This is a genomic window from Corallococcus sp. EGB (assembly GCF_019968905.1).
Classification (GTDB): Bacteria; Myxococcota; Myxococcia; order Myxococcales; family Myxococcaceae; genus Corallococcus.
In genome coordinates this window covers 3019169-3076112 of the sequence record NZ_CP079946.1, presented here as the reverse complement: position 1 = coordinate 3076112, position 56944 = coordinate 3019169, and the positions used below count along the sequence as shown (strand labels likewise).

At 68.4% G+C, this 56944-nt stretch carries 53 protein-coding genes and 1 pseudogene (2 of these 54 cut by a window edge); 29 read left to right on the top strand and 25 right to left on the bottom strand.

The features are described from left to right. The 3 genes from KYK13_RS13180 to KYK13_RS13170 all read left to right on the top strand — a co-directional run. A protein-coding gene (locus tag KYK13_RS13180) for an IF-2 protein (protein ID WP_223644611.1) crosses the window boundary here: on the top strand, positions 1–44 show its end. Its footprint begins 742 nt before the window's first position; only the last 44 of its 786 coding nucleotides appear in the window; its start codon lies off the left edge, out of view; it ends in the stop codon at positions 42–44. A gap of 429 nt (positions 45–473) precedes the next feature. Next, positions 474–2945 carry a ribonucleoside-diphosphate reductase subunit alpha gene (locus tag KYK13_RS13175; protein ID WP_370645347.1) on the top strand — a complete coding sequence of 824 codons (2472 nt, stop codon included), beginning with the start codon at positions 474–476 and terminating at the stop codon, positions 2943–2945. Positions 2946–3008: 63 nt separating this feature from the next. Continuing rightward, positions 3009–4019, top strand: a complete 1011-nt coding sequence (locus KYK13_RS13170) for a ribonucleotide-diphosphate reductase subunit beta (RefSeq protein WP_223644609.1) — start codon at positions 3009–3011, stop codon at positions 4017–4019. A 76-nt stretch (positions 4020–4095) separates the two neighbouring features. Here the strand turns inward: KYK13_RS13170 and aqpZ are convergent, their stop codons facing one another. From aqpZ to KYK13_RS13150, 4 genes are all read right to left on the bottom strand, one after another. After that, positions 4096–4926, bottom strand: a complete 831-nt coding sequence (gene aqpZ, locus KYK13_RS13165; protein ID WP_223644606.1) for an aquaporin Z — start codon at positions 4924–4926, stop codon at positions 4096–4098. A gap of 163 nt (positions 4927–5089) precedes the next feature. Then, positions 5090–5623: a hypoxanthine phosphoribosyltransferase gene (hpt, locus tag KYK13_RS13160; RefSeq protein ID WP_223644604.1), complete on the bottom strand. Its 534-nt coding sequence runs from the start codon at positions 5621–5623 to the stop codon at positions 5090–5092. A 12-nt stretch (positions 5624–5635) separates the two neighbouring features. After that, complete coding sequence (locus KYK13_RS13155) at positions 5636–6451, bottom strand: uracil phosphoribosyltransferase (protein WP_223644602.1); 816 nt, start codon at positions 6449–6451, stop codon at positions 5636–5638. A gap of 36 nt (positions 6452–6487) precedes the next feature. Then, positions 6488–7087, bottom strand: a complete 600-nt coding sequence (locus KYK13_RS13150) for a thymidine kinase (protein ID WP_223644600.1) — start codon at positions 7085–7087, stop codon at positions 6488–6490. A 197-nt stretch (positions 7088–7284) separates the two neighbouring features. Between KYK13_RS13150 and KYK13_RS13145 the strand changes: the two genes are divergently transcribed. From KYK13_RS13145 to dnaB, 12 genes are all read left to right on the top strand, one after another. Continuing rightward, on the top strand, positions 7285–7656 hold the full coding sequence (locus KYK13_RS13145) for a DUF5658 family protein (protein WP_223644598.1): 372 nt from the start codon (positions 7285–7287) through the stop codon (positions 7654–7656). 116 nt (positions 7657–7772) lie between these two features. Beyond that, positions 7773–8072: a septation regulator SpoVG gene (gene spoVG, locus KYK13_RS13140; protein WP_014395244.1), complete on the top strand. Its 300-nt coding sequence runs from the start codon at positions 7773–7775 to the stop codon at positions 8070–8072. A gap of 42 nt (positions 8073–8114) precedes the next feature. After that, entirely contained in the window at positions 8115–9068 is a 954-nt protein-coding gene (locus KYK13_RS13135) for a ribose-phosphate pyrophosphokinase (protein ID WP_223644596.1), read from the top strand. A 221-nt stretch (positions 9069–9289) separates the two neighbouring features. Further along, positions 9290–9976, top strand: coding sequence for a 50S ribosomal protein L25/general stress protein Ctc (locus KYK13_RS13130; protein WP_223644593.1), 687 nt, complete (start codon positions 9290–9292; stop codon positions 9974–9976). Between the two features lie 106 nt (positions 9977–10082). Continuing rightward, positions 10083–10658: an aminoacyl-tRNA hydrolase gene (gene pth / locus KYK13_RS13125; protein WP_223644591.1), complete on the top strand. Its 576-nt coding sequence runs from the start codon at positions 10083–10085 to the stop codon at positions 10656–10658. Between the two features lie 274 nt (positions 10659–10932). Further along, complete coding sequence (rpsF, locus tag KYK13_RS13120; protein ID WP_223644589.1) at positions 10933–11412, top strand: 30S ribosomal protein S6; 480 nt, start codon at positions 10933–10935, stop codon at positions 11410–11412. A gap of 48 nt (positions 11413–11460) precedes the next feature. Next, on the top strand, positions 11461–11862 hold the full coding sequence (rpsR, locus tag KYK13_RS13115; protein ID WP_223644587.1) for a 30S ribosomal protein S18: 402 nt from the start codon (positions 11461–11463) through the stop codon (positions 11860–11862). Between the two features lie 28 nt (positions 11863–11890). Continuing rightward, a complete protein-coding gene (gene rplI / locus KYK13_RS13110; RefSeq protein WP_223644585.1) occupies positions 11891–12334 on the top strand; it encodes a 50S ribosomal protein L9 in 444 nt (147 codons plus the stop codon). Between the two features lie 210 nt (positions 12335–12544). Continuing rightward, entirely contained in the window at positions 12545–13702 is a 1158-nt protein-coding gene (locus KYK13_RS13105; RefSeq protein ID WP_223644583.1) for an acyltransferase, read from the top strand. Continuing rightward, the gene (locus KYK13_RS13100) at positions 13699–14826 is read left to right on the top strand and encodes a sensor histidine kinase (RefSeq protein ID WP_223644581.1); all 1128 of its coding nucleotides are present in this window, start codon (positions 13699–13701) and stop codon (positions 14824–14826) included. Before KYK13_RS13105 ends, KYK13_RS13100 begins: the two co-directional genes overlap by 4 nt. Next, complete coding sequence (locus tag KYK13_RS13095; protein WP_223644579.1) at positions 14823–15593, top strand: LytTR family DNA-binding domain-containing protein; 771 nt, start codon at positions 14823–14825, stop codon at positions 15591–15593. The genes KYK13_RS13100 and KYK13_RS13095 overlap by 4 nt, the downstream gene beginning before the upstream one ends. Before the next feature lie 155 nt (positions 15594–15748). Beyond that, the gene (gene dnaB, locus KYK13_RS13090) at positions 15749–17143 is read left to right on the top strand and encodes a replicative DNA helicase (protein ID WP_223644577.1); all 1395 of its coding nucleotides are present in this window, start codon (positions 15749–15751) and stop codon (positions 17141–17143) included. Between the two features lie 13 nt (positions 17144–17156). Here the strand turns inward: dnaB and KYK13_RS13085 are convergent, their stop codons facing one another. Genes KYK13_RS13085 through thiE form a run of 3 tightly spaced genes read right to left on the bottom strand, consistent with a single transcriptional unit; the run spans position 17157 to position 19344 of the window. Then, a complete protein-coding gene (locus KYK13_RS13085; protein WP_223644575.1) occupies positions 17157–17897 on the bottom strand; it encodes a bifunctional hydroxymethylpyrimidine kinase/phosphomethylpyrimidine kinase in 741 nt (246 codons plus the stop codon). Next, complete coding sequence (locus KYK13_RS13080) at positions 17894–18664, bottom strand: gamma-glutamyl-gamma-aminobutyrate hydrolase family protein (protein WP_223644573.1); 771 nt, start codon at positions 18662–18664, stop codon at positions 17894–17896. The genes KYK13_RS13085 and KYK13_RS13080 overlap by 4 nt, the downstream gene beginning before the upstream one ends. A gap of 20 nt (positions 18665–18684) precedes the next feature. Next, positions 18685–19344 (bottom strand): thiamine phosphate synthase, encoded by a 660-nt coding sequence (gene thiE / locus KYK13_RS13075; protein ID WP_223644571.1) that lies wholly within the window; start codon positions 19342–19344, stop codon positions 18685–18687. Between the two features lie 93 nt (positions 19345–19437). On the opposite strand from thiE, the gene KYK13_RS13070 reads away from it, so the two are divergent. The 3 genes from KYK13_RS13070 to KYK13_RS13060 are packed head-to-tail and all read left to right on the top strand — an operon-like array spanning position 19438 to position 20677. Next, complete coding sequence (locus tag KYK13_RS13070) at positions 19438–19710, top strand: hypothetical protein (RefSeq protein ID WP_223644569.1); 273 nt, start codon at positions 19438–19440, stop codon at positions 19708–19710. After that, positions 19707–20018, top strand: a complete 312-nt coding sequence (locus tag KYK13_RS13065) for a DUF1844 domain-containing protein (protein ID WP_223644567.1) — start codon at positions 19707–19709, stop codon at positions 20016–20018. Before KYK13_RS13070 ends, KYK13_RS13065 begins: the two co-directional genes overlap by 4 nt. Next, positions 20015–20677: a hypothetical protein gene (locus KYK13_RS13060; RefSeq protein ID WP_223644565.1), complete on the top strand. Its 663-nt coding sequence runs from the start codon at positions 20015–20017 to the stop codon at positions 20675–20677. Before KYK13_RS13065 ends, KYK13_RS13060 begins: the two co-directional genes overlap by 4 nt. Positions 20678–20716: 39 nt before the next feature. On the opposite strand, the gene KYK13_RS13055 is transcribed toward KYK13_RS13060, so the two are convergent. Further along, on the bottom strand, positions 20717–21235 hold the full coding sequence (locus tag KYK13_RS13055; RefSeq protein WP_223644563.1) for a hypothetical protein: 519 nt from the start codon (positions 21233–21235) through the stop codon (positions 20717–20719). Positions 21236–21490: 255 nt separating this feature from the next. On the opposite strand from KYK13_RS13055, the gene clpB reads away from it, so the two are divergent. Then, positions 21491–24115, top strand: a complete 2625-nt coding sequence (gene clpB / locus KYK13_RS13050; RefSeq protein WP_223644561.1) for an ATP-dependent chaperone ClpB — start codon at positions 21491–21493, stop codon at positions 24113–24115. Between the two features lie 66 nt (positions 24116–24181). On the opposite strand, the gene KYK13_RS13045 is transcribed toward clpB, so the two are convergent. After that, the gene (locus KYK13_RS13045) at positions 24182–24922 is read right to left on the bottom strand and encodes a glutathione S-transferase family protein (RefSeq protein ID WP_223644559.1); all 741 of its coding nucleotides are present in this window, start codon (positions 24920–24922) and stop codon (positions 24182–24184) included. 192 nt (positions 24923–25114) lie between these two features. On the opposite strand from KYK13_RS13045, the gene KYK13_RS13040 reads away from it, so the two are divergent. Beyond that, positions 25115–25813 carry an NADPH-dependent F420 reductase gene (locus KYK13_RS13040; protein WP_223644557.1) on the top strand — a complete coding sequence of 233 codons (699 nt, stop codon included), beginning with the start codon at positions 25115–25117 and terminating at the stop codon, positions 25811–25813. Between the two features lie 98 nt (positions 25814–25911). After that, positions 25912–26436, top strand: a complete 525-nt coding sequence (locus KYK13_RS13035) for a 2'-5' RNA ligase family protein (protein WP_223644555.1) — start codon at positions 25912–25914, stop codon at positions 26434–26436. On the opposite strand, the gene KYK13_RS13030 is transcribed toward KYK13_RS13035, so the two are convergent. Then, complete coding sequence (locus KYK13_RS13030) at positions 26417–26836, bottom strand: arginine repressor (RefSeq protein ID WP_223644553.1); 420 nt, start codon at positions 26834–26836, stop codon at positions 26417–26419. The two genes, KYK13_RS13035 and KYK13_RS13030, sit on opposite strands and share 20 nt — an antisense overlap. A 180-nt stretch (positions 26837–27016) precedes the next feature. Here KYK13_RS13030 and KYK13_RS13025 point away from each other — a divergent pair, with 180 nt between their 5' ends. From KYK13_RS13025 to argC, 7 genes are all read left to right on the top strand, one after another. After that, positions 27017–28021, top strand: a complete 1005-nt coding sequence (locus KYK13_RS13025) for an N-acetylornithine carbamoyltransferase (RefSeq protein ID WP_223644551.1) — start codon at positions 27017–27019, stop codon at positions 28019–28021. 63 nt (positions 28022–28084) lie between these two features. Continuing rightward, positions 28085–29011, top strand: coding sequence for an acetylglutamate kinase (gene argB / locus KYK13_RS13020; RefSeq protein ID WP_223644549.1), 927 nt, complete (start codon positions 28085–28087; stop codon positions 29009–29011). After that, positions 29008–30069 (top strand): M20/M25/M40 family metallo-hydrolase, encoded by a 1062-nt coding sequence (locus KYK13_RS13015; RefSeq protein ID WP_223644547.1) that lies wholly within the window; start codon positions 29008–29010, stop codon positions 30067–30069. The genes argB and KYK13_RS13015 overlap by 4 nt, the downstream gene beginning before the upstream one ends. Then, positions 30062–31411 (top strand): argininosuccinate lyase, encoded by a 1350-nt coding sequence (gene argH / locus KYK13_RS13010; protein WP_223644545.1) that lies wholly within the window; start codon positions 30062–30064, stop codon positions 31409–31411. The genes KYK13_RS13015 and argH overlap by 8 nt, the downstream gene beginning before the upstream one ends. Positions 31412–31451: 40 nt before the next feature. Further along, the gene (gene argG, locus KYK13_RS13005; RefSeq protein ID WP_223644543.1) at positions 31452–32639 is read left to right on the top strand and encodes an argininosuccinate synthase; all 1188 of its coding nucleotides are present in this window, start codon (positions 31452–31454) and stop codon (positions 32637–32639) included. A 4-nt stretch (positions 32640–32643) separates the two neighbouring features. Beyond that, positions 32644–33705 (top strand): DUF1611 domain-containing protein, encoded by a 1062-nt coding sequence (locus KYK13_RS13000; RefSeq protein ID WP_223644541.1) that lies wholly within the window; start codon positions 32644–32646, stop codon positions 33703–33705. Beyond that, positions 33702–34772: an N-acetyl-gamma-glutamyl-phosphate reductase gene (gene argC, locus KYK13_RS12995; protein ID WP_223644539.1), complete on the top strand. Its 1071-nt coding sequence runs from the start codon at positions 33702–33704 to the stop codon at positions 34770–34772. Before KYK13_RS13000 ends, argC begins: the two co-directional genes overlap by 4 nt. Before the next feature lie 55 nt (positions 34773–34827). Here the strand turns inward: argC and KYK13_RS12990 are convergent, their stop codons facing one another. The 15 genes and pseudogenes from KYK13_RS12990 to KYK13_RS12920 all read right to left on the bottom strand — a co-directional run bounded on the left by KYK13_RS12990 (position 34828) and on the right by KYK13_RS12920 (position 56182). Next, positions 34828–35541 (bottom strand): hypothetical protein, encoded by a 714-nt coding sequence (locus KYK13_RS12990; protein ID WP_223644537.1) that lies wholly within the window; start codon positions 35539–35541, stop codon positions 34828–34830. 22 nt (positions 35542–35563) lie between these two features. After that, the gene (gene truA, locus KYK13_RS12985; protein WP_223644535.1) at positions 35564–36361 is read right to left on the bottom strand and encodes a tRNA pseudouridine(38-40) synthase TruA; all 798 of its coding nucleotides are present in this window, start codon (positions 36359–36361) and stop codon (positions 35564–35566) included. A 22-nt stretch (positions 36362–36383) separates the two neighbouring features. Beyond that, positions 36384–37604 (bottom strand): serine/threonine-protein kinase, encoded by a 1221-nt coding sequence (locus KYK13_RS12980; RefSeq protein ID WP_223644533.1) that lies wholly within the window; start codon positions 37602–37604, stop codon positions 36384–36386. 34 nt (positions 37605–37638) lie between these two features. Then, entirely contained in the window at positions 37639–38625 is a 987-nt protein-coding gene (locus KYK13_RS12975) for a class I SAM-dependent rRNA methyltransferase (protein ID WP_223644531.1), read from the bottom strand. A gap of 14 nt (positions 38626–38639) precedes the next feature. Further along, positions 38640–39968: an amidohydrolase family protein gene (locus KYK13_RS12970; protein WP_223644529.1), complete on the bottom strand. Its 1329-nt coding sequence runs from the start codon at positions 39966–39968 to the stop codon at positions 38640–38642. Positions 39969–40344: 376 nt separating this feature from the next. After that, positions 40345–40860: a hypothetical protein gene (locus KYK13_RS12965; protein WP_223644527.1), complete on the bottom strand. Its 516-nt coding sequence runs from the start codon at positions 40858–40860 to the stop codon at positions 40345–40347. 65 nt (positions 40861–40925) lie between these two features. Next, on the bottom strand, positions 40926–41315 hold the full coding sequence (locus KYK13_RS12960; RefSeq protein WP_223644525.1) for a hypothetical protein: 390 nt from the start codon (positions 41313–41315) through the stop codon (positions 40926–40928). A 228-nt stretch (positions 41316–41543) separates the two neighbouring features. Continuing rightward, on the bottom strand, positions 41544–41915 hold the full coding sequence (locus tag KYK13_RS12955) for a transposase (protein WP_223644523.1): 372 nt from the start codon (positions 41913–41915) through the stop codon (positions 41544–41546). 338 nt (positions 41916–42253) lie between these two features. Continuing rightward, positions 42254–42619, bottom strand: a pseudogene (locus KYK13_RS39315) (helix-turn-helix domain-containing protein); the annotation flags it as partial. A gap of 595 nt (positions 42620–43214) precedes the next feature. Further along, positions 43215–48683, bottom strand: coding sequence for an RHS repeat-associated core domain-containing protein (locus KYK13_RS12945; protein ID WP_223644521.1), 5469 nt, complete (start codon positions 48681–48683; stop codon positions 43215–43217). After that, positions 48680–52366 (bottom strand): PPC domain-containing protein, encoded by a 3687-nt coding sequence (locus tag KYK13_RS12940; protein ID WP_223644519.1) that lies wholly within the window; start codon positions 52364–52366, stop codon positions 48680–48682. The genes KYK13_RS12945 and KYK13_RS12940 overlap by 4 nt, the downstream gene beginning before the upstream one ends. A 42-nt stretch (positions 52367–52408) precedes the next feature. Continuing rightward, complete coding sequence (locus KYK13_RS12935) at positions 52409–53407, bottom strand: cytochrome-c peroxidase (protein WP_223644517.1); 999 nt, start codon at positions 53405–53407, stop codon at positions 52409–52411. Between the two features lie 304 nt (positions 53408–53711). Continuing rightward, the gene (locus KYK13_RS12930) at positions 53712–54119 is read right to left on the bottom strand and encodes an IS5 family transposase (protein ID WP_223644515.1); all 408 of its coding nucleotides are present in this window, start codon (positions 54117–54119) and stop codon (positions 53712–53714) included. Continuing rightward, positions 54038–54457 (bottom strand): transposase, encoded by a 420-nt coding sequence (locus tag KYK13_RS12925; RefSeq protein ID WP_223644513.1) that lies wholly within the window; start codon positions 54455–54457, stop codon positions 54038–54040. The genes KYK13_RS12930 and KYK13_RS12925 overlap by 82 nt, the downstream gene beginning before the upstream one ends. Positions 54458–54595: 138 nt before the next feature. Next, positions 54596–56182 carry an IS1182 family transposase gene (locus KYK13_RS12920; RefSeq protein ID WP_223644511.1) on the bottom strand — a complete coding sequence of 529 codons (1587 nt, stop codon included), beginning with the start codon at positions 56180–56182 and terminating at the stop codon, positions 54596–54598. 603 nt (positions 56183–56785) lie between these two features. On the opposite strand from KYK13_RS12920, the gene KYK13_RS12915 reads away from it, so the two are divergent. After that, positions 56786–56944, top strand: the 5' end (the start) of a protein-coding gene (locus KYK13_RS12915; RefSeq protein WP_223644509.1) for a hypothetical protein. 1029 nt of this gene lie beyond the right edge of the window; only the first 159 of its 1188 coding nucleotides appear in the window; it begins with the start codon at positions 56786–56788; the stop codon falls past the right edge of the window.

The following is a 56944-nucleotide window of genomic DNA, read 5'->3' as shown; positions in this document are numbered from 1 at the left end:
CCCCGACAACCGCTCCAACCCCCGACGCGGGCGCGCAGCCCTGATCTCCAGGGGTTGGGTGAGGGGGTAAAAAAGACGGGGCCCGACCGGCCTTTGCGCGCCTGTAAATGTCGCCCAAAGGACGGCCGGAAATGTGTCGGTGAATGATCATAGATTGCAATGATCGATCCGACCTACCCGGCAGGTTTACACAGGATCTTGCGTTGACACACCGGATGACCCCCCATAGCTTGGGTCTCCTCTGTTGCTCGCCCGCCACCAAGGGGGCACGCCCACGGAACCCGGAGGCCGGTGTGGTTTTCTTGATCGACACACACATCTGCCAGACAATTCGCTACATGTCGGGTCGCTGTCGCCAGACCCGCGGGTCCTGATCGGAAGTAGCCCTCCCCTGCCATCTCCGGAAGCCATCGCCCACGGGGTCCGCCCACCCTGGTGGCTCCGCTATTGCCTTGCTCGGAAGTGAGACGCCCGTGACCGTCCAGACGCCCTTGAAGCCGAACGTCGTCGCCTCGCCGCCCCCCGACTCCGCCACCGTGGCGCCCGCCACGCAGGCCCCGTCGGCCCCCGGTGACTTCACCACCACCATGCGGGTGAAGAAGCGCAACGGCACGGCGGAGCCGGTGGACCTGAACAAGATCGTCCGCGCGGTGGGCAAGTCCTGCGTGGGCCTGTCGCGCGTGGACGTGATGCGCGTGGCCACCAAGACCATCAGCGGCCTGTATGACGGCGCCACCACGCGGGAGCTGGACAGCCTGTCCATCCAGACCGCCGCGGCGCTCATCGTGGAAGAGCCCGAGTACGCCCGGCTCTCCGCGCGCCTGCTCTCCACCTTCATCCAGAAGGAGGTCAGCAACCAGGACATCCAGTCCTTCAGCCAGTCCGTCGCCGCCGGCCACAAGCACGGCCTCATCGCGGACCGCCTGCTCACCTTCGTCCAGGCCAACGCGCGCAAGCTCAACGCCGCCATCGACCCGGTCCGCAACGACCTGTTCGAGTACTTCGGCCTGCGCACCGTCTACGACCGCTACCTCCTCAAGAACCCGCAGACGCGCGAGGTCATCGAGACGCCGCAGGACTTCTTCCTGCGCGTGGCCTGCGCCCTGTCCGGCGACAACGCGCGCGAGGCCATCGAGCTCTACCGTCTGTTCAGCTCGCTGGAGTACCTCCCGTCCTCGCCCACCCTGTTCAACTCCGGCACGCGCCACGAGCAGCTCTCCAGCTGCTTCCTGCTGGACTCGCCGGCGGACGAGCTGGACGCCATCTACAAGAAGTACTCGGACATCGCGATGCTGTCGAAGTTCTCCGGCGGCATCGGCGTGGCCTACCACCGCGTGCGCGCGCGCGGCTCGCTGATCAAGTCCACCAACGGCCACTCCAACGGCATCGTCCCGTGGCTCAAGACGCTGGACGCGTCCGTGGCGGCGGTGAACCAGGGCGGCAAGCGCAAGGGCGCGTGCTGCGTGTACCTGGAGACCTGGCACGCGGACATCGAGGACTTCCTCGAGCTGCGCGACAACACCGGTGACGAGGCCCGCCGCGCGCACAACCTCAACCTGGCCAACTGGGTGCCGGACCTCTTCATGCGCCGCGTGGAGGCGGACCAGGAGTGGAGCCTCTTCGACCCGAAGGCCGTCCCCCACCTCACCGACCTCTTCGGTGACGCCTTCGAGAAGGCCTACGTGGAGGCCGAAGCGCAGGGCCAGGCCGTGCGCAAGGTGAAGGCGCGCGACCTGTACGCGCGGATGATGAAGGTGCTGGCCCAGACGGGCAACGGCTGGATGACCTTCAAGGACATCTCCAACCGCAAGAGCAACCAGACCGGCCAGCCCGGCAACGTCATCCACCTGTCCAACCTGTGCACCGAAATCCTGGAGGTCACGAGCCAGGGTGAGACGGCGGTGTGCAACCTGGGCTCGCTCAACCTGGGCCGCATGGTGAAGGACGGGAAGTTCGACTTCGACCTCCTGCGCTCCAACGCGATGCTCGCGCTCAAGCAGTTGGACCGCGTCATCGACCTCAACTACTACCCCATCCCCACCGCCGCGGACTCCAACCGCCGCTGGCGCCCGGTGGGCCTGGGCCTGATGGGCCTCCAGGACGTCTTCTTCCAGCTGCGCCTGCCCTTCGACTCCGCCGAGGCGCGCAACCTGTCCAAGAAGATCTCGGAGGAGATCTACTACGCGGCGCTCGTCACCTCGTCCGACCTGGCGGAGCAGTTCGGCCCGCACCCGGCCTTCCCGGAGACGCGCGCGGCCAAGGGCGAGCTGCAGTTCGACAGCTGGGGCATCGTCCCGGAGGACACGCTGCGCTGGGACGCGCTGCGCTCGCGCATCATGAAGGTGGGCCTGCGCAACTCGCTGATGATCGCCATCGCGCCCACGGCCACCATCGCGTCCATCGCCGGCTGCTACGAGTGCATCGAGCCGCAGGTGTCCAACCTCTTCAAGCGCGAGACGCTGTCGGGTGACTTCCTCCAGGTGAACCGCTACCTGGTGCGCGACCTGCAGCAGCTGGGGCTGTGGAACGAGAACACCCGCAACCGCATCAAGCTGGCGGAAGGCAGCGTGCAGGACCTCACGGAGCTGCCGGAGGAGCTGCGCGCCATCTACCGCACCGCGTGGGAGATCCCCATGCGCTCGCTCCTGGACATGGGCGCGGACCGCGGCGCCTTCATCGACCAGAGCCAGTCTCTCAACCTCTTCGTGGAGACGCCCAACATCGGGAAGCTGTCCTCGATGTACTTCTACGCGTGGCAGAAGGGGCTGAAGACGACCTACTACCTGCGCTCGCGCCCGGCCACCCGCATCGCCAAGGCCACCGTGGGCCAGGGCGGCCCGACCCTCACCGCCGCCCCCACGTCCGCGCCGCAGACGGTGACCGCGGAGGCGGAAGCGGTGGCGTGCTCGCTGGAGAACCCCGAGGCGTGCGAGGCCTGCCAGTAGTCCCCTGGCGGTCCCCCACCCTGCTGTCCCCTGTCGTCGTGTGAGTAAGGGAGTGCCGAAGCAATGCTGCTCGATCCGGGAATGAACCTGACGCTGCGCCCCATGGCGTATCCCGTCTTCTTCGAGATGTACCGCAACGCCATCAAGAACACCTGGACGGTGGAGGAGGTGGACTTCTCCACGGACCTGGTGGACCTGCGCTCGAAGATGACGGACGCGGAGCGTCACCTCATCCACCGGCTGGTGGCCTTCTTCGCGACGGGAGACTCCATCGTCGGCAACAACCTGGTGCTCAACCTCTACAAGCACCTGAACGCGCCCGAAGCGCGCATGTACCTGTCGCGCCAGCTCTACGAAGAGGCCCTGCACGTCCAGTTCTACCTGACGCTCCTGGACACCTACGTGCCGGACCCGGCCGAGCGCGCCAAGGCCTTCGCGGCGGTGGACAACATCCCGTCCATCCAGCGCAAGGCGCGCTTCTGCATGAAGTGGATGGACAGCATCCAGGCGCTGGATCAGGTCCGCTCCAAGGCGGACCGCCGCCAGTTCCTGCTGAACCTCATCTGCTTCGCCGGCTGCATCGAGGGCCTCTTCTTCTTCGCGGCCTTCGCGTACGTGTACTTCCTGCGCAGCAAGGGGCTGCTGAACGGCCTGGCCGCGGGCACCAACTGGGTGTTCCGCGACGAGTCCGCCCACATGGCCTTCGCCTTCGAGGCCATCAAGACGGCGCGCAAGGAGGAGCCGGACCTCTTCGACGCGAGCCTGGAGCGGGACGTGGTGCAGATGATGCGCGACGCGGTGGAGTGCGAGACGCAGTTCGCGCAGGACCTGCTGAGCGGCGGCGTCGCGGGCCTGTCCGTGCAGGACATGCGCGGCTACCTGGAGTACGTGGCCGACCAGCGCCTCCAGATGCTGGGCATGGCCCCCGTCTTCCACACCAAGAACCCGCTGCACTTCATGGACCTGCAGGACGTGCAGGAGCTCACCAACTTCTTCGAGCGCCGCGTGTCCTCCTACCAGGTGGCCGTGGGCGTGGGCGCCGCCAACGACGTCGTCTTCGACGCCGCCTTCTAGGGCCCCACCCTCCCCTGCTTCACACCCAAGGCCGTGCCCCGCGACGAGCGAGGCACGGCCTTCGTGCGTCCACGGCTCAGACGGGGCGTTCCATGTCGCGCCGGCCGCCCACGATGCGCTCGCGGCGCTCCTCTTCCAGGGCCTGCTCCGCGCGCGCGGCCGAAATCTGCACCGCCGGGCGGGCCACCAGCCGGTACACGGCGGACGCGAAGGCCGCGCCCAGCAGTGGCGCGATGATGAACAGCCACAGCTGGCCCAACGCGGCGCCTCCGGCGAACAGCGCCGGGCCCAGGCTGCGCGCGGGGTTCACCGACGTGTTGGTGATGGGGATGCCCACCAGGTGGATGAGCGTCAGCACCAGGCCAATGGCCAGGCCCGCGAAGCCCACCGGCGCACGCGAGTCCGTGGCCCCCAGCACCGTCAGCACCAGGAGGAAGGTGAGCGCCACCTCGGTGAGGAAGGCCGCCCCGCCGCCATAGCCCTCCGGCGACGCCGCCCCATAGCCGTTGCTGCCCAGCCCCTCCGCGCCCGCGGAGTACCCTCCCGGCGCGCCCTTCGCGATGAGCAGCACCACGCCCGCCGCGACGATGGCGCCCACGCACTGCGCGATGACGTATCCAGCCACATGGCGCTTGTCGAACTTGCCCGCCATCAGCAGGCCCACCGTCACCGCCGGGTTCACGTGGCAGCCGGAGATGGGGCCAATCGTGTAGACCATGGCCAGCAGCGACAGCCCGAAGGCGAAGGCCACCCCCAGAAAGCCGATGCGGTCGCCCGCCAGCACCGCCGCCCCGACGCCGCCGAGCACCAGCACGAACGTGCCGATGGCCTCCGCCAGGTACTTCTGCATCGCCTCCCCGCCCGCTGTCGCCGTCCGCGGGGAAGCCCTCACGTTCCCGTCTCGCATGGTCAACCCTCCTCGAGGTGTCCAGAGGAGAGGCTGCGCATGCGTGCGCCCCACAACGCGAGAGGGCCCTGCCCACGGCCGCACTGCGGCGCGTGGACAAGGCCCTCGCAGTCCCAAGGCCCCCACCCCGAAGGGAGGGGCAGCCAGGCCCATCAGGCGTCTCTCAGACGTGCTTCCACACGCCGATGAACGGCAGGTTCCGGTACTTCTCGCCGTAGTCCAGGCCGTAACCGACGACGAACTTGTCCTCGATGACGAAGCCCTTGTAGTCGATGTCCACCTTCGTCTTGGCCCGCGCGGGCTTCTCCAGCAGCGAGCAGATCTTCACCGACGCCGGGTGGCGCGCCCGGAGGTTCTCCAGCAGGAAGCTCATGGTGAGCCCCGTGTCGATGATGTCCTCGATGACGAGCAGGTGCTTGCCCGCCATCGGCTTGGACACGTCCGTGGTGATGCGCACCTCGCCCGTGGACTCCGTGCCGCCGTGGTAGCTGGACACGCCCAGGAACTCGAGCGTCAGCGGCAGATCAATGGCCCGCGCCAGGTCGATGGCGAAGAACGCGGAGCCCTTGAGCACGCAGATGAGCGTCAGCTCCTTGCCCTGATAGTCGCGGGTGATCTGCGCGCCCAGCTCCTTCACGCGCGCCTGCACGGCCTCCTCGGAGATGAGGACGCCGACATCCTTCTCGTGGAACGTCACCGGGTGCTCCCTCTACACGTAGGCGTTGTTCATGATCTCCCCGAAGCCGCCGCCGCCGGGGACGATGTACTGCCGGTCATCCAGGCCCCGCTCCTTGTCCCAGAGCAGCCCCGGCGCGGTGCCGAACACCTCCGGCGGGGACAGGCCGCGGTCCAGACGGAGCGCGTAGATGATGACGTCCGGGTGCTCCGTCGTCATCCGGCGCAGGTACTCCGGCGTGACGATGAGGTTGAGCGTGATGATGCGCCGGGCCCGCCCGGGCACCTTCGTCTTGTAGAGCTGGATGGCCGTGGAGAGGCTGCCGCCCGTGGCCCCCATGGGGTCCGGGAACAGCACGAACGCGTCGTCCACGTCCCCGCCAATCTTCGCGCCGCCAATCTCCGAGCCCACCACCGCCTGGGCCGCGTCGATCATCCGGCTCATGATGATGTGATCCTGCCGCACCAGGGACGGATCCACCGTGAAGTTGAGCAGGTCGTACGTCACCTGCGACGGCAGCGTCCCCGCCCGCGCGATGTTCACCGTCACCACGCGCAGCTGCGGATCCACCACCTCGCCCTGGTAGATGCCCAGGGGCGTGGAGTCGATCATGCGGGTGGGAAGGGTCACCATCTTGCGCGGGAACTCCGCGTTGATGACCGTCTTCACCAGGTCCGTGTACAGCTGCTCCACCAGCCGGTTGATCTGCGGCTGCAGCGTGCCCTTGGCGCACAACGTGGCCAGCTGTGAGAGGAGAAACGGATTTCCCACCAGGTGGACGTTGGGCCCGTAGTGGTGGGCCAGCTCGTTCAACTGGAAGGGCACGTTCGCGTACAGGGTGTCGCGCATCGGAATGGGGCTCCCGCGCCAGGCTTGAGGCGGCTTTCAGTCGAACAGGTTCAGCGTCCGCGGAGGGCTCGCTTCCGCGGGTTCCGCCACGTGACACTTGCGGCAGCGCGGCTCGTAGGCACCGGCCGCGCCCACCACCACCCGCTCCTCGCTGCCAATGATGCGCTGCGAACGGTTGGCCGGGTTCCCGCACACCGCGCAGATGGCCAGCTCCTTCGTCACGTACTCCGCCACCGCCATCAGCTGCGGCATGGGTTCGAAGGGGCGCCCCTGGTAGTCCTGGTCCAGGCCCGCGCAGATGACGCGCATGCCCTTCTGGGCGAGCGCCTCGCACACCTGGACCACCTCTCCGCCCAGAAACTGGACCTCGTCGATGCCCACCACCTGCGTGTCGGGGGCTAGGTGCCGGAAAATTTCTTCAGCCCTTTCGATGGGCAGGGACGTCAATTTCAACTGGCTGTGGCTCACCACCTGCGTTTCGTCATAGCGGGTGTCGATGCGCGGCTTGAACACGCGCACCTTCTGGCGGCCGTACAGCGCCCGCTTGACGCGGCGGATCAACTCCTCCGTCTTGCCGGAGAACATCGAACCGCAGATGACCTCTATCCACCCGATATCTTTGGGGAATTGATGCAAGGCACACTCGTCCGGGAGGGGCTGGGCGGGGCCAATCTCCGCGACCCACCCCTTCCCGTCAATTTCGTTTCCGGCGGCGCAAGCCCCCGCCTTCGGCCGCCTGCCCGGCTGCTTTCCGGCAAGTCCCGTCAAGCCCTGGCAAGGGATTTGAATAGCCCCCGGCCCAGGGACACGGTCGGAAACCTTGGGGGTGGGGCGTGGCGGCGACGGCGGATGGGGTGCAGGCGGGGGGTTGGGCGCAGCAGGCTTCTTTCTACACGTCACCGGCGTCGGTGGCGCTGCTCATGCTGAACCTCCTGGACGGGCTCTTCACCCTGCTCTTCCTGCAGCTGGGGGTGGCGGAGGAGCTCAACCCGGTGATGCGCGTGGCGTACGAGCAGTCTCCGCTGCTCTTCATGTTCTCCAAGCTGCTCATCGTGAACGCGGGGCTGTGCCTGCTGTGCCTGCACCGCCGGCTCAAGGCCAGCCGCCTGGCCATCCGCGCGGGGGCCGTCGTCTACGCCATCATCGTCGTCTACCACCTGGCATTTCTTGCCCACCTGGTGAGTCACTGGCCCTTCGGGGCATGACACCGGGAGGACCAGTGAACGGTCCCCAGCGCGACAGGTAGGGGGTGCTTGATTTTCACCTCCCGTCTGTCCCAGGCTTCCCCATAGCTCCGGCCTTACAGGTTCGGGGGGGGACCATGAACATCACCGACGTCCGGGTGTTTCCGGTCGAAGAGGACAAGCTCAAGGCGTACGTCACCATCACCCTGGATCACTGCTTCGTCGTGCGCGACCTGAAGGTGATCCACGGCTCCACCGGGCTCTTCATCGCGATGCCCGCGAAAAAACGGAAGGACGGGACCTACAAGGACATTGCCCACCCGCTCAACGCGGACACGCGCAGCCAGATGGAGCGCGTCATCCTGATTGAGTACGAGAAACACCTTCACCAGGCGCAGAACGGGACGCTCGGCCCCGTGGCCGCGGAACTCGACTAACGATCTTCCCTTCGGGGCGCGCACGGGTTAGTCAGCGCCCCCATGCAGCCGTCGCGTGACTTCAAGGTGTTCGCCGGGAACTCCAACCCGGCGTTGGCGCAGCGCATCTGCGAGTACCTCCAGCGTCCGTTGGGCAAGGCGACGGTGGACACGTTTTCCGACGGGGAGATCCACGTCGAGATCGGCGAGAACGTGCGTGGACAGGACGTGTTCATCGTCCAGTCCACGTGTCCGCCGGCGAACCATCACCTGATGGAGCTGCTGATCATGTGCGACGCCCTCAAGCGGGCGAGCGCCGGCTCCATCACCGCGGTGATGCCGTACTACGGGTACGCGCGGCAGGACCGGAAGGTGGCGGCCCGCACGCCCATCACCGCCAAGCTGGTGGCGGACATGCTGGAGGTCGCGGGGGTCAACCGGGTGGTGTCCATGGACATGCACGCCGGGCAGATCCAGGGCTTCTTCAACATGCCCTCGGATCACCTCTATGGCTCGCCGGTGTTCCTGGAGGACATCCGCAAGCGCTTCCCGGAGCCCACCGAGCTGGTCATCGTCAGCCCGGACGCCGGCGGCGTGGAGCGCGCGCGCGCCTACTCCAAGCGGCTGAACACGGGCCTGGCCATCATCGACAAGCGCCGCCCGCGCCCCAACGCCTCGGAGGTGATGAACCTCATTGGCGACGTGAAGGGCAAGGACGCCATCCTGGTGGACGACATGGTGGACACGGCGGGCACGCTCGCGCAGGCCGCCGCCGCGCTGAAGGACAAGGGCGCGCGCCGGGTGGTCGCCTACGCGGTGCACCCCATCCTGTCCGGCCCCGCCATCCAGCGCATCACGGACTCCGTGCTGGAGGAGGTCGTCTTCACGGACACGGTGCCCCTGGCGGCCAACGCCAAGGGGTGCCCGAAGATCCGCGCCCTGAACACCGACGCCCTCTTCGGAGAGGCCATCGCGCGCATCCACCGCGCGGACTCGCTGAGCTCGCTGTTCGTCTAGGCGAAGCGGCCGCCCGGGCGCCTCCGCACGGAGCGGCGCCTGGAGTCCGGGCGGCTTGACGAAGGACCCCGGGGGCTGGCATGTCCGGCCCCCTCCACCGGTTCCAAGGGCCAGTCATCACGGCCCGGGCGCCGTCTTCGGGGCCCACCATGGGGGTGGGATGCCGAGGGCGCCCAGACGCCGGTGAACCCCGCGGTACCCACCGAAAAGAGAGCCTTTCCATGGCCACCGAAAAGAGCACCCTCGAAGCCCAGGCCCGTGACAACTCCGGCAAGGGCGTTGCCCGCCGCCTGCGCGCGCAGGGCCGCGTTCCCGCCGTCGTCTACGGCAAGCACCTGAAGGCGCCGCTGCACATCTCCGTGGACCCCAAGGGCATCCGCACGGCCATCAACACCCCGCACAAGCTGAACACGCTCATCCAGCTGAAGCTGGCGGGCAACGAGCAGCAGGTCCTCCTGAAGGACTACCAGATGGATCCGCTCACCCGCGACATCCTGCACGCGGACTTCATCGCCGTGAGCGAGAAGGAGCAGGTCAAGGTGAACATCCCGGTGGTGCTCACCGGCAAGGCCGCGGGCGTGGCCGACGGCGGCCTGCTCACGCAGATCCGCCGCAACCTGGAGGTCTGGGCCCTCCCCGGCGCCATCCCGCTCCAGATTGAAGTGGACGTCACCAACCTGAAGATCGCGGAAGCCCTCCACGTGAACGACGTGAAGCTCCCCGAGGGCGTGTCCGTGAAGACGCACGTCAACTACACCATCGCGACCATCTCCGCGCCGGAAGCGGCGGAGGCGGCTCCGGCGGCGGCGGCTGCTGCGGCGGCCCCGGCGGCGGCGGGCAAGGCGGCCCCGGCGGGCGACGCGAAGGCCCCCGCGGCGGCCGCGGCCAAGGCCCCGGCGAAGAAGTAGTCCTCTTCCGCCGTTTCTGTATCTGTTCGCGGGGCGGGCCTCTTTCCAGGGCCTGCCCCGCTGTCTTTTCCGGCCCCCTTCGCGGGGGCCTTGTTGGGAGCCTTCCATGAAGCTCATCTGCGGGCTGGGCAACCCCGGGCGCGAATACGAGCGCCACCGCCACAACGTCGGGTTCATGGTGGTGGACGCGCTGCTCGCCCGCGCCCGCGCGGAGCTCACCCAGGACAAGTTCCAGGCGCGGGTGGGCCAGGGGAGCCTGGGCGGCGAGCGCATCCTCTTCGTGGAGCCGCAGACGTACATGAACCTGTCCGGCCGCTCCGTGGCGGAGGCCGCGCGCTTCTACAAGATTCCCGTGCAGGATGTGCTGGTGGTGCACGACGAGCTGGACCTGCCCTTCGGCCGGCTGCAGCTCAAGGCGGGCGGCGGCGCGGGGGGCCACAACGGCCTCAAGAGCATGGTGCAGTGCCTGGGCGAGGACGCCTTCATCCGCGTGCGGGTGGGCATTGGCAAGCCGGAGGGGCCCAACGCCAAGGAGCGCGTGGCGGGCTACGTGCTGTCCAACTTCGACGACGGCGAGCGCCGCCAGTTGGAGGAGCTCATCGGCAAGGCGGCGGACATGGCGGAGAGCTGGGTGCGCGACGGGCTCTCCACGGCCATGAACCGCCACAACCGCCGGGCCTGAAGCGGGCCGGGCCGCCTGGCATCCCCTCCTCCTCCTGGCTCCGCTTGACTTTGCGGGAGGGGTCCTCTTAGAAGCCCCCTTCCCCCGGAGTGCGTCCCACGCGGTCCGGTGGATGTTCTTTCAAAGCTTCCCGTGTTCACGCACGGGCCAAGGCGCGGCGGTGACGGGCGCGCGAGAGGATTTCCCGTCCCCGGTGGTGGCCTTCGAGGGCTGCCGGCCGTTTCCCCGCTCCCCGGATGGTCCGGGGGGCACTCGACCCCAAGGGGAGAGAAACATGGCAGAGACGCAGGCCGCCAAGCGGCTTCGTGAGTACGAGACCATCTTCCTGGTCAAGCCGGACCTGACCGACGACAACGTGGACAAGCTGAAGGAGCGCGTCCGCGGCATCGTTTCGCGTGAGGGCGGCAAGGTCCTCCGCTTCACGGTGTGGGGGAAGAAGAAGACCCTGTTCCCCGTGGCCAAGCAGCCCCGCGCCATCTACGTCCACACGAGCTTCCTGGGTGACGGCAAGCTGGTGGCGGAGATCGAGCGCAACCTGCGCAACATCGACGAGGTCACCCGCTACATCTCCGTGAAGATCGCGGACGAGGTGGACCCCGAGTCGCGTCCGGTGCTCGAGGACCTGAAGCTGGCTGGCGACGTCGAGGAGACGCGTCCGGGCGCTCCGGCGGACCGCGAGGGTGGCTTCCGCGGCGGCGAGTCGTCCGAGTTCGCGGGTGGCGATTCGGAAGAGGAGTCCTCCGAGGAGGCGTAACGCCTCTGTCGGGACCTTCCCCCAACCTTCCAGGAAACGAGAACGTTCATGAGCAACGGCATGGATAGCAAGCAGGGCGCGGGCGCTTCCCGCGGCCCCGGTGGCGGTGGCGGCTACGGCGGCGGTTCGCGCGGTGGCGACCGTGGCGGTGATCGCGGCGGTGACCGCGACCGTGGTGGTGATCGCGGCGACCGCGGCATGGGCGGCGACGACGACAAGCGCGGTGGTCGCGGCTTCGGCCGCAAGAAGGTCTGCCGCTTCTGCGCGGAGAAGAACGCGCAGGTGGACTTCAAGGACCAGGCGACGCTGAAGTACTTCGTCACCGAGCGCGGCAAGATCATCCCCCGCCGCATCTCCGGCAACTGCGCGAAGCACCAGCGTGAGGTGGCGGTGGCCATCAAGCGCGCCCGCGGCATCGCGCTCCTCCCCTACAACGCGGTGGTCGGCTAGTCGCCGGTCCGCAACACAGGAGACAGACATGAAGGTCATTCTGCGTGAGGACATCGACAACCTCGGCAAGTCCGGCGAGCTCGTCACGGTGAAGGACGGCTTCGGCCGCAACTTCCTGCTGCCGCGCAAGAAGGCGGTGCTGGCCAGCGAGCAGAACCTGCGCCAGCTGGAGCACGAGAAGGCCGTGCAGACCGCGCGCAACGCCAAGCTGAAGGGCGCCGCCGACGAGCAGGCCAAGAAGCTGGGCAGCGTCAAGGTCACCATCAAGCGCAAGGTGGGCGAGCAGGACAAGCTGTTCGGCTCCGTCACGGTGCTGGACATCGCCGAGGCGCTCGCGGCCCAGGGCCAGCAGGTGGATCGCCGCCAGCTGCACCTGGCCGAGCCCATCAAGTCGCTGGGCAGCTACGACGTGGAGCTGCGCCTGCACCGCGAGGTGACGGCGAAGATCAAGGTCGACGTGGTGGCCGAGTAGTCCACCGCTTCACCTGAAGCGCTCCATCGCTTCAACGGGAAGGGCCGTCCGGGAAACCGGGCGGTCCTTTTCGCGTTCCAGGAGGCCGTGGTGCCCCCTTCCGGACGTCCGGCTGGCGCCGCCCGGGGTCCGGCTCACGGCATCCGCGTGGAAGAAGTGACCGGGGCGTGGGTACTTCCCCGGCGGACACCGCCTGGAGGTCCCCACCGCATGAGCGCCCCACCCCGCCCCGTCACCGCGCACCACCCCGACCTGGACTGGCTCCGGGTGCTGGCCATCGTGGTGCTGCACCTGTTCCACACCGGGATGATGTTCAACACCTGGGAGTGGCACGTGAAGAGCCCCCAGGCGCTGCCGGCGCTGGAGCCGGTGATGTCCGTGCTGCACCTGGTGCGCATGCCGCTCCTGATGGTCATCTCCGGCGCGGGCACGGCGTTCGCGCTGCGGCGGCGCGGCCTGGGCGCGTTCACGAAGGACCGGACGAAGCGGCTCTTCCTGCCGCTGGTGTTCGGCATGTTCGTGGTGGTGCCGCCGCAGATCTACGTGGAGCGGCTGTTCCGCGGGCAGTTCCAGGGGAGCTACGCCGAGTTCTACCCGACGGTGTTCGGCTTCGTGCCCTACCCCGCGGGCAGCTTCAGCTGGCACCATCTGTGGTTCGTGGCCTACCTGTTCGTCTACTGCCTCCTGGCGCTGCCCCTCTTCGCGGCGCTGCGCACGCAGGCCGGGGGACGGTTCCTCGCGTGGGCGGACGCGTGGCTGTCGCGAGGGGTGAACGTGCTGTGGCTCGTGGTCCCGCTGGCGCTCACCCGGGTGCTCCTGCGCGACTTTCCGGAGACGCACGCGCTGCTGGATGATCCGCGCACCTTCCTCCTCTACGGCCTGCTGTTCCTCTACGGGCACCTGTTGGGCCGCTGCCCGGGCGCGTGGGACCGGCTGGTGGCGCTGCGCCACGTGCTCCTGGCCGTGGCGGTGGCGGCGCTCTTCGTGGAGGTGGTGTTGCCGTGGCCGCTCATGCCGGTGGTGCCCGCCATCGTGGGGGGCACGGTGCTCCTCTGGAGCGGGCTGCTGACGGCGCTGGCGTACGCGCGTCACCGCGTGCGGACGGCCCCCGCGTGGCTTCCGCGCGCGCAGGCGCTGTCGTATCCGTTCTACATCCTCCACCAGACGGTCATCGTCTGCGTGGGCTTCCTGTGTCTGCGCCTGCCGGTGGGTCCCTGGGCCATGCTCCTCGCGGTGCTCCTGCTGTCCTTCACCGTCACGCTGGCGCTGTGCGAGGGCGTGTCGCGCGTGTCCTGGCTGCGGCCGCTCTTCGGCATGAAGCCGCGCGCGGCGCCCCCGGGCGTCCTGACCCCGGAGGCCGTGGGGTGAGCGACTGGGAGGATGTTCCGTCCACAGGGTGGCGGTGGCCCCGGCTGCGGTTGCGTCCGGCGCTGAAGGTCCTGGCGTTCGGCGTGGCCCTGGGCGTGTGGCAGGGCAGCGCGGTGCGGCTGACGCAGCTCATGCGGCCGAATCCGGGCCCCTGGGCGCCGGCGTTCATCTGGGAGATGACCAGCGCGCTGGCCGTCACGCTGCTCTTGCCCATCCTGATGACGGCGGTGCTCAACGCGCCGTCGCCCCGCGTGGGCTGGATGCGCTTCCTGGGCATCCACGCGGCGGCGTTCCTCCTCTTCACGTCGCTGCACATCGCGCTGATGGCGGGCTTCCGGCACGCGATCTACGCGGTCCTGGAGCTGGGGGACTACGACCTGGGGCCCGCCGTGTACGCGCTGCCCATGGAGGCGCAGAAGGACCTGGTCTCCTACGGCCTGAGCTGCGCGGTCATCGCGCTCCTGTACGCGTGGCGGGAGCGACAGGCCCGTGCGCTCCGGTCCGCGGAGCTGGAGGGCGAGCTGAGGGCCGCACAGCTCCAGTCGCTCACGGGCCAGCTGCACCCGCACTTCCTCTTCAACGCGCTGCACACCATCGGGTCGGTGATGTACGAGGACCTGCCGCGCACGGACCGCCTCCTGAGCGACCTGGGCCAACTGCTGCGCGCGAGCCTGGAGCGCACCGAGCCCACCTGGACGCTGTCCGAGGAGCGCGGCCACACCGAGCGCTTCGTGGCGCTGCTCGCGGCGCGCTTCGGCGACCGGCTGGACGTGCGCTGGGACGTGGCGCCGGGGCTGGAGGCCCAGCGCGTGCCCTGCTTCGCGCTCCAGACGCTGGTGGAGAACGCGGTGAAGCACAACCAGGACCTGCGCGGAGCGCTGGAGGTGCGCATCCGCGCCCGCGCCGAGGCGGACCGTTGGGCGCTGGAGGTGGAGGACACCGGACGCGGCTTCACCGCGCCCTCCCCGGCCTCCGGGCCCGGCGTGGGGCTCACGCAGCTGGCGCGCGTGCTCGCGCTGCTGCACGGCGAGCGGGCCCGGCTGGAACGCGGCGCGGGCCCCGAGGGCGGCGCACGCGTGACGGTGTGGCTGCCCCGCGAGGCGGCCCGGGTGGAGGCGTCATGACGGTGTTCCGCGTGCTGGTGGTGGACGACGAGGCGCCCGCGCGCGCGAAGGTGAAGCGCCTCCTGGCCGCAGACGCTCGCTTCACCTGCGTGGGCGAGGCCCAGGACGGGACGGAGGCGCTCGCGCGCATCGAGGCGCTGCGGCCGGACCTGGTGGTGCTGGACGTGCAGATGCCCGGCCTCACCGGCTTCGAGGTCCTGGAGGCGCTCGGGCCGGACGCCTGCCCCGCCGTCATCTTCTCCACCGCCTACGAACGCTTCGCGCTCCAGGCCTTCGAGGCCCACGCCGCGGACTACCTCCTCAAGCCCTACGACGCAGGACGCTTCCGCCGGGCGCTCGACAAGGCCCATGCGCTCTTGAGCGCGGGGACGCACGGCGGCGCCGCGCTGGACGCCCTGCTCGCCACGGTGGCCAAGGCCCGCCCGGAGCGCCCCCTGGAACGGCTGGTGGTGAAGGTGGGCGAGGGCTGGGTCCCCCTGCGCCTGGACACCGTGTGGCGCCTGTCGTCCGACGACAAGTACGTGCGGCTCCTCACCGCCCAGGGCGAACACCTGGTGCGCCAGACGCTGCGGGCCCTGGAGGAGCGCCTGGACCCCACCCGCTTCGTGCGCGTGCACCGCGGCGACCTCGTGAACCTGGAGGCCGTGGCCCGCCTGGAGCCGTGGACGCACGGCGACGGCATCCTCGTCCTCAAGGACGGGTCCACGGTGATCCTCAGTCGCACCTACCGGGAGGCCTTCCTCCAGCAGTGGGGCGCGGCCGAGTAGTCCGACGCCCCGGGTCGGTTCACCGTCAGGCTGCCCGGGCGCCACGGCGGGTCGCGGCATCCCTCCGGGACCTACCGGGTGCTACAGGCCTGTTGCCGGAAACTGGACGGGCGCTGGACCGTGTCAGACGCTGCCTGTAGAGGTTCCAAGCAGCCATGCAGAACGTCCTGGACGGTAGGGAAGGTCGGCGGGTCCACGAGGACCTTGCCGCGGAGCGCGCGGTGCTGGGCGCCGTGCTGGCGGACAACGGGCTCATCACGCCCGTGGCGGAGGTCGTCCACGCGGACGACTTCTCCAGCCCTTCGCACGCGCAGATCTTCGCCGCGATGATGCGGCTGGATGCCCAGAGCAAGCAGGTGGACCACCTGACGCTCGCGGAGGAGCTGAAGATCCTCGGGCAGCTCGTCGCGGTGGGCGGCCCCGCGTACCTGATGGGCCTGGACCAGGTCGTCCCGCTGGCGGCCAACGCCGTCCAGTACGCCAACATCGTCAAGGACCAGGCCATCCGCCGGCGCCTGGCCAACGTGGGCCGGGAGATCCAGGACCTCGCCAGCCAGGAGACGGGGGAGCTGGAGGTCCTGCTCGACGAGGCCGAGCGCAAGGTCTTCCTCCTCGCGGAGAAGAAGCGCGAAGGCGACCTGCGGCCGGTCAGCGAGCTGATGGAGCAGACGCTCGACCTGCTCGACAAGATGAAGACCGCGGCGACGGGCGTGACGGGCCTGTCCACGGGCTACATCGACCTGGACAACCAGCTGACCGGCCTGCACGCCGGTGAGCTCATCATCCTCGCGGCGCGTCCCGGCATCGGCAAGACGTCCTTCGCCATGAACATCGCGGTGCACGCGGCGCTCAAGGAGAACAAGGCCGTCGGCATCTTCAGCCTGGAAATGCCCGCGGATCAGCTGCTCATGCGTCTGCTCGCGTCCACGGCGCGCGTGGACATGAAGAAGCTGCGCGGCGGCCGGCTGTCGCCTCATGACGAAGAGAAGTTCCAGGAGATGGCGGGCGCCCTCTACAACGCGCCCATCTACATCGACGACTCCGGCGGCCTGTCCCCGTTCGACCTGCGCGCGAAGGCGCGGCGCGTGAAGCAGAAGGACCCGCGCCTGTCGCTCATCGTCATCGACTACCTCCAGCTGATGCACCAGAAGGGCAAGGTGGAGAGCCGCCAGTTGGAAGTGGCGGAGATCTCCCGCGCGCTCAAGCAGCTGGCCAAGGAGCTGGAGGTGCCCATCATCGCGCTCAGCCAGCTCAGCCGTAAGGTGGAGGAGCGCAAGGGCGGCAAGCCCATGCTGTCGGACCTGCGTGAGTCCGGCTCCATCGAGCAGGACGCCGACGTGGTGATGTTCATCCACCGTGAAACCGAGGAGGACGGCGGCGAGGGAGGAGGGGGTGGCGGAGGTGGAGGGGGCGGCGGTGGCGGCCAGAGCAACACGGTCATCCCCGTGGAGCTCATCGTCGCCAAGCAGCGAAACGGCCCCATCGGCTCCGTCGAGCTGGTGTTCCTCGCGGAGTACACGCGCTTCGAAAGCCGCGCCCGCAGCGAGTAGCCCCTCCTGTCGGTCAGTCCCGGCCGGTGCGCAGGTAGCCCGTGACGTGCTCACGGGCCGCTCTCACCGCGGCCTCCGGCCCCGTGCCCCGGCCCAGCTCCGCCGCCAGCGCGGACGCCAGCCGGCAGCCCGTGCCCCGGCGCTCCGGGGGCCGCTTCAGCCTCCGCCCCCGCATCACCACCGTTCGCCCGGCATGGGCCAGCACGTCCGCCAGCCCCTGCCCTTCCGGCAGGTGCCCGCCCTTCACCAGCACCGCGCCAAAGCCGCGCTGGCACAGCGCCTCCGCCGCCTCCTGGGCGTCGTCCACCGTGCCCAGCGCGGACCGGCCCAGGAGCCACGCGGCCTCCTCCAGGTTCGGCGTCACCAGCACGCGCGGGCCCGCCAGCGCCAGGAAGTGCCGGGGCGTGAGGCGCGACAGCACCTGCCCTCGCGACGAGCGCACCACCGGGTCCACCACCCACCACGCGTCCGCGTCCCCGAGCGCCGCCTTCGCCGCGGCCAGCTGCGAGGGCCCGGGCACCACGCCCCACTTCACCGCGTGGAACGGGCCCCACTCGCGCGCGGCCGCCACCTGCGCGGTCAGCATGCGCGGGGACGCCGGCACCACCGCGAAGGTGTGCGCCCCCTGCGCCGTCTGGGCCGTGGGCACCGCCACCGCGTCGCCGCCGCGAGCACGCACCGCGGCCACGTCCGCGAGCAGCCCCGCCCGGCCCGTGGGCTCCAGTCCCGCCAGGAGCAGGACGCGCGGCCTCACCGGCGGTGCTCGCGCGCCTTCTGCACCAGCGACTTGTAGACGCCCAGGTGCACCGGGATGGTCCCCAGCATCAGCTCCGGGTGCCACTGCACGCCCAGCGCGAACGTGTGCGCGGTGGACTCAATGGCCTCCACCACGCCGTCCGGCGCCACCGCGCTCACCGTCACGTCCGTGCCCGGCCTGTTCACCGCCTGGTGGTGCGTGGAGTTCACCATCAGCTGCCCGTGCCCCACGGCCTCCGCCAGCAGCGTGCCGCTCTTCACCTCCACCGGGTGCTGCGGCTGGGTGCGGTCGTGCTTCTGTTCGTGGTCGCGCGCGCCCGGCACCTCCCGCAGGATGTCCTGGAAGAGCGTGCCGCCCAGCACCACGGCCAACAGCTGCATGCCGCCGCAGACGCCCAGCACCGGCAGGTTGCGCTTGAGCGCGCCCCGGATGAGCTGCGCCTCGAAGGCCGTGCGGCCCTCCTTCAACGGGCCCATGCCCTCGCGGGCCTCCTCGCCGTACGCGGACGGGGGGATGTCGAACGCGCCCCCCGTCACCACCAGCCCGGACACCCGCTCCAGGTAGGCGTCCACGCAGGAAGGGTCGTCGGTGTACGGCAGCACGAAGGGCAGGCCCCCCGCGCGCAGCACCGCCTCCGCGTACGGCACCTTCAGCTCGTAGCGGGGGAAGGCGGAGTCAGCCGGCTGGGCCCAGTCCGGGCTCAGGCCGATGTTGGGACGGCGCGGCGTCGCCCCGTGGTGACGCGTGGAGGAGGATGGGTTCATGTGGGAGTACCGCCTCCAGGTTAGAGGCCAGTCCCCCGCGCGCTGTCAAACGCCGCCGCCAGCTGCCGCACACGCCCGGCGATGTCCTGGGCAAGCAGGGCGTCGGACACCACCGCCGCGCCGTGCGCCCCTGTCGCCGCCACGCTCGCGATGTTCGACAGGCCCACCCCGCCAATGCCCACCACCGGCAGCGGGCTCTCCGCCACCACCCGCCGGAAGGCCTCCAGGCCCAGCACCGGCGCGTTCACCACCTTCGTCGCCGTGCCGAACAAGGGCCCCACGCCCACGTAGTCCGCCCCCGCCGCCCGGGCCGCCTTCGCCCCTTCCGTCCCCCGCGCCGTCACGCCCACGTACCGGTCCGGGCCCAACAGCTCGCGCGCCGCCTCCGGGGGCAGGTCCTCGTCCCCCACGTGCACGCCGTGCGCGTCCGACAGGAGCGCCAGGTCCACCCGGTCGTTGAGCAGGCACACCGCGCCCGCCCGCCGGCACAGCGCCACCACCGCCCGGGCCGCCGCCAGCGCCTCCCGGGGCGGGGTGCGCTTCATGCGCAGCTGGAGGATGCGGGCCCCGCCGTCGAGCAGGCGCCCGGCCTTGTCCACCAGCGACAGCTCCGGACGGAGGCTGTCGTCGCACAGCAGGTAGGGGCCTGGGGGAAGCGGGGGGCGGGATGAGACGTTCATCGGATTCCGGGCCTGGGGAGACCAGCGTTGACAGGCGCCCCTCCTGCTATAAGGTGCCGCGCTGTTTTCCAAGCAATTCCGAGGATTTGAATCATGGCCGAAGGCATCAACCCGAAGCACCTCGATAAGCGCACCGCCGAGCGCTACCAGCGCAGCGGCCAGGTGGACGAGGAAGCCTACAAGAAGCACCTCGAGGAGCTGCCGGACGTGGCCGACAAGGCCGTCCCCATCGAGACGCTGATGGACGGCGACATCGACGACGACTTCGATGACGAGGACGAAGACGAGACGGACGACACGGACGACGCCTCCGACGAGGACGAGGCGGACGAGTCGGCCGACGAAGAGGACAAGGCGTCCGAATGAGCCCTTCGGAGAAGCGGGGTGAGACCTTCGTGATGACGGGGGATGCGAGCCCCGCCTCCGAGGAGTCCCTGTCGTTCAGCACCTTCGTCGTCGGGTTGGGTTCCGCCGTCCTCATCCACCTGGGGGGGGCGCCGAACCCGGACACGGGCCGCATGGAGAAGGACCTGCCGGCGGCCCGGCAGAACCTGGACCTCCTGGCGATGCTGCGCGAGAAGACGCGCGGCAACCTCACCGCCGAGGAGGAGAAGCTGGTGGACAACCTCCTGTCCGACCTGCGCATGCGCTACGTGGAGGCAAGCCGGAAGTGAAGCCCCCTGAAGCCACCCGCCCGGGGGCCCTGCCCCGGGGCGTGCGGATCGCCGCCGCGCTGTGCCTGGTGCTCTCCACCCTGACGGGGTTCCTCGCCTGCAGCGAGGCCTCCGTCATGATGAACTTCGAGGCGCACAAGGAAGCGCAGCGGGAGCACACGCCCCCCATCGCGCTCCTGGGCAAGGACCCCGCCGTCACCCAGGCCATCATGGAGGCGCAGCTGTCCGCGCTCTCCCCCATGCGCGAGTCCCGCGCCCTGGTGCTGATGGGCCTTTCCGTGTCCTGCACCCTGCTCTTCTTCGCCTCCAGCCGCATGCTCCGCTCCCCGGACGGCATGCCCCGGGACGGCTTCCGGCAGGTGCTGGGCGCCGCGGGCATCTTCGCCGCGCTGATGCGCACCATCGACGGGGCCCAGTGGACCGTGGTGGCCCGCCACACCAGCCAGGCCATGGTGGAGGGGCTCAAGGGCCTGCCGGAGTTCCAGGACCCGGCCACGGCGGAGCAGCTCTACGCGCTCGTGCCGTCCCTGATGACGCTCAGCGCGGTGCTGCCCACGGTGCTCGTCGCCGGCGGCTTCGCGGTGCTGGCCCAGTACTTCCGCAGCGACGGCGTGCGCGCCGCCATCCTCACGCTCGACGGGCCCACGGAAGACAACTGAGCTCCGGACGGGATTGACGCAGAGGGACGTCCGGGCGCCTCAGCCCGCGTCCGTCTCCGCGCGGGGCTGCGCGGGGTCCAGCAGCAGCGCCTCCAGGGAGGCCATCGCGTCCGCCTCCGAGCCGTCGGCGGTGCCCTCCAGCGGCAGCACGTGGGCCAGCGGGGCGCGGGGCATGCGCAAGAGCTCGTCCCGGGTCAGCCCGAAGACGTACGCCAGGTGGCCCATGGGCCAGCGCGACTGGAGCCGGGCGAACGCCGCGTCATCCAGTTCCTCCAGGGGACACGGCAGCTCCGCGTCCTCGTACACCACCTTCTCTCCCCCCACCCGGCGGCCGTTGCCGTAGGCAATCACCTCTTCGCCCTCGTCCGCGTCGTACACGTAGGCGTGCACGGTGGCGTTGGCGGCGGCGGACAGGAGGCGGGCCAGGGCATGGTGCGCCGCGTACCAGTGGGCGCCCTGCCGGCCCTGGGAGAAGGGCCCCAGGAAGGCCAGGCGCACCACCTTGCGGCGGCGGTTGATGGTGACGCGCAGCGCCGTGGCGGCCGGGGCGCTGTCCATCGACAGGGCTTCCCGGGCCAGACGCACCAGCGCCAACCCGGAGAAGGTGTCGAGTCGAACGAGATAGCCGCCGTGCGCGTCCAGAGTGAAGCCCCCGAGGATGGGCGCCGCCTATAACCGACCCCCCCGCCCCCTGGCAACTTCGCCACCACGATTACCCGGCTGCTTCCAGCGGCTCAAAGTATTCCGGGGAAATCGTTAGCCACACGGGCCGTGTCGCCTTGCCAAGGGGACCCCGGCCCTTACGTTGAAGTCATGCGACTCGACAAATACACGGTGAAGGCGCAGGAGGCGATCCAGGAGGGTCAGTCCCTGGCCCGCCGGGCCGACAACCCCCACTACGAGCCGGAGCACCTCGCCGCGGCATTGCTGGGGCAGAAGGACGGCATCGTCGAACCCCTTTTGCGCAAGATTGGCGTGGACGTGAAGCTGTTCGCGGGCCGGCTGGGCGAAGCGCTCCAGAAGCTCCCGCGCATCCAGGGCGGCGAGAGCGCCATGCTCAGCCAGCGCCTGATGAAGACCTTCGACAAGGCCGAGGACGAGGCCAAGGCGCTGAAGGACGAGTTCACCTCGTCCGAGCACCTGCTGCTCGCGCTCACCCAGGACAAGGGCGCGGTCGGCGAGGCCATGAAGTCCTCCGGCGTGACGCGCGAGCGCGTGCAGGCGGGCCTCAAGGAGGTGCGTGGCTCCTCGCGCGTGACGAGCGCGGACGCGGAGTCCACCTACCAGGCGCTGGAGAAGTACGGCCGCGACCTCACGGAGGCCGCGAGGAGCGGCAAGCTGGACCCCGTCATCGGGCGTGACGAGGAGATCCGCCGCTGCATCCAGGTGCTCAGCCGCCGCACCAAGAACAACCCGGTGCTCATCGGTGAGCCGGGCGTGGGCAAGACGGCCATCGCCGAAGGCCTGGCCCGCCGCATCGTGGACGGCGACGTTCCGGAAGGCCTGAAGAACAAGCGCCTCATCACCCTGGACCTGGGGGCCATGGTGGCCGGCGCCAAGTACCGCGGCGAGTTCGAGGAGCGCCTCAAGGCGGTCCTCAAGGAGGTCGCGGACGCGGCGGGGGAGATCATCCTCTTCATCGACGAGATGCACACGCTCGTGGGCGCCGGGAAGGCGGAAGGCGCCATGGACGCGGGCAACATGCTCAAGCCGGCGCTCGCGCGCGGCGAGCTGCACTGCATTGGCGCGACGACGCTGGATGAGTACCGCAAGCACATCGAAAAGGACGCCGCGCTGGAGCGCCGCTTCCAGCCGGTGTTCGTGGGCGAGCCCTCGGTGCACGACACCATCAGCATCCTGCGTGGCCTGAAGGAGCGCTACGAGGTCCACCACGGCGTGCGCATCCAGGACTCCGCGCTCGTCGCGGCGGCCACGCTCAGCCACCGGTACATCTCCGACCGCTTCCTGCCGGACAAGGCCATCGACCTGGTCGACGAGGCCTCCAGCCGCCTGCGCATCGAAATCGACTCCATGCCCACGGAGATCGACGACATCCGCCGCAAGGTGACGCAGCTCGAGATCGAGCGCGAGGGCCTGCGCAAGGAGACGGACCCGCACTCGCGTGAGCGCCTGGCCGTCATCGAGAAGGAGCTGGCGAACCTCAACGAGATGTTCAACTCGCTCAAGGCCCACTGGGACGAGGAGAAGAAGGCCATCGCGGCGCTGCGCTCCCTCAAGGAGAAGCAGGAGAAGGCGCGCAACGACCAGGCCGCGGCCGAGCGCCAGGGCGACCTCAACCGCGCCGCGGAGCTGAAGTTCGGCGTCATCCCAGGCCTGGAGAAGGAGCTCGCGGCGCAGAACGCGAAGCTGGCGGAGCTGCAGAAGAACCAGAAGTTCCTCAAGGAGGAGGTGGACTCCGAGGACATCGCCGCGGTCGTGGCCAAGTGGACGGGCATCCCGGTCTCCAAGCTGATGGAGGGCGAGATGCAGAAGCTGGTCAAGATGGAGGACCGGCTCGCGGACCGCGTGATTGGCCAGCGCAGCGCCATTGAAGCGGTGTCCAACGCCGTGCGCCGCGCGCGCAGCGGGCTTCAGGATCCGAACCGGCCCATCGGTTCGTTCATCTTCCTGGGCCCCACGGGCGTGGGCAAGACGGAGACGGCCAAGGCGCTGGCGGAGTTCCTCTTCGACGACGACACGGCCATGGTCCGCATCGACATGTCCGAGTACATGGAGAAGCACGCGGTGTCGCGGCTCGTGGGCGCGCCCCCGGGCTACGTGGGCTACGAGGAGGGCGGCCAGCTGACGGAGGCCGTGCGCCGCAGGCCATACACGGTGGTGCTCTTCGATGAGATCGAGAAGGCACACCACGACGTGTTCAACATCCTGCTGCAGATCCTCGACGAGGGCCGGGTGACGGACAGCCAGGGCCGCACGGTGGACTTCCGCAACACGGTGCTCATCCTCACGTCCAACATCGGCTCGCAGGCCATCCAGGAGGGCATGGCGGGAACGGACACGCTCAACGAGAAGACGCGCAGCGAGGTGATGGACGCGCTGCGCGGACACTTCCGGCCGGAGTTCCTCAACCGCGTGGACGAAATCGTCGTCTTCGAGCCGCTGCGCAAGAAGGACATCTACCGCATCGTGGACATCCAGCTGGGCCGGCTGCAGAAGCTGCTCCAGGCCAAGCGCCTCACGCTGGAGCTCACGGACAGCGCGCGGGAGCTCCTGGCGGAGCGGGGCTACGACCCCACGTACGGCGCCCGTCCGCTGAAGCGCGCCGTGCAGAAGTACCTGTTGGATCCGCTCGCGCTCAAGGTGCTCAACGGCGAGTTCGCGCCGGGCGAGCACATCCAGGCGGACGCGGGCCCGGACGGGCTCACCTTCGCCAAGGTGCTGGTGGACAACACGAAGGGCGTGAAGAAGACGGCGTAGTCCTCTTCACCCACGGGGGATTCACGGCGGGCCGCCTTCCCTTCTGGGAGGCGGCCCGTGGTGTTTTCAGGTGCGGCGGTGCTTGTCGTAGAGCGCGTCGCGCCACGCGAGCAGGTCCGGGAAGCGGGCGGTGAGCCCCGGATGGGTCCACACCTCGCGCGTGTTCGGGCCCATGGGCTGGTGCCGGTCCGCCGGTGGTCCCAGCAGCACGAGCATCACCGCGGCCGTGACGTCCGCGTAGGTGAAGCCCGTGTCCAGCAGGTAGGTCCGGCCGCCCAGCGCCGCGCGCAGCTTCTCGTAGGCGGGAGCGACGGCGGCCTCGATGGCCTCCGGATTGCCGTCCGTCACCTGGTGCTTCTTCACCACGAAGCGCATGATCATTCGCGCGGAGGGCGCGAACACCGGGCGCAGCCAGCCCGGGACGAACCTGGGCAGCATCTCCGCCTGGACGCGGGAGCTCGCCAGCATGCGCGGCATGGCGTAGGCGCGCGCCGCGTCCAGCACCTCCTCGCTGGTGCTGTTCCAGGCGGTGATGGCGTCCAGGTGCGCGGCCGGGAAGAGCGGGCTGCCCTGCCCCACCGCCTCGGCGCGCTTCGCGATGGCGAACGAACCGTGCGCGGCCGGATGGGGTGGCTCCACGAGGAGCGGCACCGAGGGCTTCTCGCCGGGCGCCACCTGCTTGCGCAGCCAGCGCTCCTGGAGGAGCGGGAGGTAGTCCTGGTAGCGGTAGGCCACGCGGTGGTGGTCCAACGCCCACCGGGCCTTCTCCGTCCAGCCCGACGTGGACAGTCCGACGAGGGTTCGCATAGGGACCGCGACCCTAGCAGCCCGTCGGGCTCCGAGCCTCAGCGCTCCCGCGGGCAGGCGGCCGTCACCCTGCGACGCCAGTGATCCAAAGCGCTCACGAAGAATTCCCTCTGGGGCCGTGCATCGCGAAAACAGGTCAGGCATCCGACCGGCGCTTGCAGTCGTGGGACTCACTTCCCGGTGGAGGACGACATGAAGATCGGAATCATTGGCGCGGGGCTCATTGGCGGAACGCTGGCGCGGCGGTGGACCCAGCTGGGCCACGAGGTGTCCATCGCGAACTCACGCGGGCCGGAGACGCTGCGCGAGCTGGCGAAGGAGACGGGCGCGAAGGCCGTCACCGTCGAGGAGGCGGCGAAGGCGGGCGAGGTCGTCGTGGTGACCATTCCCCAGAAGGCGGTCCCCCACCTGCCGAAGGGCTTGTTCGCGAACGTGCCGAAGGACGTCGTGGTCATCGACACGGGCAACTACTACCCCGTGCGCGACGGCAGCATCCCGGAGCTCGAAGCGGGCACGCCGGAGAGCGAGTGGGTCTCGAAGCTGCTCGGCCGCCCTGTCATCAAGGCCTTCAACAACATCTTCTACATGAGCCTCGGGGAGAAGGGGGTGCCCAAGGGCACGCCCGGCCGCATCGCGCTACCGATCGCGGGCGATCCCCCGGAGCACCGCGCGAAGGTGATCAAGCTCGTGGAGGAGCTGGGCTTCGACGCTATCGACGTGGGCGGCCTCGCGGACTCGTGGCGCCAGCAGCCCGGCACGCCGGTCTACACCCGCGACCTCGACGCGCCGGGCGTGAAGAAGGCCCTCGCCGAGGCCGAGCGCTCGCGCCTGTCGGAGTACCGCAAGAAGGCCGACGACTCGCTGAAGGCCTTCCTCGCGTCTCAGAAGTGAGCCCGGCGCTCCCCCCGTGGCTTGAGCACGCCGTCGTCGAACGGCGCGGGCAGTGAAGACCTTGTGGCGCGGCGCCGCCGTGCCAAGAGTGCTCCTTCATGCCCGCGCCCTCCGAAGCCCCGCTGATCATCACCGCCGAGCTGGAGCCGGAGGCCTTCGCGCGCCTGGACGGCCTGCGCCGCCGCTACTTCCCGGCCGAGCGCAACGTCATCCCGGCGCACGTCTCCCTCTTCCACCACCTGCCCGCGCACGAACAGGACGCCGTGGAGGCCGCGCTCGAGGTCGCCACCGAGCGCCGCTCGCCCACGCTGCGCCTCACGCAGCCGAGAAGCCTGGGACGCGGCATGGCGGTGGACGTGGAGGCGCCTGACCTCACTCCCGTGCATCGCGAGCTGTCCCGCGCGTTCGCGGAGTGGCTCACGCCGCAGGACCGGCAGCCCTTCCGCCCCCACGTCACGCTGATGAACAAGGCCACCGTGGAGGATGCGAAGGCCGCGCTCGCGGAGCTGGCCGCGGACTGGGCCGCCTTCGATTCACACGCGCCCGCGCTCCTGCTCTGGCGCTACCTCGGCGGCCCGTGGGAGCCCGTGCGCCGCTTCCCGTTCACGGGCCGCGCTGGATGAGCTCCTCCACCGCCTCGCGCACGTCCCGCAGGTACGACGGATCCCTCACCGCGATGAAGATGGTGTCGTCGCCCGCCACCGTGCCCGCCAGCCCCTCCACCTCTTCTCGATCCAACGCCAGCCCGAAGATCTGCGCGTAGCCGGGCGCCGTCTTCAGCACGAGCATGTTGGGCGGCGCCTCGATGATGGTCACCGACGGCGCGAGCGGCACGGGCGTCACCGGCGCCTCGGCGCGCTGATAGCGGCCGTTCACCTTCTGCACGTTCAGCTTCTTCAGCCGCCGCGACAGCGTGGACTGGCTGGGCGTGTGCCCCGCCTCTTCGAGCAGCGACTGCAGGACGAACTGATCCGGAACGTCCTGCCGGGAGATGAGCTCAAGAATGGCGTCGTCCAGGTTCATTCAGGTTCACCATGCATGCGGCTGAATACGCACGCAAGGCGCATGAAAATCCCCTGAGAATTCTCTTGTGCGCTGCGCCGTTCTGCATAATATCCGCGCCTCCTCAACGAATATGCATGAATTCAAGTGCATATTCAGCAGTCCCCATCCATCCAGCGCGGCCGGGGGAGCACGAAGCCCATGAAGCATGTCACCCGCATCCAGGACCTGGGCCCGGAAGGCGTCGAGGCGGTCCTCTCGCAGGCGGCCGCGTGGAAGCAGAAGGATCCGGGGCACATCTTCCCGGGGAAGCTCCTGGGCATGGTGTTCTTCAACCCGTCCCTGCGCACGCGCACGTCCTTCGAGGCGGTGATGCTGCGCTCGGGCGGGCACGCCATCGTGCTCGACGTGGGCTCTGGCGTGTGGAAGCTGGAGGACCGGCCCGGCGCGGTGATGAACGCGGACCGCGCGGAGCACATCAAGGAGGCCTCGCCCGTCCTGTCGCGCTTCGTGGACATGCTCGGCATCCGCACCTTCTCCCAGGGCGGCGGTGACGAGGAGGACGAGGCCGACCCCGTCATCAACGCCTTCCGCAAGTGGGCCACCGTGCCGGTGGTGAGCATGGAGTCCGCGCGCGAGCACCCCTGCCAGGGTCTGGCGGACGCGCTCACGCTGCGCGAGACGTTCGGCACCACGAAGAAGCTGCCGGTGACGCTCACCTGGGCGCCGCACATCAAGCCCCTGCCCAAGGCCGTGCCCAACTCCTTCCTCCTGTCCGCGGCGGCCGCGGGCTGCGAGGTGCGCGTGGCGCATCCGCCGGGCTTCGACCTGCACCCGGCCGTGCGCGCGGAGGCGGAGGCGTACGCCAGGGCCACCGGCGGCAGCATCACGTACACGCACGATCAGGACGAGGCGCTGGTGGGCAGCCGCGCCGTGTACGCGAAGTCCTGGGGCCCGAGCGCGCAGACGGCGCACTCGCCCGCGGACGTGGCGGCGCTGCTCGCGTCGTACTCGGGCTGGATGCCCACGCGCCGGCACATGGCGAAGGCCGCGAAGGACGCGGCCTTCCTGCACTGCCTGCCCGTGCGCCGCAACGTGGAGGTCGCCGACGAGGTGTTGGATCATGCCAGCAGCCGCGTCGTGGACGAGGCGGGCAACCGCTACCACGTGCAGCGCGCCCTCCTGGCCTGGATGCGCGGCGGCTGATTGACACGGCCCGCCGCCCCACCCTCCTTTCCGTCCCCCTTTTGAATTTCCAGAGGTCCGACCGTGCCTTTGTCTCCTGATCCGTACGCCGCGCTTCGCAACGCGGCGAAGTACGTGAAGCAGTTCCGCAGCAAGACCTTCGTCGTGAAGCTGGGCGGGGCCGTGCTGACGGATCCGCGCACCCGCAAGGCCGCGTGCGAGCAGATCGCCCTCCTGTGGGCCTTCTCCATCCGCCCCGTCGTGGTGCATGGCGGCGGTCCGGAGCTGGACGCGCTCTGTGACGCCCTGCACCTGCCCATCGAGAAGGTGGCCGGCCGCCGCGTCACCTCCGCGCCCGTGCTGGACGCGGCGAAGATGGTGCTCGCGGGCAAGCTGCACACGGACCTGCTCGCGGACCTCCAGGCCGCGGGCGTCCCGGCCGTGGGCCTGTCCGGCGTGGACGCGGGGCTCATCAAGGCGCGCAAGCGCCCGCCCGTGCTCGTGACGGAGCCCGGTGAGACGCAAGGCCGCATGGTGGACTACGGCCTCGTGGGCGACATCGAGTCCGTGGACACGCGCGTGGTGGAGCACCTGCGCGGCGCGGACTACGTGCCGGTCATCGCCCCGCTGTCGGGCGGCCAGGACGGTGCCGTGTACAACACCAACGCGGACACGGTGGCGGCGGCCCTGGCGGCGGCGCTGCACGCGGAGAAGCTCTTCTTCATGGTGGAGGTGCCGGGGCTCCTCAAGGACGTCTCCGACCCGTCGTCGCTCATCTCGCTGGCCACGCTGTCGGACCTGGCGTCGCTGGAGGCCGAGGGCCGGCTCACGGGCGGCATGCGTCCCAAGGCGCACGCCATGCGCCACGCGCTGGTAGGCGGCGTGGGCAGCGTGCACCTGGTGAGCGGCAAGCAGTCCGACGCCCTATTGGAGGAGGTCTTCACCAACGAGGGCAGCGGCACCATGGTCGTGCGCGAGCACCCCGTGAAGCACGGCGAGGCCAAGGGTTGAACCCCGCCGAGCTGCTCACCGCGCTGGTCGCCACGCCCAGCGTCTCCGGCGACGAGGCCCGCATCGCGGACCTCGTGGCCAGCCATGCGGAAGGCTGGGGTGCCCGCGTGCACCGCCAGGGCCACAACGTCTGGTTCAGCGTGGGCAGCGGGCCGAAGCGCCTGCTCGTGAACTCGCACCTGGACACGGTGAAGCCGTGCGCCGGGTGGAACACGGAGCCGCATGAGGCCGTGTGGAAGGACGACACGCTCTACGGCCTGGGCGCCAACGACGCCAAGGGCTGCGTCACCGCCATGCTCCTCACCGCGAAGGCGCTCCTGGAGGACGGCGCGCCCAGGGGTGTCGAGTACGTCTTCGCGCTCACCGCCGAGGAGGAGACCGGCGGAAAGGGGCTGGGGCCGCTCCTGCCCACGCTCGGGCCGCTGGACGCCGCCATCGTGGGTGAGCCCACGTCGCTCAGGCCCTGCACGGCGCAGCGGGGCATGCTGCTCCTGCGCTGCGTGGCGCATGGCAAGAGCGGCCACGTCGCGCACGCGCATTCGGGAGGGCTGGACAACGCCATCCTCAAGGCGGCCCGGGACATCCAGGCCGTGTCCGCGCTGCGCTTCCCCGTGCACCCGCTGCTGGGTGAGGCGCGGGCACAGGTGACGCAGGTGTCCGGAGGCCTGGCGCGCAACCAGGTGCCGGACCGGTGCGAGTTCTTCGTGGACCTGCGCACCACGCCGGGCATGGACCACGCGAAGGTGGCGGAGGACATCGGCAAGGCGCTGGAGAGTGAAGTGCTGGTGCACTCCGCGCGCTACCTGCCCAAGGGCACGGACGCGTCGCACCCGCTGGTGCGCGCGGCGGTGGTGGCGTCGGGCCAGGACACGGTGGGCTCCAGCACCACGTCCGACTGGGCGTTCCTGGGCGACGTCCCGGCGGTGAAGGTGGGCCCGGGCGACACGCTCCGCAGCCACCAGGCGAACGAGTACCTCACGCGCGCGGAGCTGGAGGCGGGGCTCGCGTTCTATCGACGACTGCTGCACGGCTATGCCGGGGAGGTGTCGCGTGGCTGAGACATTGTGGGGCAAGGGCCAGCCGTTGGACGCGGCCATCCACGCCTTCACCGTGGGCGACGACCCGGTGGTGGACCTGTCGCTCGTCCCGCACGACGCGCTGGGGAGCGCCGCGCACGCGCGCATGCTCGCGCACGTGGGGCTGCTGGCGCCGGAGGCCGCCGCGTCGCTCGTGAGCGCCCTGCACGCGCTGCACGACGAAGCCCGCGCGGGCCGCTTCACCATCCGCCCGGAGCAGGAGGACGGCCACACCGCGCTGGAGGCCGCGCTCGTGGAGCGCACCGGCGAGGCGGGCAAGCGCATCCACCTGGCGCGCTCGCGGAATGATCAGGTGCTGCTGGCCCTGCGCTTGTTCATGCGCGAGGAGCTGCTCGCGCTGGGCGCGCGCACGGCGGAGCTGGCGGGCACGTTCCTGGACTTCGCGCAGAGCCACGCGGACCTGCCCCTGCCCGGCTACACGCACCTGCGCCGCGCGATGCCGTCCACCTTCGGCCTGTGGGGCATGGCGTTCGCGGAGGGACTGCTGGAGGAGCTGGAGGCGCTGAAGGGCGTGTGGGGGCGGCTCGACCGCTGCCCGCTGGGCGCCGCCGCGGGCTTCGGCGTGCCGCTGCCCATCGACCGTGAATATGTCGCGCGGTTGCTTGGTTTTACGCGCGTTCAACGCAGCCCCATCGACGCGCAGGACAGTCGGGGGCGGCATGAAGCGGCGCTGCTCACCTGGGCGTGCTCGGTGGCGGGCACTCTGGAGAAGTGGCTGTGGGACGTGCAGCTCTACAGCATGGACGAGTTCGGCTTCCTGGCCCTGCCGGATGCCTTCACGACCGGCTCGTCCATCATGCCGCAGAAGAAGAACCCGGACGTGGTGGAGCTGGCCCGGGGCCGCTGCCGCGAGCTGCGCGGCCTTTCGCACCAGGTGGAGGCGGTGGCCGGCGGGCTTCCCTCCAGCTACCACCGTGACTTCCAGCTGCTGAAGCGCCCCACCCTCCAGGCCCTCACCAGCGCGAAGGCGCTGTTGGAGGTGCTCTCGCGGCTGGTGCCCGCGCTGAAGGTGAACGTGGAGAAGGCGCGCGCGGCGTGCGACGACACGCTCTACGCCGCGCACCACGCCTACGCGCTCGTGGCCCAGGGCCAGCCATTCCGTGACGCGTACCGCGAGGTGGGCCGCCAGCTGAACGAAGGCACCTTCCAGCCGGACCGCGGCGCGCTGACGGCCACCCACCTGGGTGGCGCCGGCAACCTGGGCCTCGCCACCGCGCGCGAGGAGCTGGCGGACGCGCGCGACTGGCTCACGCGCACCCACGCGCAAGCGGCCCAGGCGGCCGCCCGCGTCTGGGCCCCCTGAATCCTTTCATCACCCCTTTCGCAGCAACAGGAGTCCGAAGATGAGCAAGAAGTCCGTGGTGCTGGCGTTCTCCGGCGGCCTCGATACCGCCTTCTGCACCGTGTACCTGCGCGAGCAGGGCTGGGACGTCACCACCGTCACCGTGGACACGGGCGGCTTCCCGCCCGAGCAGCTGGAGCGCATCCAGGCCCTGTCCCAGAAGCTGGGCGCGGTGGCGCACCACACGGTGGACGCGCGCGACACCCTCTTCCAGGGCTACCTGCGCTTCCTCATCGCCGGCAACGTGCTGCGCGGCCAGCTCTACCCGCTGAGCGTCTCCGCCGAGCGCGCCTGCCAGGCCGTGGAGGCCGTGCGCATGGCGGAGAAGCTGGGCGTGCAGGCCGTGGCCCACGGCAGCACCGGCGCGGGGAATGATCAGGTCCGCTTCGACGTGGCCTTCCGCACGCTCGCGCCGCAGCTGCAGCTCATCACCCCCATCCGCGACCTGGCGCTCTCCCGCCAGCAGGAGATCTCCTTCCTCGCGGAGCGCGGCTTCCACCTTCCGGCGAAGACGGGCACGTACTCCGTCAACGAGGGCATGTGGGGCACGTCCGTGGGCGGCCGTGAGACGCTGGACTCGTGGAGCACCCTGCCGGAAGCGGCCTTCCCCGGCGGCGAGATCCCCACCGGCCTGAAGCCGCAGCCGCTGATCATCTCCTTTGACAAGGGCGTGCCGGTGGCGCTCGACGGCAAGGCGATGTCCGCGGTGGCCGTGGTGGAGAAGCTCAACGCCGTGGGCCGGCCGTACGGCATCGGCCGGGGCGTGCACCTGGGCGACACCATCCTGGGCATCAAGGGCCGCGTGGGCTTCGAGGCGCCCGCCGCGCACCTGCTCATCGCGTCGCACCGCGAGCTGGAGAAGCTGGTGCTGTCCGGCAAGCAGCTCTTCTGGAAGGAGACGGTGGGCAACCTGTACGGGTCGCTGCTGCACGAGGGGCACTTCTTCGACCCGCTGGTGAAGGACCTGGAGGCGTTCCTCGCCTCCTCGCAGGACCGCGTGACGGGCGAGGTGAAGCTGGTGCTCACCCCGCGCGCCCACGTCGTGGAAGGCGTGCGTTCGCCACACTCGCTGATGGACGCGAAGGTGGCCACGTACGGAGAGGCCAACGTGTTGTGGACGGGGACGGAGGCGGCGGGGTTCGCCAAGCTCTACGGCGTCGCGCAGATGCTCTCGCAGAAAGCGAAGTGACGACATGAAGATCCACGTCGACAAGGTGGGCAGTGTCACGCGCAACCTCCAGGTGGGGCGCACGGTGCACCTCACGGATGAGGTCAAGTGCGAGGAAGGCGCCGTCATCGCGGTGCGCATCCACGGGGAGAAGAGCGTCTACAACCAGCTGGAGGACGTGAACGGCCGGCTCGTCACGCTCCATGCGGGCGACATCGTGGTGGGCGCGCTCGGCCACCGCAACGCGCTGCACGGCTACGAGGGCATCGTGCCCGCGTCCGTGACGGTGGGCGACAGGCTCAACATCCTCAACATGGGCGGCGTCATCGGGAAGTGCACGTCGCACAACCCGGGCGTGGGCGCGCCCTTCGAGGCGGAGGTGCTGGGCCAGGTCCTCACCTTCCCGGAGTTCCAGTCGCGCGCGGGCCAGCACGCGCACATCTCCACCGGCGCGCTCAAGGGCACGTCGAGGGCGGTGACGTGCCCGGTGGTGTACGTGGTGGGCACCTGCATGAACGCGGGCAAGACGTACGCGGCCAGCGTCGTGGTGCGCAAGCTCGCCCAGGCGGGCTACCGGGTGGGCGGCGCGAAGCTCACGGGCGTGTCGCTGATGCGCGACACCCTGTCCATGCAGGACAGCGGCGCGGACGTGGTGATGGACTTCACCGACGCGGGCGTCGTGTGCACCGGCGCGCGCACCGCGTCCAAGGTGGCGCGGATTGTCTTTTCGGAGATGGCGGCGCAGGACGTGGACGTCATCGTCGCGGAGACGGGCGACGGCATCATGGGCGAGTACGGCGTGCAGGCCATCCTGGCGGACCCGGAGCTCAAGGCCCTGGGCGGCGCGTACATCCTGTGCGCCAACGACCCCGTGGGCGCGGCCGGCGGCGTGCGGCACCTGCGCGAGGTGTACGGCATCGAGATGGACATGGTGGCCGGGCCCGCCACGGACAACGCGGTGGGCGTGCGCTTCGTGGAGCAGGTGGTGGGGCTGCCCGCTCGCAATGCGCGCGCGGATCCGAACGCCCTGGGAAGTCTCATCGTGGAGAAGCTCGCGCCCAAGCTGGGAGCGGGGAGGAAGTCATGACGTCGCCTGCGCACATCTACATCCTGGGGGCCTCCGGTTTCGGCGGAGGCGAGCTGTTGCGGCTGCTCGCGGGCCACCCCGGCAACGCCGGCATCCGCGCGGTGTCCCGGCACCACGCGGGTTCGCCCATCCACAAGGTGCACCCGCACCTGCGCGGACTGGTGGACGCCCGCTTCGAGGCGGAGCCGGACTGGCGCTGGCTGGCGGACTCGCCGCGCCCGGTGGTGTTCAGCGCGCTGGGGCACGGCGAGCTGGCGTCGCAGTTCGCCGGGCTGGAGAAGCAGTGGGCGGACGCGGGGCTCACAGACCGGCTGCTGCTGGTGGACCTGTCCTCCGACTTCCGCCTGGACCATCCCGGCCGGTACGCGGGCGCCTACGGCCGGCCGCACCCGTCCCCGGAGCTGCTCGGCACGTTCACCTACGGCCTCACGGAGTGGAAGCGCGAGCAGGTGAAGACGGCGAAGCGCATCGCCAACCCGGGCTGCTTCGCGACGGCGGTGCAGCTGGCGCTGTTGCCCATCGCATCCACGCCGGGGCTGGGGCTGCTGGCGGTGTCGGGCGTGACGGGCTCGTCCGGCTCCGGCTCGCTGCCGGGCGAGGGCACGCACCACCCGACGCGCGCGCATGACTTCCGCGCGTACAAGCCGCTGGAGCACCAGCACGAGGCGGAGGTGGAGGTGATGCTGGTGGCGCACGGCGCGCAGCGGCACCGGCTGGCCTTCGTGCCACACTCGGCGCCCATGGTGCGCGGCATCTTCGCCACGGTGCAGTTCGAGTGGCCCGAGCACGGCGGCGCGGTGGTGACGCAGTCGCTGACGGAGAAGTACCGCCGCTACTACGAGGGCTCGAAGTTCGTGCGCATCGTGGAGGGCACGCCGCGCGTGGCGGCCGTCACGGGCAGCAACTTCTGCGACATCTCCGTGGCGACGAAGGGCCGCTCCGTGGCGGTGATGGCGGCGCTGGACAACCTGGTGAAGGGCATGGCCGGCCAGGCCGTGCAGAACTTCAACGTGGCCCTCGGCTTCCCCGAGGACACCGGACTGCGCCAGGCGGCCTGCTACCCGTAGGTTCGCGCAGCCCGAGGCGGCTTCGGCGCGATGCCGGAGCCGCCTTCCTGCGTCTTCAGGCCGCGGGCGTCTTCGGCACGTCGCCGGACGACGCGGTGCCCGCCCCCGCGCCGTTCGCTTCACCTGACGACGCCGCCTCGGGAGCGGAGGCCGTTGCCTGCGTCGCCGCGGAGTCGCTGGCGGCGGGCGTGGCCGAAGCCTCGGCGGCGGTGCTCCCCTCGCGCTGCTCCAGCCGCGCGCCTCCGGCCTCGGCGGCCTTGAGGAACTCGTCGTACTCCGACTTGCGGGAGGCGGCCTTCGCCTCCGCTTCCGCGGAACCCCGCTCCGCCGCGGCGCGGCCTGCCTGGATGGCCCGGGCGCTCAGCAGGATGCCTCCCACGAACGCCAGGATGCGCAGCACCGACGCGAAGCTCCACCCCGAGGTGAGCCCCTCCGCGCCGTCGCGCACGAAGTTGAGCGCGGTGACGAACATGCCACCGGACAGCGCGGCCCCCACGGCGGTGGTCCACGTGCGCAGCGCGACGATGCGAGCGGCGCCGTAGCAGAAGACCGGCAGCACCGCGAGCACCCACAGGTCCTCCAGCACCACCACCACGGGGATGCGCAGGAGGTCGGATGGCAGCGCGTTCACCCGTGAGTGCAGGCGCAGCACCAGCGACACGCTGAGCATGGCCCCCACCACCAGCGACAGGAAGCCCAGTCCGACGATGAACTGGAAGCGGCGGACGCGGACGCGCAGGGGCTCGAGGACACCAGGTTTCGTGCTCACGGCCCGAAAGCCTAGCGCACTCTCACCCTTCGTCCTCTTCCCCGACAGCCGCTTCCCCCGCCGAGCGAGGGGGCGGGCCGTCGCCGTAGAAGACCTCCTCCATCACCAGCCCCTGCGGGGGCGCGGTGGCCCCGGCCTGCTTGCGGTCGCGCGAAGCCAGCACCTGAGCCACCCAGGCCTCGGGACGGCGCCCCTTGCCCACCTCCACCAGCGTGCCCACCAGGTTGCGCACCATGTGCTTGAGGAAGGCCGTACCCTCCACCACGAAGGCGATGGTGTCGCCGGACGCGCCCTCCACGCGCACCTGCCGGATTTCGCGCACCGCGTGCTTCGCCTGGCAGTCCGCGGCGCGGAACGCGGAGAAGTCATGCCGCCCCACCAGGGCCTGGGACGCGCGGCGCATGGCCTCCACGTCCAGCGGGGCGAACAGCTCCCAGTGCGTCGTGCGCAAGAGCGGGGACCGCGTGCGCCGGTTGCTCACCCGGTAGCGGTAGCGCTTGCCGCGAGACCAGCGGCGCGGGTCGAACTCCGCGGCCACCTCCTCCGCGGCCACCACCGCGATGTCCGGCGGGAGGATGCTGTTGAGGCCCATGGTGTAGGCCTTCATCGGCAGCACGCGCGGCGTGTCGAAGCAGGCCACCTGCCCCGTCGCGTGAACGCCCGCGTCGGTGCGGCCTGCGGAGGCCACGGACACGCGTTCCCCCAAAAGCTTCTGGAGCGCGTCCTGGAGCGTGGACTGGATGGACGGGCCCTGGGGCTGCACCTGCCAGCCCACGTATCGGGTGCCTTCGTATTCGAGCGTCAGCTTCAGCCGGGGCATGGGGTGAGCAACGGCACGCGGATCAACGCGACTTGAGCCATCCCTCCAGCACGTCCGCCGCGAGCTTCGCGATGGAGACATTCGCCTTGCGCGCCTGGGCCTCCAGCTTCGCGTACAGCACGGGGTCCAGGGGCATCGCGAGCAGTCGCGGCTCGGTGCCGGGGAGGTCGTCCAGGCGCATGGCCTCCGTGGGCGAGGCGTCCACGAACGCCGCCACCGCCGCCACCTCCACGGCCATCTCCGACGTGGGCGCGGAGGACTGGCGCGTGGACAGCCGCTTCAGCTCCTGCGGGCGCTCGTCCTCGAAGAGCTGCTTGACGAAGTTGGCCAGGTGCAGCGGCGTGGGCGTGAAGTCGTAGGACTCCAGGAAGTCGTCCAGGTCGCGCTGCATGTCCAACGCCGTCTGGTAGCGGCGCTCGCGGTCACGGGCGAGCGCGCGCATCAGGATGGCCTCCACGCGCTCCGGCAGGTCCTCGCGGAAGTACGACGGCGCGTAGATTTTGGCTTCGGTGATGCTGCGCATGACGGCGACGTCGGAGTCGCCGGTGAAGAGCTTGAAGCCGGTGAGCCACTCGTAGAGGACGGTGCCCAGCGAGAAGATGTCGCTGCGGTTGTCGAGCGGCCGGCCCAGGCACTGCTCCGGGGACAGGTAGCTGAGCTTGCCCTTGATTTCGCCCGAGCGCGTCTCCTCCACCTGGTTGGCGGCCTTGGCGATGCCGAAGTCGAGCACCTTCACCGAGCCGTCGAACGCGACGACGATGTTCTCCGGCGTCACGTCGCGGTGGACGATGTTGAGCGGGTTGCCGAAGCGGTCCTTCTTCGTGTGCGCGTAGTGGAGGCCCGCGCAGACGCAGGAGGCGATCTTCAGCGCGTACACCATGGGGAAGGGGATCCCCAGGGTCTCCGCCTTGGGCACGACGCGGCGCATGTCGCGGCCGGACACGTACTCCATGGCGATGAAGTAGCTGTCGACGATCTTCCCCAGGTCGTGGATCTGCACGATGTTGGGGTGGTTGAGCTGGGCGGCCAGCCGCGCCTCGTTGAGGAACATCTTCACGAAGGCCGCGTGCTTGGACAGATGCGGACGGATGCGCTTGATGACGATGGGCGTCTCGTCGCCGCTGTCATCCAGCTCATGCGCGAGGAAGATCTCCGCCATGCCCCCGACAGCAATCCGGTCGATGAGCCGGTACTTGCCAAAGCGGAACGCGTCACGCGCGGGCGAGGAGGTGGCGGGGGCCATGGAAAGCAATGTAGCCGCGCCCCGCCCACGGGCGCTAACGAAGTTGGACGACGAGCACCTTGAGCGCCGGTTCCTCACCCGCGGGCGCCGGAAAGTCGAGCCCCGAGGGACCCAACGACCCCACCGTCTTCCCGCTCCTGCCAGCCCGCGTCACGCCCTCCAGCACCATCGTCTCGAAGCGGCGCAGGGGCAGTCCCGCCAGGTTGCAGCAGGCAACCAGACGGCCCTGGGGCGCCACCACCCTCGCCGCGGACTCGGCCAGGCGGGCGTAGTCGCGGGCGGCGGAGAAGCGGGTCGTCTTGGTGGTGGAGAACGACGGCGGGTCGGAGACCACGACATCGAAGGACTCCCCTTTCTTCGCGAGCCTCCCGAGCCAATCGAAGACATCGCCAGCCACGTAGTCATAGCGGTCCACGGATTGGCCGTTGAGGCGCGCGTTCTCCTCGCCCCACTCGAGCACGCGGCGGCTGGCGTCCATGTTGAGCACGCGCTTCGCGCCCCCGGCGGTCGCGGCGACGCCGAAGGCGCACGTGTACGCGAAGAGGTTGAGGACGGTGAGGCCGGAGGCCTGGGACTGGAGCCACGCGCGGGTGTCGCGCATGTCCAGGTAGAGGCCCACGGACAGGCCCTGTCCGGGGCGGATGTGGAAGGACAGGCCGTTCTCCTTCGAGACGAAGTCCTCCACGGGCTCGCCCCGGGCAGCGGACTCTGGAGCGAGCGCGTCCTTCGCCACGTTGGCGAGCACGCGCGCCTCACGGGGACGGCGCTTCAGGTAGACGCTGCGAGGGGACCACGCGGTGACGGAGGCGTCGAGCAGCGTGGCTTCTTCGGCCTCGGTCAGGTCGCGGTAGAGGCTGACCACGACGACGTCGCCGAAGATGTCGGCCGTCACGTCGGGCACGCCATCCGCGGCGCCGTTGAGGAGGCGGAAGGCGGAGGTGGCGGGGTCGGCGAGCAGCGGACCCCGGCGGGCGCGGGAGGCGCGCAGCAGGTCCACGAGGCGGGGAGGCAGGGCACTCACGCGCCCCTTCTACCCTACGAACCCAGCCGTGCGCGGGACCAGACGCGGGCGAGCGCGGCGGCGGCGTCGCGGGCCAGGTCCACGAAGTCATTGCCCAGCAGCTGCCCTTCGCGGACGCAGACGCGGCCATCGACGATGGTCCACGCCACGCGGGAGGCGGTGAGCTGGCCCAGGAGGTAGGGCGAGTACCCCGTTTCCGGGTCCGCGGCGGGGATGGCGTCGTAGACGACGAGGTCCGCGATGCTGCCCTCGTCCACGCCGCCCGACGGCTTGCCGTACAGGCGGGTGCACAGCTCCGCTGGGCCGCTGACGAACAGGTGCGCCAGCGAGTCGTCCAGGTCCGGCATGCGACCGGAGCGAGCCAGGGACAGCATGCTGACGAGCGCCCCAGCCAGCTCCTCCTGGAGGGTGCCATGGCCGCCGGTGCCCAGGCCCACGAGGTGGAGGCTGGACAGCGCGCCGTCGGCGGACTCGGCGGCGCGGTCCATGGAGCGCGTGGCGCGGGGCGTGAGGGCGATGAAGGTGCCGGAGGCGGCCAGGCGTTCGGACTCGGAGCGCTCGACGGCGCGAGGGTAGCCGGCGATGGCGTGGGGGCCCAGGAGGCCCAGGGCGTCCAGGCGGGGCACGACGCGGCGGCCGTGCGTGGCGTAGGTGGTGGAGAGGTCGTCCTCGTTCTCGGCGAGGTGGAAGACAACGGGCGCGTTCAGCTCCGAGCGCAGCCGGGCGATGCGGGTGAGGAGGGCGTCCTCGCAGGTGTAGGACGCGTGGAAGCCCAGCGCGCCACGGACGCGAGGGTGTTCGCGGTAGCGGCGGACGAAGTCGGCGTTGGCGTCGGCCTGGGCGTCAGCGGCGGCGGCGCCATCCAGGCTGTGCGTGGAGTGGGATGCGACCAGGCGGAGGCCCACGGCGTTCGCGGCGCGGGCCTGGGCCTCCAGGGCGCCGGCGACGTCGGTAGGGCACGACAGGTGGTCCACGACGAGGGAGACGCCATCCAGCAGCGCGCGGGCGGCGGCGAAGCGGGTCAGGACCTCCACGTCCTCGGAGGTGAGGAGGTTGGCCACGGAGCGCATGCGCTCCAGGCGCGAGCGGGGCTGGCGCAGGAGGAAGTCGCCATTGGGGGGCAGGAGCTGCCCGTTGACCATGTGCGAGTGACAGTCCACGAGGCCGGGGACGACGAGCCGGCCGCGACAGGCGACCTCCCAGTCACCGGGCAGCACGGGCACCTCGGCGTCGGGGGCGACGCGGCGGATGATGCCCTCTTCGACCACGACGGCCATGCCGTGACGGACGCGACCGTCCGCACGGAACACGGCGCAGTTCTTCAGAAGCAGTCGGCCTTCCATGGACCTTCCCGTTTTAGCACGGGGTGGGTGAAGGATGAACCCCGTCCACTGACTGGAGCCCCCAAGGGGCGGATCCATGCAGGTTCAGGCCACAGGACCCGCCGGCCGCGTTCTGTCCCTGCCCGAAATGCCCCTGTTTCGGCGCTCGAAGCGCCACCTCCAGGCCCAGAGTGCGGCGAATGCGCCCAGTGTCGCGGACAGCAACAACATCACCGCAAGCCCGGGCAGGCTCATCCCTGGCCCTAACGGGATGTCCAGCCCCACCAGCCAACGCGTCCACCCTCCAGGCAAGAGGCCCATGAAAAATACAAAGGGCAGCGGCCCCAGGTACGCCCCAACGAAGATCCAGACAAACTGCACGAATCGCATGGCCGTCCTACGGAATGGGCGTTCCCTGCACGAGCAGTGACCACGCGGCAGGGGCCATGGGCTCCCCCACCAGTTCATGCGTTTTGTGTTTCCACCGAGAGGGAACCGTCCCCAGGTCCCGGAAGAATCGCTCGTTTCCCCAGACGGCGCCAAACCCCTCATGGCTGCAGACGAACAGCTTCAGCTTGGGCCCTTCGAACAATTGGAGGTCATCCCACCCGTCAATATCCCTCCAGACGGTCTCGTCGTTCAACGGCAAGCGCACACCGGCATCCGTCCGACACCGCACCCACAACGCGGCATTGGATGCAGTTATCGTCCCAGGCCACGACGAAACCCACAGCGATTCCACCGCGGCCGCTCGGATCCGCTCGAAGTCACGCTGAATGCGTTTCAACTCCGGCGTGGGCACGACGACATCCGCAGCGTCGACCCGCATCTTCCCCCGCCGGATCAGCGCGAAATGCGTGGACGACCGCCACGCACGTTCCAGCAAGCCGTCAAGGCGCTGCTTCTTGTCCAACGGGAGGCACCACTCCCCCGCTACGTCCAGGACTTCTCTTCTCACGGAAGCCATGACCGTCATCCTCACCGCACAGGAGCACGGTGCTCCGCGAGCAGAAGCAATGGAAGCCCTACACCCCACAGAACCAGGAAGACTGGACTGTATCCAACCACCACACTCACCAGAATCGTGATGGGAAACCACCCGACGGCCACAATGAGCCACACCACCCACGTCCAACGCCATCGCGGCAGCGGCTCCCGGCGCGAGAAGAGCGACACCACGCCCAACCCGATGACCACCAGTGCAAAGCCATGGAGCATGCCTCGCAGGAGGTCGGCGAGAAACCAACTGAGTGGAGGCGGCAGCAGAATGAAGAGGTGGTAGATCCAAACCAGAGCGGACACGACCATGGCAACCCGGACCACCAGCGGGGGCGGCGCCACTTTCATTTCATGGAAGGTCGCGCTCATTCGTCACATTTCCGAAGCACGGATGCAATGTCCGGGAAGCCCCGAGGCTCGGCCATCCGCTGTCATCACGCAAATCCACCCCGCAGGGCATGAGCCCTCGCGCCTCGGTTCACAAACAAGCTCACAGATAGACCCCGCATCAATGTGAGCAAAATTTGTGCGGCCGGCACATACGAGACCATTCCCACAGCTGCCCGCTAAATGACCGATCGTAATTCTCGAACGGTCTCACGCTGCGCGTCGAGTAGGCGCGACGCGCAGCGAGGGGCTGGCCGTCTTCTGCGTGTTGCGCACGTCGAGGTAGGCATCCACCTCGGCCATGAGCGCCTCCATCTTCTTGCAGCGGTGGTTGCGGGTGACGTTGGCGTGCACGTCCCACCACAGGCGTTCAATGCGGTTGCCCTCGGGGCAGTACGGCGGCAGGAAGTGCAGCACCAGCCGCTCGCCCAGTGACTCCAGCGCCTTCTGCGTCTTCTTGCTGGAGTAGGTGGCGGCATTGTCGAGGATGAAATGCAGACGCTTCGCTCTGGGATAGGCAGCGTCCACGGCGCGCACCAGGGCGATGAAAAGCGCATTCGTCTTCTTCTCCCCTGCACCCAAGTTACCCGAGCCGTTCGCGCATCCAGCGCCCCCGCCACGAAACGCTTCTGGTTGCTGCCCGGGGTGACGACCGCTCTGCGCTGTCCAGGCAACGTCCAGTCGGGGCCGATTTTCGGGTTGAGGTGTACGTCCATCTCGTCCTCGAAAAGCACAGGCTCGCCGGGCCGGGCGAAGGCCGCACGGCATTTCAGCTGCCAGAGGCGCCGTCGGCGTCGGCGCTCCGGCCAGGGGCAGCGCACCACGGGACGCGGACGCCTTCTCTTGGCCCCCACCGAGGCCCAAGCGCGTCCCATCGTCGCGGGCGAAACCCGCACCCGGCCTCGCCTCGTCAACTTGCGAACCAGTAACTCGCGCGTCCACGTCGTGCGCCGCCAGCCGCTCTGCTGCGGCGTGCCTTCCAGCACCCGGCACAACGTCTGCCGGAGTCGCTCGTCCACTTTGCGCTGCCCATTCTGAGCGCGTCCGTCCAAAAGGCCTTCTCGGCCTGAGTGCTGGAAGCGCTGAACCGCGGACACCACTGTGGACGTGGCGCACAGCACTTGCCGCGCAGCTTGCGCTCGTGACTGTCCACTGGCCACCTTCGCTACCGCCAGGCACCGCCGCAGGGTGAGCGGGCAGCCAGTCCTCTCTCCCCAGCGAATCAGCGGCCTGCGATCAGGACATCGCAGGCGTAGCCGTTGCCGTCCCTGAGGCAGGGCTCGCATCTTCATCCGGTTCTTGCGCACACAAGGCCGAACGGCGCGAGCTCCTGCCTCTTTCCTTCCTCCTCCGGCGCCTGCCTACCCTCCGAGCCGCTCGGGATTCATGCGTGGTCGTTTAGCCCCCATTTCTGTTCATGCACGGATTGCAACTACGCATGCCCGTTCACTCAGTCCTGAGCCTCTGGAACCGAAGGCTTCCCCTTTGGAACCGAAATGTGGTCGCGCCATCTGCCCACACGTCATCTGGCCCCACGCAAACATTCGTCGCAATGAAATGCACGTCAATATTCTCATCCTGGATCCCCACGGCAGACTCGTAGCTATCCAGACGAGCCAGACACCGCGCCTCATCGGTAGGTGGTTCGCTGCCTTTCAGGATTTGCGAAAGCTCTCGCTCAAACTCCTGACTCGCAATCTCCAAGGCCTCTCGATACTCCCCTCCGACGCTCCTGCAATTGGGCAGGTTCGCGGTGGAAACCGAGACGCAAACAAGTAGCGGTTTCCCCATCAGATCGGATGGCCCCGTCAAATGTCGACAGGAGAGGTCCACCAGAGCAAGGCCTACAACAACTCCCAGACCCGACTTGCGCATGACGACTCACTTGACAGGGAGGACAACATTAAACACTTCCTGCTCCCCATCCACCATTTCCGTATACGTGTAATCCCAATAAAACACGTACATATTATTCATCTTCGAAATCATATAATAGTCAAGCCTATGCTTCTTGGCGTTGTCGATGTCCTGATTCTCGCCTTCTGACAAATTCTCCCCATACGTGTGGCTATGATACGTCCCGCAGGCGACAGCTCCCTTAGGGAGCCAATCCCTCTTGAACGTTATCTTCCCACCAATCCCCTGGTGCCAGTCTGTCGCATAGTAATCGTGCGTGCCTTCGAGCCTATAAATCCAGCCACCCCACTCTGAAGTCGACCTGGAATCCGAAAACCTCTTATCATTCAGCATCGACCTCATGGCGTCCTTCGCAGCTTGGTCAGGACTTGAGAACGCATCGCCGGGAGCCAGTCCGCTTGGGTCGTTGTACGCAAGCGGGTTGTTCGAGCCGTACGCATAGACTGGCAATCCCTGTCCCATCAACGCGTACGCCTGAAGCGCCCTGGGGAGGTGTGCGAGCGGTTCCTCTTGCAGGAACCGACCTGTGGAAGGATCATAGTAACGGGCGCGGAAGTAGAGCAGCCCCGTGTTGTCGTCCTCGCGTCCCGTAAAGGTCTGCCTGTTTCCGGCTGTCGTCCCCATGGAAGCGGTCTTGCCATAGGGCTCGTAGGCATACGTCGCGCTCAGGGCACCGCTGCCGTCCACCAGCGCGACCGTCGACCGCATCGCATCCGTCAGGTAGCCCTGCGACCCCAGAGATGAAGTCTGGATGAACACCTCATCCTGCCCGAACCCGGTCAGGAGGTCGGTCGTCCCAGCCAGTGATTGAACCTGGATGAAGTTGCTTCCGCTGTAGAGATAGTCCTCCGCAGTCCCGGACACCATCTTGCGGGAACGCCTTCCGGTCGGCTCATAAAGGAACGTGGCGAGCGTGCCCGCGCCAGTGCTGATCTGAGTCAGTTGATTGCGGACATCCCACGTATAGGTCCGCGTGCCGTCTGAAGTCAGGTTTCCATTGGCGTCGTAGGACAGCGTTTGACCATTCCAGGTCGTCAACTGGCTCGCCACGTTGTAGACGGCTCCAGAAGCGGCGTTCGGCAAGCCCGTCCGGGCTTGGGTCCCGCCCACAGTGACGCGGTTCCCGTCGTCGTCGTAGGTGTAGCTCAGGTCCCCCACCACGACCGTCCCCTGCTTGTAGGTGATGGCAGTCAGTTGTCCCGCCAGGTCACGGGAGTAGTGCTGCGATACCCCGTTAGGGAGGATCACGGACTGTCGGCGACCAACAGCATCATGCGTAAAGGAGACCGCGCTGGTGCCCTGGACGAGGGAAGTTACTCGCCCCGAGTCGTCGTAGGTGTAGGTGACGGGTGACTGCCCGGTGGCTGTCATGCTCGTCAGCCTCCCAGCGACGTCGTAGCTGTAGTCAACCGTGCCATTCGGGGACACTTCCTGCAGGGGACGATCCATGCCGTCATAGGTCTGGGAGACTACCGGTCCCAGGCTGTCTTCCATGCGAATGAGCCGGCCACCCAGGTCATACACGTAGGAAATGGTGTTGGAGTACGCCGTCGGCGTTGTCGACGTCGCACCGAAACCGGCCTGGACCATCGCGCCAGAGGAGTCATAGCTCCAGCCGCTCACCTGCCCCTTGCGGTCCTTCAAGGACTTCAAACGTCCCGCAGAATCGTACGAATACGTCTCCGTCTGCCCCAGGGGGTCCATCCGCTCGGAAACCAGTCCCAGGTTGTTGTAGACATAGCTTGTCAGCTGACCCCGAGCGTCCTTGCTCGCGACGATCCGCCCTGAGTTGTCATAGGCGAACTCGACGACAGCCCCAGTGGCATTGGTGTAGCGGGTCAGACGGTCGCGGCCGTCGTATTCATAGTGATCAACATGTCCTCCCGGGCTGCGCCGGGTGACAACCCGCCCCAGGGCGTCGTGGGAATACTCGGTCATCAAACCGGTGCCGCTCGTCACCGCGATGACGTCCGCCCCCTCATACGTGAGGGTGAGCGGTGCATCCGTGCCAGCTCGCACTGTCAGCAGCCTCCCCTGCGAATCATACGTGTACTCGCGGGTCCGGCCCGTCGCGTCCTCGATGCTCGTCAGGTTGTCCTGGGCGTCGTACTGGTACTCCGTGACATGGCCGAGTTCGTCCTCGACGGTGGCGATCTGTTGGGTCGAGGTGTACGTGTATTGGGTCGACGCGGCCTGGGGCGTTCCCGCCAGACCCGTGACCTGGGTGACGTTTCCCCAGGCGTCGTATTCGTACTCCGTGCGGCGGCCCATGGCGTCAACCACCGCATCCATCCGGCCGGTGGACGAGTCCAACTCGAAGTTCGTCTCGCGCTCCTCCGCCGTTCCCAGGGGATAGATGTCCTTGGTGATGTAACCGGAAAGGAACGACACACGCCGTGTCTGTCCCGAGCGATCCTTCACATCGGTCCGGACGATCTGCTCGCCATCACGGACGTTGCAGCCGCCTTGCGGCAGGCACTGCTCGACGAGCCCCAGTTGGTACGTGAACTCGTAGGTGCTCCCATCCGCGAGCGTCTGCTTGGACACCCTGCCCTTCGCCCCGTACTCGTTCTGGACGACGAGCCGGTTCTCCTCGTCCACCACCGTCTCGATGTAATTGGAGGTGTTGTACGTGTACTGGCGGGACTTGCCCATGACGTCGGTCACCTGGGTCAGCCGGCCCTGGGTGTCGTACGTGTATGTGACGGTTCGTCCCGTGTGGTCCTTGGCCTGGGTGGCCAGACCCATGTTGTTGGTACTGGTGCCGATGGTGAACTCCACCCAGCGTCCAGAGGGGCCATCCAACCGGACAATGGGCCCTGAGTTCTCAGACTGACGGGTGATGGTCACCGCATTGCCAAAGCGGTCCGCCATCCGAGCCAACCGGTGGGCATGATTGAACGTCCAGCGGCTTCCGTCCCGGAAGACCAGGTCCCATCCCTTGTAGTCCAGATTGTGGAGGATGCGTGAACCGGCCAAGGGGCCCGGGTACGTCGTCTGGAAGATCGCTGACGCGTCATCCGTGCCGGAAGAGATCCGCTCATACCGGATGCGGGTTCCGTCCGGCTTGACCAGTTCGTACTCCGTGAAGTCGAGCGTTGACCGCCAAAGGAAGTACTCGTAGTTGCTGACCATTCCGACGCCGAACTGCCTGCGCGTCAGATCCAACGAGCGGTAGGTGCGCTCCACCTGGAGAGGAATGATGTCCGCGACGACGAGGTCAACCTCGTGGTTGATGAATTGGCCGGAGGCAAGCTGGACCGGGTCGCCACCGGTGGAACTCCCCGGCCTGCCGGCGGATCCACCCGAGCAATTCCCACCCGAGCTCTCGCTGCAGCACTGACCGTTGCAGCCGCCGCCCACCTGCGGAGGAGGGGCGTCCGGGTTGCTGTAGCCAGCGCCGACGAAGCCATAGAGGGCCACGCCATCGTCGGGAATCACCTGGCGGCCATCCGCGCTGACGCTGCCCAGGCCATAGGCGAACCAGCCGCTGGCGTTCGCGTCATAGCTCCAGAAGTTGGCCTTCGCCCCGGGCAGCTCGCCCCGATAGTTGGCGTAGTACAGCTTCGCGCCGCTGAAGCCCGGCGACATCCCCTCGAAGCGCGCGTCGCCCGGCTGGAGCGTGAAGTAGAGCGGCATCTCCAGGTTGGGAAGCGGGAACGGAGCCTGGTTGATGGGCAGCGGCGTGATGTTGATCTCCGTGAGCAGGTTGCCTGCACGGTCGCGGACCACCGTCCCGGGAGGCAGCCGCAGTTCCAAGCCGGGGATGGCGGGCGTCGTCACCGCAATCTCCTCCGTCGTGGGGCTCGGGATAGCGACCGTTCCCTGGGGATCCAGCCGGGTCATCCACACCGTGTGGCCCAGGGGGTTGGTGATGCCCTCCTTGAGGTCGACGTGCATGAAGAACAGGCCGTAGCGGACAGCGCCGTGGTTGGCCGTCTGGCCATTGACCTCCAAGGTCTGTCCGCCGGGGTTGAGCCCCTCCACGAGGAAGCGGCCCTGGGCATCCGTCATCGTCGCCACGCCACGCACCACGATCCGCACGCCCGCCAGAGGCCTGCCATTGAGGCGCACCACCCGCCCGGAGAGAGCTGTGACTCCAGGAGCAGCCTGGAGTGGCTCCACCGGCGTCACGTGGGGCTCCCGCGAGCGCCAGCGGCCCGTGAGATTCTCCGGGCCCGGCAACCAAGTCTCCCCATCATCGAAGAGGGGCCGCTCAGGCGCGCGCCAATCGTAGCGGCCATCCGCGCCCCGCTTCTCCAGATGCCGCAGGGACGCCGTCGGCTGCGCCAAGGCCTTGGGACGGCTCAGCTGCGGCCGCGGCAGCCGGGTGTCCGGACGGCCTTCACCCGCCGCTAGCGTCGCGGTGATGAAACCTACCGTGGTGAGCGGCAACTCGCGGTGCTTCGCGTCCCGCAACCCCTGCACGTAGAGCGTGTAGGCCGTAGCAGGCAGCAGCGCCTGCGCGGGACGGAAGAAGATCAGCCGCCCCTCTTCCGCGAAGGTGTGCTCCCCCGCGACTTCACCCAGGGGCCCCACGAGGGTGATGGAGGCCCCGTCGTCCTGAACCACGGGGTGGCTCAGCCGCACCGCCAGCAGGACCTGCCCCGGCACCGCAGGGTCCTTGTCCTTGGGCAGTGAGCCCGTGATCGCCAGTGCGGCATCCGGCCCTGGCAGCCGTTCGCGCTCGGAGACATCCACGCGGACGAACTCGTCTCGCGCCGGATCGAAGATTTCGGCGGTGGGGACCGCCCCGGGCGCGTCGCCCCCAGCGAGCAACACGCGGCCGTCCGGAAGCAGCACGGCCGTGTGCCCGGCGCGGGCCACCTGCATGCGCGAGGACAGGCGCCTCACCTGGAGCGTGCGCGTATCCAGCACCTCCGCCGTGTCACTGGTCCGCGCGTCGGCAGTCTCTCCGCCCGCGAAAAGTACCCGGCCGTCCGTCAATACCGTGGCGGAATGCCGCGCCCGCGGCGACGGGTGGACCTCCGCCGCGCTCACGAAGACTGCGTCATCCGCGGAGAACCACTCGGCCGCCTCGACGAGTCGGCCCGTGGCGTCACGGCCGCCCACCACCAGGACCCGGCCTCCTGGAACCACGGTCGCCGTCTGGCCCGACCGCGCCGAGACCATGCCCCGGGACATCGGCTCGACGCGCCCGGGCCCGATCTGGAGGGACGCCGCAGCGGACGCGGTTTCGCCCCCCAATAGCAACCAGCGTCCGTCCGACAGGCGGGTCGCGCTCCGCCCGCCACCTGCCTGGGGCCGCTCCGCAGTGAGCTGTTGAACGACCTCTTCTGGAACCGGCGCAAAGGGAATCTCCTCCGTACAGCCTGCGAATGCCCCGAGCAGGACAAGGCAGGCGGTCGCAAGGATACGTCTGGCGTAAGGCATGTTTTTTCCGTGAGAGGACAAGAATGTCTTGGAGGTCATGGCGCCACCTCCACGCGAGCCGGCGCGAAGGGAGCGCCCTGGGTCTTCACGCGAAGGGTGATCTGGCCGGTGTTGGCGCTGTTGGGATCCACGCGGATGCTGTACGTGCCTGCCGTGGAGGCCGTGAAATTCACCGTGTAGCTCGTGTTGGGGAAGGCAGGCGTGCCGACAACAGAAGTAGTGCCATTGGGTGGCCAGACGGTCACCTGCACGCCACCCGTGAACGTCGCCGACGTGAGCACCAAGCTCAGATTGGCATTGGCGCTGGCCGTAAAGGTGTAGAAGCCATCCTGGCCCACCCGGGTGGTGCTGAAGGTGGCCGCGCTCCCATCCACCGTGAGGCTGCCCTCCACCGAACGAGACAGCAGCAGCCCCACTGTCGCCGCCGCGGTGCCCGCAGGATTGACAGTGATGACATACGTCCCCGTCACCGACAGCACCGGCAGGTCGCAGTTGTCTGGAGCCATGAATGCACCACAACCGGTAAGCAAGGTGCCGTCGGGTTTGAAAACGGAGATGGCGACACTCCCTCCGGAGGGCGCCGTGCTGAGGCTCGGGATGCCCAGGCCCAGGCGATCCCCGGCCGTACCGCTGAAGGTATAGCGGCCATTCTGCCCCGCCCCCAGGCTTACGGAGGTGACCGTGCCGTCAATGATTCCCGCGCTCCCGGTGGCCTCCGTTATCAGTTGGAGGGTGATCTGCCCGGTGCTGGCCCTGTATGGGTCCACCTCGATGCTGTACGTGCCGGCCGTGGGCACGGTGAAGTCCAACGTTTGGCCTGCGGTAGAGCTGGTGAGCAGACTGGCCAGCTGCGAGCCATCCGCCTTTAGCACCCGCAGCTGCGTGCTGGTAGCGAAGGTGATGCCCGTGAGAACCAAGCTCAGATTGGCATTGGCGCTGGCCGTAAAGGTGTAGAAGCCATCCTGGCCCACCCGGGCGGTGCTGAAGGTGGCCGCGCTCCCATCCACCGTGAGGCTGCCCTCCACCGAACGAGACAGCAGCAGCCCCATGGATGCCGTCGCGACCCCTGCGGGATTAATGGTGATGGCATACGTCCCCGTCACCGACAGCACCGGTAGTTCGCAATTGTCCGGGGTGGTGATGCTGGGGCAATTGACGAGCAAGGTGCCGTCGGGTTTGAAAACGGAGATGGCGACACTCCCTCCGGAGGGCACCGTGCTGAGGCTCGGGATGCCCAGGCCCAGGCGATCCCCGGCCGTACCGCTGAAGGTATAGCGGCCATTCTGCCCCGCCCCCAGGCTTACGGAGGTGACCGTGCCGTCAATGAGCCCCGCGCTCCCGGTGGCCTCTCCCACCAGCTTGAGGGTCATCTGCCCGGTGCTGGCCAGCGGCGGGTCCACAGCGATGCCGTACGTGCCGGCCGTGGGCACGGTGAAGTCTACCGTATAGCCCGTGGTGGCGTTGGTAGTCAGGCTGGCCAGCTCCGAGCCATCCGCCTTCAGCACTTGGACCTTGGTGCCGCTGGCGAAGGTGATGCCCGTGAGGACCAAGCTCAGATTGGCATTGGCGCTGGCCGTAAAGGTGTAGAAGCCATCCTGGCCCACCCGGGCGGTGCTGAAGGTGGCCGCGCTCCCATCCACCGTGAGGCTGCCCTCCACCGAACGAGACAGCAGCAGCCCCATGGATGCCGTCGCGACCCCTGCGGGATTAATGGTGATGGCATACGTCCCCGTCACCGACAGCACCGGTAGTTCGCAATTGTCCGGGGTGGTGATGCTGGGGCAATTGACGAGCAAGGTGCCGTCGGGTTTGAAAACGGAGATGGCGACACTCCCTCCGGAGGGCACCGTGCTGAGGCTCGGGATGCCCAGGCCCAGGCGATCCCCGGCCGTACCGCTGAAGGTATAGCGGCCATTCTGCCCCGCCCCCAGGCTTACGGAGGTGACCGTGCCGTCAATGAGCCCCGCGCTCCCGGTGGCCTCTCCCACCAGCTTGAGGGTCATCTGCCCGGTGCTGGCCAGCGGCGGGTCCACAGCGATGCCGTACGTGCCGGCCGTGGGCACGGTGAAGTCTACCGTATAGCCCGTGGTGGCGTTGGTAGTCAGGCTGGCCAGCTCCGAGCCATCCGCCTTCAGCACTTGGACCTTGGTGCCGCTGGCGAAGGTGATGCCCGTGAGGACCAAGCTCAGATTGGCATTGGCGCTGGCCGTGAAGGTGTAGAAGCCATCCTGGCCCACCCGGGCGGTGCTGAAGGTGGCCGCGCTCCCATCCACCGTGAGGTTGCCCCCCACCGAGCGGGACAGCAGAATCCCCACAGACGCAGTCACGGTCCCCGGAGGATTGACGGAGACCGTGTACGTCCCCGCCATGGGCAACGGAGGCAGGTCGCAATTATTCGGGCCAGTGATGCTGGGGCAGGTGATGAACTCAAGCCCCCCGGGCCGGAACACTTTCAGGGTCAGGATCTGGCCAGTAGGTGTGGTGGTGATGCTGGACACCCCCAGTCCCAGGTGCTCGCCGATTCCTCCCACGAAGTCATAAGTGCCGTTTTGCCCTGCCTGGTTGGTGAAGGTCGTCGTCGCGCCATCCTTTTCAAGCACGCCACGCAAAGCGCGCACCAGGGCAAGCGTCGCGCTGAAGCCTGTCGTGCTGCCCGAGATCCTCAACACCGCCGTGTAGATGCCGTCCTTCGGCGCGATCGGGGCATCAAGGACGCCCCCCGCGGGGGTCAAGACAACGGAGCTCACCTCCGTTCCCTGCTGATCCTCAATCTGCAGCGCAACCTGGAAAGCGCCCCCCGTCACCACTGAGGACGCCACGATGCTCACCTGTTCCCCGCGCTGCACCGGGAACTTCAGCACCGCCTTTCTCGTCACATCCGGGAGCGAGATGTTGACCGGCGCCCCCCCCACGACGGGTTCGAGCACTGTATCCAGCCCGCCAGGAACATTCGCTGACGGCATCACCAGGAAGTCCGTGGTGCTCGTCGCATGCCCTGCGGAAGTGGAAACCCTCACCCGCCCCGTGGCGCCCTGCGAGCCGATCTTCACCACGAGCTGGGTGGCCGTAGCGGAGATAATGGAGGCCTGGACGCCTCCGATGAAGACGCGATTGTAGAGGCGGTCGGGATTGAAATTCGTGCCAGTGATCGTCACTGTCGTCCCGATGGGGCCACCCACGGGAGAAAACCCTGTAATGCTGGGGCCGCCGCCCTGGGCCGCCACTTCGAAGTCCTCGTTGCTGGTGGCGGTCACACTGCCGACCGTCACGCTCACCGGTCCTGTCGTCGCGCCTGCGGGGACCGACACCACCAACCGCTGAGCGCTCGCCGCCGTCACAACCGCGGCTACGCCATGGAAGGACACAAAATTGCTGGTGGGTGTCGTGCTGAATCCCGTCCCCGTCAGGATCACCTCCGAGCCCGGCCCACCTGAGTTTGGCGAGAAGTCGAAGAGCCCCAGGTCCGTGGCTGTCAGCCGCTTGATTTCAAGGAGGTTACCTCCTTTGTCATAGACATACTGGGCGCTGGCACCCGTGCCGTCGTAGACACCGACCAGCCGCCGGGACTCGTCATAGGCATAGTTGACGGGCGGTCCCGCATCCCCTAATCCGCTGGGCAGGGTCGCCAGCTCAGGAGCGGAAGAGGGGGAACCACCACACGCGCACAACAAAAGGGCATACCAGAGCGCGTGGAGACCGCGCGCCAAGAAGGGGCGATTCAAGGAAGACTCCTGGATGGAGATGGGATCAGCGGCCAGTCGGCGTCACGGGACCGTCTGTGTTGGCACCTGGGGACTCGTCAGCGCCTGAAGGAATGCCACGAGGCTGGAGCGGTCTGCGGGCGTCAGATCCCCGACCTGAAGCCCTTCGCTCTTTCGGTAATACAGCTCACGTTCAACAGCTTCGGCCAGCGTGGGAACGCTGCCATCGTGCATGTAGGGGGCCGTCTTGGCCACGTTGCGAAGGGAAGGCGTGCGGAAGCGGCCCAAGTCAACCGCCCGAAGGCTGACGGCATAACGCCCCAACGCCGCTACATCCGCGCGAGCAGGAATCGCGGCGCGGCGCGCTTCTGAATCCCATCCCAGAATGCCCCGGGCGGCATCAGGCTGACGAGGAACGATCTCAAGGGGGACTTCACCGGGGTGGTATGCCCCGTCCGTGAAGGAGCCCGCCTCCAAACGATGGCAGCGCGCACACCCAGCGCGTCCCGTGAAGAGCGCGAACCCCCGCCGCTGCTCTGGGAGGAGCGCCTGTGCATCCCCCGCCTGGAAGCGGTCAAATGGAGATGGCGCCGGAACCAGCTGGCGGAGATATGCAGCGAGGGCTTTCGCCACGGTCGTTCGCGTCACGCCTTCGTCAGGAAAAACAAGCGCGAAGCCCACTGCATGGCGCGCCTGAACCAATGACAGGACCGCACCTTCTCCAGACAGCCCATGTTCCTCGGCGGTAGTGAGCGGATCCATGACCAGTTCTTCCAGGGAGGTCCTCCGCCCGTCCCAGAAGAACTCTCGGGTCTGTGCCAGGCCCATTAAACTGGGAGCATTCCGGGTTCCCCGCCGGCCAAATGCTCCGCGCGAAACGGCTCTGCCGTCTGTGAATGCGGCGTCGGGGCGATGACACGTCGCGCAGGCCACGGCGCCGTCCACACTCAATGACGTGTCAACGAACAAGGCTGCCCCCAACGCGGCTAGAGCTTCCTCACTCGTGCGTGACGTGCGGCCCGCCGCCGCTCCTGACCAGGGCGTCAGAAGCAGGATCCCCATCAACGCGATTCCTCGGAGCAAATGGAATCGAGAGCAGGGAATGCGCTTCCCACACAACAACCGCGTCCTTCCCCTCATTACGAAAGCTCCTGACCCGCCCCCTCGAATAGACGTCCGAGCCTCTCCAATATCGGACAACTCGTCTACCAATAGCAAGCAATTACACAGGGCGGCCGCGAATATTGCTGCATCAGAAATGGATGCCACGATTGTAAATCTCTATCGCGACCTTGCCTGGGGCGCGTTTTACCCGGCAATCCGTGACCCTCCTATATGATTCTACTCAGCGAGGAGCTGTCCCTGTTTAGCGCAGCCAAAGAAGCATGGATGCGACGTGCAGGACGGCAAGGTAGCTGGTCGCCGACTTGTCATGGCGGGTGGCGACAGCACGAAAGCGCTTGAGGTCGTGGAGGAAGCACTCCACCCGGTAGCGCAGCCGGTACAGGGGGCGGTCTAACGGCAACGCCCGCTTGCGGCTCGGGTTTGAATGGATGACAGGCTTCATCCTGAGCTTTCGAACGTTGGCACGAATGCGGTCGGCGTCATAATTGGTATCCGCGATGAAAGTGGTGCCCTCGGCGTGCACCAGAAGTTCTTCGGCCATTGTGGACTCGTGCTGCTGGCCGGGCGTCAGCGCAACGTGGAGCGGCTTACCTCCCGTCGTCGTGACGGCGTGAGCTCTCGTTGAAAAGCCTCCTCGAGAACGGCCCAAAGCATTGCTTCGGCTCCCCCTTTTCCGCCCGCGACGTCCTGATGCGCCCGGACGGCCGATGCGTCAGCAAGGGAGCCAAGCTCATCTACATCGAGCCGCAGCGCCTTGCAGATGGCTTCCCAGCGCCCAGTCTTCGCCCAGAGGTGGAAGCGGTTGTAGACCGTCTTCCAGTGACCGAACCGCTCGGGCAAGTCCCACCATTGCTCCCCGGTCTTCACGCGCCACACCACGGCGTTGATGAAGTCACGGTCCCCTCGCTTCGAGCGGGGGCCGCTCCTGGAGCCCAGCAGAGGCTCAATGCGGCTCCACTCGGCATCGCTCAGTTCATGTAGGCGCACAGCCCGCGTTGATCGTACTTGGCCCCAGTCAGCAATTCCGACTCGGGGCCCAGCCCCAACGTACCGGAGGACCGGCCCGTTGGGTCGATTCGTGAACACGAGATCAGGGACGGCCCCTAGAGCGCCGAACAGGTTAGGTCACGCCGCGCGCTGATAGCGCGCGGCGACCTCGAGGTTTTGGACGACCGCGATTCGCCTGAGGTCAAAGAGGTTGCGGCGCGTGCCTCGGTAACGGGCCTTCGGGCCCTGGCGGTTGGCGAGATGTGCCAGGCGATGCTCGACACCGACACGCTCGCGGAGTTGTGCGCGGCCCGCGCGCGACTGCAGACGTGAGCGCAGACGCTTCTGGAGCCGCTCATCGTCGCCCATCGTGACGCTACGCCCCTTGCCGGACGCGGCCTGGGTACAGCTTGAGCGCAGCTTGCACGGTCCGCAGGCTTCCGGGTCGAATTGCACGACGGCGCCGGGCTCGAAGGGTTCCACCTCGCCAGCAGGGCACGTGAGGGGGCCGGCGCGGATGTTCACTTTGAAGTCGCGCTTGCCGAAGAGTCCGGACTTCGCGCTGGCTCCTCGCCACGGCCGGCAGACGACGTCGCCGCCGCTCTCCAGCACGTCTTCGGCCATTGCGCTGTTGAGGTACGCCCTGTCGATGAGGAGGACGTCGGGGAAGAGCTCCTGGTGGGCCATGTCTTCCTGCAGTGCGCCCGTCGCCTCCTCTTCGGGTCGGTTGGCCGGCGTCACGGCGCAGGCGACCACCAATTCGGTGTCGAGGTCGGTGCCGACGTGCTGCTTGTAGCCATTGAAACGCTTGCTCTTGCTCTTGCGCCCGTGGCGCATGTCCGGGTCTTCGATGGAGATGCGCCTGTCGGCCGCCACGCCTTGTCGAATTTGCACGCCGCCCTCGGGGCGCGGCTCAAGGTCCTGCGCCTTCACCTGCACGAGCGCTTCGATGTAGCGCGTCAGCGGAGCCGTGACGCACGCCTTCGACTGCTTCACCACCCAGGCCATGAGGCAATCGAGCTGCCGGCACAGGCGATTGAGTGCGTTGAGCTTCGCGTCGGGCGCGCTCCAGTCGATGTCGAGGCCGGCCTTGATGCTGCTGGCCCTCAGCAACGGCGCATTCGCCTGCTGACACACCTCCTCGACGTCGGTGCCGAGCGCGAGCGCCATGCTCTCGGCCACCTTGCGGCCTGCGTGGCCGAGCAGGTTGATGGTGTCCTCAACCCGCCCGGCCCCTTCCAGAGGGCGGCTGTCGACCCCCACTCGCAGCGTCTTCGGCGTCTTCTTCGAATCGAACCCCTTCGTCCGCTTCGCCACCTCGACGGTGCGCTCCAGCAGCCGACGGTCCATCTCATGCGCCATGAGGCGCTCGCGGAACTGCTGCAGCCCGCCCTGCGAAAACGCGGGCACGTCCTCTTCATCCTCGAGCGTTCCGAGAACCAACCGCCAGCAGCGGTCGCTCGCCGACAGACGCACTGCCTCCGCATCGGAAGTTTGCAAATAGGCCTGCAGCAACAGGCCCATGCACATCAACGCGGGCGGCTGTGCGGCTTCACCCTGGCCTGTCTGTCGATACATCGACTCCAACTCCGCCTGAAAGGCGTCGTCGAACAACTCGTGCCGGTGCTCGCGCAGAAAGACGAAGAGCTTCCGACTCTTTCCGGCGAGCTTCAGCAGCTTCTGCTCGCGGGCACTGCACTCCACCGTGGGGCTCCATCGGTCCAAGCGCCACCTCCGTGAGGAGGTGACATGAGCACCTGGCGACAGCCCGCGTCGACCGTGCTCGTAAACGATCGATTTTCCTCGGGCGGATTCCTGATCGACGCTCTAGAGTGCCCCGGACCGGAGCCAGGCTCAGCGACTCACCAATCCCTACAACTACAGCCAGAAATATGCCGCCGTTCTTCTCTCGGAGGCTGAACAGGATGGCTGTCTGGCGTTTGAGTTGAGGTTGGATACGGTTGAGAGCATGGCTGCAGCAGCACTTCCACACGACTGGGCACGCCCTCGATCCGCCAGTAGCTGGGCTTGTCGCGGAGACGTTTGTCTCGTAGGAGCCTTGCGGACGGAGATGCAGCTCCAGGGGCGGCGGCGCAATCAACAAGCCTCGCCATGCGCGATCACCACCTCGTTGCCAGCGACAATCCGGAGGCAACCCGCCGCCAGGATGATCTACGAAACCGGATCTACTGATGAAGTCTGTGGTCCTCGTAGCCGCCTACTCACCTCTTTCGGCTTGCACCCATGGGCGCTCCCGGCTCCATTCCCGCCGGGCAGGCTGGGCGGCCCGGGACCATATGCCCAGCGACCCGGTATACTCCCACGCCCATGACACCGCTGAGCCCCGGAGTCGTCACCGCCATGGAGCAGGACACGTCGGCCGCGCCCGGAACCCTGCGTTTTCGCCGCCTGTGGCTGTTCTCCCCCCGGGCCGACCTCGCCATTCTCGGCATCCCTCTGACCCTGACCCTGGTGGCCGCCTTCGCC

Coding starts and splice junctions, on each gene's coding strand:
- KYK13_RS13170 (WP_223644609.1), top strand. CDS start 3,009: ATGCTGCTCGATCCGGGAATGAACCTGACGCTGCGCCCCATGGCGTAT.
- aqpZ (WP_223644606.1), bottom strand. CDS start 4,926: ATGCGAGACGGGAACGTGAGGGCTTCCCCGCGGACGGCGACAGCGGGC.
- KYK13_RS13155 (WP_223644602.1), bottom strand. CDS start 6,451: ATGCGCGACACCCTGTACGCGAACGTGCCCTTCCAGTTGAACGAGCTG.
- spoVG (WP_014395244.1), top strand. CDS start 7,773: ATGAACATCACCGACGTCCGGGTGTTTCCGGTCGAAGAGGACAAGCTC.
- KYK13_RS13135 (WP_223644596.1), top strand. CDS start 8,115: ATGCAGCCGTCGCGTGACTTCAAGGTGTTCGCCGGGAACTCCAACCCG.
- KYK13_RS13130 (WP_223644593.1), top strand. CDS start 9,290: ATGGCCACCGAAAAGAGCACCCTCGAAGCCCAGGCCCGTGACAACTCC.
- pth (WP_223644591.1), top strand. CDS start 10,083: ATGAAGCTCATCTGCGGGCTGGGCAACCCCGGGCGCGAATACGAGCGC.
- rpsF (WP_223644589.1), top strand. CDS start 10,933: ATGGCAGAGACGCAGGCCGCCAAGCGGCTTCGTGAGTACGAGACCATC.
- rpsR (WP_223644587.1), top strand. CDS start 11,461: ATGAGCAACGGCATGGATAGCAAGCAGGGCGCGGGCGCTTCCCGCGGC.
- rplI (WP_223644585.1), top strand. CDS start 11,891: ATGAAGGTCATTCTGCGTGAGGACATCGACAACCTCGGCAAGTCCGGC.
- KYK13_RS13105 (WP_223644583.1), top strand. CDS start 12,545: ATGAGCGCCCCACCCCGCCCCGTCACCGCGCACCACCCCGACCTGGAC.
- KYK13_RS13095 (WP_223644579.1), top strand. CDS start 14,823: ATGACGGTGTTCCGCGTGCTGGTGGTGGACGACGAGGCGCCCGCGCGC.
- dnaB (WP_223644577.1), top strand. CDS start 15,749: ATGCAGAACGTCCTGGACGGTAGGGAAGGTCGGCGGGTCCACGAGGAC.
- KYK13_RS13080 (WP_223644573.1), bottom strand. CDS start 18,664: ATGAACCCATCCTCCTCCACGCGTCACCACGGGGCGACGCCGCGCCGT.
- thiE (WP_223644571.1), bottom strand. CDS start 19,344: ATGAACGTCTCATCCCGCCCCCCGCTTCCCCCAGGCCCCTACCTGCTG.
- KYK13_RS13070 (WP_223644569.1), top strand. CDS start 19,438: ATGGCCGAAGGCATCAACCCGAAGCACCTCGATAAGCGCACCGCCGAG.
- KYK13_RS13065 (WP_223644567.1), top strand. CDS start 19,707: ATGAGCCCTTCGGAGAAGCGGGGTGAGACCTTCGTGATGACGGGGGAT.
- KYK13_RS13055 (WP_223644563.1), bottom strand. CDS start 21,235: ATGGACAGCGCCCCGGCCGCCACGGCGCTGCGCGTCACCATCAACCGC.
- clpB (WP_223644561.1), top strand. CDS start 21,491: ATGCGACTCGACAAATACACGGTGAAGGCGCAGGAGGCGATCCAGGAG.
- KYK13_RS13045 (WP_223644559.1), bottom strand. CDS start 24,922: ATGCGAACCCTCGTCGGACTGTCCACGTCGGGCTGGACGGAGAAGGCC.
- KYK13_RS13040 (WP_223644557.1), top strand. CDS start 25,115: ATGAAGATCGGAATCATTGGCGCGGGGCTCATTGGCGGAACGCTGGCG.
- KYK13_RS13035 (WP_223644555.1), top strand. CDS start 25,912: ATGCCCGCGCCCTCCGAAGCCCCGCTGATCATCACCGCCGAGCTGGAG.
- KYK13_RS13030 (WP_223644553.1), bottom strand. CDS start 26,836: ATGAACCTGGACGACGCCATTCTTGAGCTCATCTCCCGGCAGGACGTT.
- KYK13_RS13025 (WP_223644551.1), top strand. CDS start 27,017: ATGAAGCATGTCACCCGCATCCAGGACCTGGGCCCGGAAGGCGTCGAG.
- argG (WP_223644543.1), top strand. CDS start 31,452: ATGAGCAAGAAGTCCGTGGTGCTGGCGTTCTCCGGCGGCCTCGATACC.
- KYK13_RS13000 (WP_223644541.1), top strand. CDS start 32,644: ATGAAGATCCACGTCGACAAGGTGGGCAGTGTCACGCGCAACCTCCAG.
- argC (WP_223644539.1), top strand. CDS start 33,702: ATGACGTCGCCTGCGCACATCTACATCCTGGGGGCCTCCGGTTTCGGC.
- truA (WP_223644535.1), bottom strand. CDS start 36,361: ATGCCCCGGCTGAAGCTGACGCTCGAATACGAAGGCACCCGATACGTG.
- KYK13_RS12980 (WP_223644533.1), bottom strand. CDS start 37,604: ATGGCCCCCGCCACCTCCTCGCCCGCGCGTGACGCGTTCCGCTTTGGC.
- KYK13_RS12970 (WP_223644529.1), bottom strand. CDS start 39,968: ATGGAAGGCCGACTGCTTCTGAAGAACTGCGCCGTGTTCCGTGCGGAC.
- KYK13_RS12960 (WP_223644525.1), bottom strand. CDS start 41,315: ATGAGCGCGACCTTCCATGAAATGAAAGTGGCGCCGCCCCCGCTGGTG.
- KYK13_RS12945 (WP_223644521.1), bottom strand. CDS start 48,683: ATGACCTCCAAGACATTCTTGTCCTCTCACGGAAAAAACATGCCTTAC.
- KYK13_RS12935 (WP_223644517.1), bottom strand. CDS start 53,407: ATGGGGATCCTGCTTCTGACGCCCTGGTCAGGAGCGGCGGCGGGCCGC.